The sequence below is a fragment of the Streptomyces sp. NPDC037126 genome (genome assembly GCF_055605965.1).
In genome coordinates this window covers 56,256-113,015 of the sequence record NZ_JBVJTD010000010.1, presented here as the reverse complement: position 1 = coordinate 113,015, position 56,760 = coordinate 56,256, and the positions used below count along the sequence as shown (strand labels likewise).

General features: G+C 71.8%; 52 protein-coding genes (2 of these 52 running past the window's edge). 11 read left to right on the top strand and 41 right to left on the bottom strand.

From position 1 onward, the window contains the following. On the top strand, positions 1-83 hold the end of the coding sequence (locus ACZ7FF_RS22610; protein WP_470814060.1) for a PucR family transcriptional regulator. Its footprint begins 1,204 nt before the window's first position; the window shows 83 of its 1,287 coding nt (coding positions 1,205-1,287); its start codon lies off the left edge, out of view; the stop codon is at positions 81-83. Positions 84-133: 50 nt separating this feature from the next. Here the strand turns inward: ACZ7FF_RS22610 and ACZ7FF_RS22605 are convergent, their stop codons facing one another. Then, a complete protein-coding gene (locus ACZ7FF_RS22605; protein WP_470814059.1) occupies positions 134-727 on the bottom strand; it encodes a TetR/AcrR family transcriptional regulator in 594 nt (197 codons plus the stop codon). A gap of 98 nt (positions 728-825) precedes the next feature. On the opposite strand from ACZ7FF_RS22605, the gene ACZ7FF_RS22600 reads away from it, so the two are divergent. After that, positions 826-2,361, top strand: coding sequence for an MFS transporter (locus tag ACZ7FF_RS22600; protein ID WP_470814058.1), 1,536 nt, complete (start codon positions 826-828; stop codon positions 2,359-2,361). Positions 2,362-2,427: 66 nt separating this feature from the next. On the opposite strand, the gene serA is transcribed toward ACZ7FF_RS22600, so the two are convergent. From serA to ACZ7FF_RS22570, 6 genes are all read right to left on the bottom strand, one after another. Further along, complete coding sequence (gene serA, locus ACZ7FF_RS22595; protein WP_470814057.1) at positions 2,428-4,017, bottom strand: phosphoglycerate dehydrogenase; 1,590 nt, start codon at positions 4,015-4,017, stop codon at positions 2,428-2,430. 250 nt (positions 4,018-4,267) lie between these two features. Next, entirely contained in the window at positions 4,268-5,266 is a 999-nt protein-coding gene (ilvC, locus tag ACZ7FF_RS22590) for a ketol-acid reductoisomerase (RefSeq protein ID WP_470814056.1), read from the bottom strand. A 118-nt stretch (positions 5,267-5,384) separates the two neighbouring features. Further along, positions 5,385-5,909 carry an acetolactate synthase small subunit gene (gene ilvN, locus ACZ7FF_RS22585; protein WP_470814055.1) on the bottom strand — a complete coding sequence of 175 codons (525 nt, stop codon included), beginning with the start codon at positions 5,907-5,909 and terminating at the stop codon, positions 5,385-5,387. Positions 5,910-5,938: 29 nt separating this feature from the next. After that, the gene (locus tag ACZ7FF_RS22580; protein ID WP_470814054.1) at positions 5,939-7,786 is read right to left on the bottom strand and encodes an acetolactate synthase large subunit; all 1,848 of its coding nucleotides are present in this window, start codon (positions 7,784-7,786) and stop codon (positions 5,939-5,941) included. 243 nt (positions 7,787-8,029) lie between these two features. Next, positions 8,030-11,038: an EAL domain-containing protein gene (locus ACZ7FF_RS22575; RefSeq protein ID WP_470814053.1), complete on the bottom strand. Its 3,009-nt coding sequence runs from the start codon at positions 11,036-11,038 to the stop codon at positions 8,030-8,032. 396 nt (positions 11,039-11,434) lie between these two features. Continuing rightward, entirely contained in the window at positions 11,435-12,394 is a 960-nt protein-coding gene (locus ACZ7FF_RS22570) for a 2-hydroxyacid dehydrogenase (protein WP_470814052.1), read from the bottom strand. A 76-nt stretch (positions 12,395-12,470) separates the two neighbouring features. On the opposite strand from ACZ7FF_RS22570, the gene ACZ7FF_RS22565 reads away from it, so the two are divergent. Continuing rightward, positions 12,471-13,469 carry an aldo/keto reductase gene (locus ACZ7FF_RS22565; protein WP_470814051.1) on the top strand — a complete coding sequence of 333 codons (999 nt, stop codon included), beginning with the start codon at positions 12,471-12,473 and terminating at the stop codon, positions 13,467-13,469. 197 nt (positions 13,470-13,666) lie between these two features. Continuing rightward, positions 13,667-14,821, top strand: coding sequence for a PQQ-dependent sugar dehydrogenase (locus ACZ7FF_RS22560; protein WP_470814050.1), 1,155 nt, complete (start codon positions 13,667-13,669; stop codon positions 14,819-14,821). 30 nt (positions 14,822-14,851) lie between these two features. Here the strand turns inward: ACZ7FF_RS22560 and ACZ7FF_RS22555 are convergent, their stop codons facing one another. The 13 genes from ACZ7FF_RS22555 to ACZ7FF_RS22495 all read right to left on the bottom strand — a co-directional run bounded on the left by ACZ7FF_RS22555 (position 14,852) and on the right by ACZ7FF_RS22495 (position 27,410). Beyond that, positions 14,852-15,070: a DUF6191 domain-containing protein gene (locus ACZ7FF_RS22555; RefSeq protein WP_470814049.1), complete on the bottom strand. Its 219-nt coding sequence runs from the start codon at positions 15,068-15,070 to the stop codon at positions 14,852-14,854. A 37-nt stretch (positions 15,071-15,107) separates the two neighbouring features. Beyond that, complete coding sequence (locus tag ACZ7FF_RS22550) at positions 15,108-18,179, bottom strand: helix-turn-helix transcriptional regulator (protein ID WP_470814048.1); 3,072 nt, start codon at positions 18,177-18,179, stop codon at positions 15,108-15,110. A gap of 203 nt (positions 18,180-18,382) precedes the next feature. Next, complete coding sequence (locus tag ACZ7FF_RS22545) at positions 18,383-18,574, bottom strand: hypothetical protein (RefSeq protein ID WP_470814047.1); 192 nt, start codon at positions 18,572-18,574, stop codon at positions 18,383-18,385. Positions 18,575-18,768: 194 nt separating this feature from the next. Beyond that, positions 18,769-19,410: a hypothetical protein gene (locus tag ACZ7FF_RS22540; RefSeq protein WP_470814046.1), complete on the bottom strand. Its 642-nt coding sequence runs from the start codon at positions 19,408-19,410 to the stop codon at positions 18,769-18,771. 55 nt (positions 19,411-19,465) lie between these two features. Then, on the bottom strand, positions 19,466-20,020 hold the full coding sequence (locus tag ACZ7FF_RS22535) for a GNAT family N-acetyltransferase (protein WP_470814045.1): 555 nt from the start codon (positions 20,018-20,020) through the stop codon (positions 19,466-19,468). Then, entirely contained in the window at positions 19,998-22,229 is a 2,232-nt protein-coding gene (locus tag ACZ7FF_RS22530; RefSeq protein ID WP_470814044.1) for an MMPL family transporter, read from the bottom strand. Before ACZ7FF_RS22530 ends, ACZ7FF_RS22535 begins: the two co-directional genes overlap by 23 nt. Positions 22,230-22,437: 208 nt before the next feature. After that, a complete protein-coding gene (locus ACZ7FF_RS22525; protein WP_470814043.1) occupies positions 22,438-22,752 on the bottom strand; it encodes a hypothetical protein in 315 nt (104 codons plus the stop codon). A 91-nt stretch (positions 22,753-22,843) separates the two neighbouring features. Continuing rightward, complete coding sequence (gatB, locus tag ACZ7FF_RS22520) at positions 22,844-24,358, bottom strand: Asp-tRNA(Asn)/Glu-tRNA(Gln) amidotransferase subunit GatB (RefSeq protein ID WP_470814042.1); 1,515 nt, start codon at positions 24,356-24,358, stop codon at positions 22,844-22,846. A gap of 16 nt (positions 24,359-24,374) precedes the next feature. Then, the gene (locus ACZ7FF_RS22515; RefSeq protein ID WP_470814041.1) at positions 24,375-24,614 is read right to left on the bottom strand and encodes a hypothetical protein; all 240 of its coding nucleotides are present in this window, start codon (positions 24,612-24,614) and stop codon (positions 24,375-24,377) included. Then, positions 24,611-26,110, bottom strand: coding sequence for an Asp-tRNA(Asn)/Glu-tRNA(Gln) amidotransferase subunit GatA (gene gatA / locus ACZ7FF_RS22510; RefSeq protein ID WP_470814040.1), 1,500 nt, complete (start codon positions 26,108-26,110; stop codon positions 24,611-24,613). The genes ACZ7FF_RS22515 and gatA overlap by 4 nt, the downstream gene beginning before the upstream one ends. 5 nt (positions 26,111-26,115) lie before the next feature. Then, positions 26,116-26,412 (bottom strand): Asp-tRNA(Asn)/Glu-tRNA(Gln) amidotransferase subunit GatC, encoded by a 297-nt coding sequence (gene gatC / locus ACZ7FF_RS22505; protein ID WP_006130840.1) that lies wholly within the window; start codon positions 26,410-26,412, stop codon positions 26,116-26,118. A 105-nt stretch (positions 26,413-26,517) separates the two neighbouring features. Then, positions 26,518-27,012 carry a cupin domain-containing protein gene (locus ACZ7FF_RS22500; RefSeq protein ID WP_470814039.1) on the bottom strand — a complete coding sequence of 165 codons (495 nt, stop codon included), beginning with the start codon at positions 27,010-27,012 and terminating at the stop codon, positions 26,518-26,520. A 26-nt stretch (positions 27,013-27,038) separates the two neighbouring features. After that, positions 27,039-27,410 carry a DUF4267 domain-containing protein gene (locus ACZ7FF_RS22495; RefSeq protein ID WP_470814038.1) on the bottom strand — a complete coding sequence of 124 codons (372 nt, stop codon included), beginning with the start codon at positions 27,408-27,410 and terminating at the stop codon, positions 27,039-27,041. Positions 27,411-27,507: 97 nt separating this feature from the next. Here ACZ7FF_RS22495 and ACZ7FF_RS22490 point away from each other — a divergent pair, with 97 nt between their 5' ends. Further along, entirely contained in the window at positions 27,508-28,086 is a 579-nt protein-coding gene (locus ACZ7FF_RS22490; RefSeq protein WP_470814037.1) for a TetR/AcrR family transcriptional regulator, read from the top strand. Between the two features lie 52 nt (positions 28,087-28,138). Here the strand turns inward: ACZ7FF_RS22490 and ACZ7FF_RS22485 are convergent, their stop codons facing one another. The 5 genes from ACZ7FF_RS22485 to ACZ7FF_RS22465 form a co-directional block, all read right to left on the bottom strand. Next, on the bottom strand, positions 28,139-30,385 hold the full coding sequence (locus ACZ7FF_RS22485; protein ID WP_470814036.1) for a putative bifunctional diguanylate cyclase/phosphodiesterase: 2,247 nt from the start codon (positions 30,383-30,385) through the stop codon (positions 28,139-28,141). 260 nt (positions 30,386-30,645) lie between these two features. Beyond that, the gene (ligA, locus tag ACZ7FF_RS22480) at positions 30,646-32,841 is read right to left on the bottom strand and encodes an NAD-dependent DNA ligase LigA (protein ID WP_470814035.1); all 2,196 of its coding nucleotides are present in this window, start codon (positions 32,839-32,841) and stop codon (positions 30,646-30,648) included. Positions 32,842-32,856: 15 nt separating this feature from the next. Beyond that, entirely contained in the window at positions 32,857-33,864 is a 1,008-nt protein-coding gene (locus tag ACZ7FF_RS22475) for a methionine synthase (protein WP_470814034.1), read from the bottom strand. Positions 33,865-33,966: 102 nt separating this feature from the next. Beyond that, the gene (locus ACZ7FF_RS22470; RefSeq protein WP_470814033.1) at positions 33,967-34,665 is read right to left on the bottom strand and encodes an SDR family oxidoreductase; all 699 of its coding nucleotides are present in this window, start codon (positions 34,663-34,665) and stop codon (positions 33,967-33,969) included. A 7-nt stretch (positions 34,666-34,672) separates the two neighbouring features. After that, positions 34,673-35,212 (bottom strand): LOG family protein, encoded by a 540-nt coding sequence (locus ACZ7FF_RS22465; RefSeq protein ID WP_470814032.1) that lies wholly within the window; start codon positions 35,210-35,212, stop codon positions 34,673-34,675. 66 nt (positions 35,213-35,278) lie between these two features. On the opposite strand from ACZ7FF_RS22465, the gene ACZ7FF_RS22460 reads away from it, so the two are divergent. Continuing rightward, on the top strand, positions 35,279-35,602 hold the full coding sequence (locus ACZ7FF_RS22460) for a DUF427 domain-containing protein (RefSeq protein WP_470814031.1): 324 nt from the start codon (positions 35,279-35,281) through the stop codon (positions 35,600-35,602). Between the two features lie 63 nt (positions 35,603-35,665). After that, positions 35,666-36,457, top strand: a complete 792-nt coding sequence (locus ACZ7FF_RS22455; RefSeq protein ID WP_470814030.1) for an alpha/beta fold hydrolase — start codon at positions 35,666-35,668, stop codon at positions 36,455-36,457. 186 nt (positions 36,458-36,643) lie between these two features. On the opposite strand, the gene mnmA is transcribed toward ACZ7FF_RS22455, so the two are convergent. Then, positions 36,644-37,765 (bottom strand): tRNA 2-thiouridine(34) synthase MnmA, encoded by a 1,122-nt coding sequence (mnmA, locus tag ACZ7FF_RS22450; protein ID WP_470814029.1) that lies wholly within the window; start codon positions 37,763-37,765, stop codon positions 36,644-36,646. Between the two features lie 96 nt (positions 37,766-37,861). On the opposite strand from mnmA, the gene ACZ7FF_RS22445 reads away from it, so the two are divergent. Beyond that, on the top strand, positions 37,862-38,497 hold the full coding sequence (locus ACZ7FF_RS22445) for an N-acetylmuramoyl-L-alanine amidase (protein WP_470814028.1): 636 nt from the start codon (positions 37,862-37,864) through the stop codon (positions 38,495-38,497). A 306-nt stretch (positions 38,498-38,803) separates the two neighbouring features. Here the strand turns inward: ACZ7FF_RS22445 and ACZ7FF_RS22440 are convergent, their stop codons facing one another. The 3 genes from ACZ7FF_RS22440 to ACZ7FF_RS22430 all read right to left on the bottom strand — a co-directional run bounded on the left by ACZ7FF_RS22440 (position 38,804) and on the right by ACZ7FF_RS22430 (position 40,672). Then, positions 38,804-39,973, bottom strand: a complete 1,170-nt coding sequence (locus ACZ7FF_RS22440; RefSeq protein ID WP_470814027.1) for a cysteine desulfurase family protein — start codon at positions 39,971-39,973, stop codon at positions 38,804-38,806. Positions 39,974-40,193: 220 nt separating this feature from the next. Continuing rightward, positions 40,194-40,472 carry a DUF4190 domain-containing protein gene (locus ACZ7FF_RS22435; protein WP_470814026.1) on the bottom strand — a complete coding sequence of 93 codons (279 nt, stop codon included), beginning with the start codon at positions 40,470-40,472 and terminating at the stop codon, positions 40,194-40,196. Positions 40,473-40,504: 32 nt separating this feature from the next. Further along, positions 40,505-40,672, bottom strand: coding sequence for a hypothetical protein (locus ACZ7FF_RS22430; protein WP_470814025.1), 168 nt, complete (start codon positions 40,670-40,672; stop codon positions 40,505-40,507). A 145-nt stretch (positions 40,673-40,817) separates the two neighbouring features. On the opposite strand from ACZ7FF_RS22430, the gene ACZ7FF_RS22425 reads away from it, so the two are divergent. After that, positions 40,818-41,444, top strand: coding sequence for a TetR family transcriptional regulator (locus ACZ7FF_RS22425; RefSeq protein WP_470814024.1), 627 nt, complete (start codon positions 40,818-40,820; stop codon positions 41,442-41,444). 130 nt (positions 41,445-41,574) lie between these two features. Here the strand turns inward: ACZ7FF_RS22425 and ACZ7FF_RS22420 are convergent, their stop codons facing one another. Further along, positions 41,575-42,555, bottom strand: coding sequence for a helix-turn-helix transcriptional regulator (locus ACZ7FF_RS22420; protein WP_470814023.1), 981 nt, complete (start codon positions 42,553-42,555; stop codon positions 41,575-41,577). A gap of 101 nt (positions 42,556-42,656) precedes the next feature. Here ACZ7FF_RS22420 and ACZ7FF_RS22415 point away from each other — a divergent pair, with 101 nt between their 5' ends. After that, entirely contained in the window at positions 42,657-43,256 is a 600-nt protein-coding gene (locus ACZ7FF_RS22415; protein WP_470814022.1) for a TIGR03086 family metal-binding protein, read from the top strand. Here the strand turns inward: ACZ7FF_RS22415 and ACZ7FF_RS22410 are convergent. Further along, positions 43,243-44,103: a thioesterase family protein gene (locus tag ACZ7FF_RS22410; RefSeq protein ID WP_470814021.1), complete on the bottom strand. Its 861-nt coding sequence runs from the start codon at positions 44,101-44,103 to the stop codon at positions 43,243-43,245. The genes ACZ7FF_RS22415 and ACZ7FF_RS22410 overlap by 14 nt on opposite strands. Before the next feature lie 164 nt (positions 44,104-44,267). Between ACZ7FF_RS22410 and ACZ7FF_RS22405 the strand changes: the two genes are divergently transcribed. After that, entirely contained in the window at positions 44,268-45,548 is a 1,281-nt protein-coding gene (locus ACZ7FF_RS22405) for an alpha/beta hydrolase (RefSeq protein ID WP_470814020.1), read from the top strand. Here the strand turns inward: ACZ7FF_RS22405 and ACZ7FF_RS22400 are convergent. From ACZ7FF_RS22400 to ACZ7FF_RS22355, 10 genes are all read right to left on the bottom strand, one after another. Continuing rightward, positions 45,457-46,116: a trimeric intracellular cation channel family protein gene (locus ACZ7FF_RS22400; RefSeq protein WP_470814019.1), complete on the bottom strand. Its 660-nt coding sequence runs from the start codon at positions 46,114-46,116 to the stop codon at positions 45,457-45,459. The two genes, ACZ7FF_RS22405 and ACZ7FF_RS22400, sit on opposite strands and share 92 nt — an antisense overlap. 47 nt (positions 46,117-46,163) lie before the next feature. After that, positions 46,164-47,555 (bottom strand): M1 family metallopeptidase, encoded by a 1,392-nt coding sequence (locus ACZ7FF_RS22395; protein WP_470814018.1) that lies wholly within the window; start codon positions 47,553-47,555, stop codon positions 46,164-46,166. Between the two features lie 100 nt (positions 47,556-47,655). After that, positions 47,656-49,044, bottom strand: a complete 1,389-nt coding sequence (locus ACZ7FF_RS22390) for an ABC transporter ATP-binding protein (RefSeq protein ID WP_470814017.1) — start codon at positions 49,042-49,044, stop codon at positions 47,656-47,658. After that, a complete protein-coding gene (locus ACZ7FF_RS22385) occupies positions 49,041-50,126 on the bottom strand; it encodes an ABC transporter ATP-binding protein (RefSeq protein ID WP_470814016.1) in 1,086 nt (361 codons plus the stop codon). The genes ACZ7FF_RS22390 and ACZ7FF_RS22385 overlap by 4 nt, the downstream gene beginning before the upstream one ends. Continuing rightward, positions 50,123-51,133, bottom strand: a complete 1,011-nt coding sequence (locus tag ACZ7FF_RS22380) for an ABC transporter permease (RefSeq protein ID WP_470814015.1) — start codon at positions 51,131-51,133, stop codon at positions 50,123-50,125. Before ACZ7FF_RS22380 ends, ACZ7FF_RS22385 begins: the two co-directional genes overlap by 4 nt. 88 nt (positions 51,134-51,221) lie before the next feature. After that, positions 51,222-52,964, bottom strand: coding sequence for an ABC transporter substrate-binding protein (locus ACZ7FF_RS22375; RefSeq protein WP_470814014.1), 1,743 nt, complete (start codon positions 52,962-52,964; stop codon positions 51,222-51,224). A 28-nt stretch (positions 52,965-52,992) separates the two neighbouring features. Continuing rightward, a complete protein-coding gene (locus tag ACZ7FF_RS22370) occupies positions 52,993-53,991 on the bottom strand; it encodes an ABC transporter permease (protein WP_470814013.1) in 999 nt (332 codons plus the stop codon). Positions 53,992-54,454: 463 nt separating this feature from the next. Beyond that, on the bottom strand, positions 54,455-55,216 hold the full coding sequence (locus ACZ7FF_RS22365) for an enhanced serine sensitivity protein SseB C-terminal domain-containing protein (RefSeq protein WP_470814216.1): 762 nt from the start codon (positions 55,214-55,216) through the stop codon (positions 54,455-54,457). 206 nt (positions 55,217-55,422) lie between these two features. Continuing rightward, a complete protein-coding gene (locus tag ACZ7FF_RS22360) occupies positions 55,423-56,214 on the bottom strand; it encodes an enhanced serine sensitivity protein SseB (RefSeq protein WP_470814012.1) in 792 nt (263 codons plus the stop codon). 42 nt (positions 56,215-56,256) lie between these two features. After that, positions 56,257-56,760, bottom strand: partial view of an AAA family ATPase gene (locus ACZ7FF_RS22355; protein WP_470814215.1) — the 3' portion only. The gene runs 207 nt beyond the window's last position; the window shows 504 of its 711 coding nt (coding positions 208-711); its start codon lies beyond the right edge, outside the window; the stop codon is at positions 56,257-56,259.

Below are 56,760 nucleotides of genomic sequence, written 5' to 3'. Positions count from 1 at the left end.
TGGAGCGGCTGACCGGTCTGGACCTCGACGACGGCGAGGACCGCCTGCTGCTCCACATGACGCTGAAGCGGGCCCGGCTCTAGGTGCGTTGTCAGACGGCCCGCGCCGCGCGGCATGATCCAAACGGCAGGCCCTAGTTCCACCCCGCCTCGCCGGCGGCCTCCATGATCCGCCGCAGGCCGTCGGTCAGCTGCCGCGCGGTGGTCGCCGAGTCCGGGTCGAAGAGCCACTGGACCATGAGGCCGTTGAGCAGCGTCTGGTAGACGCGGCCCTCCGATTCGACCACCTCCTGGCCGATCTCGGCCTCCGGAACACCGCTGAACATGGCCGCGAGCCCCGCACGGCCCTCCTTCTGCGCCTCGGCCAGGAGCTTGCGCACCTCCTCCAGCCGCTCGTCCTGGAACATCAGCTCGAAGCTGAGCAGCCAGATCGCCCGCGACTCGGGCACCGTGCGGATGATGTTCGTCCACACCTCCTGGAAGCGGGCCAGCGACCCCGGGGACTCGGTCACCGTCCCGCCGAGTCCCGGGTCGAACCGCTCCCCCACCTCCTCGATCAGCGAGACGTAGGCCTGCACCAGCAGCTCGGCCTTGGAGCCGTAGTGGTAGCCGATCGACGCCAGGTTGGTGCCCGACTCCTTGACGACGTCCCGCGCGGTCGTGCGCAGGAAGCCCTTCTCCAGCAGGCAGCGCTTGGCGCCTTCCAGCAAGTCCTCACGGTGTCCCATGCACCTCACCCTACCGCGCGATCCATACAACCGTCCTAGACGGATGACCTATACAAGCGTTCTAGACAAGCGTTTAAGACGTGCGTACATTTCCTGGCATGACGAACCCGACGAGCACCACCCCGATCTCGTCCCCGCCCTCCCCCGCCCGCGCCGGACGCCGCGAGTGGACCGCTCTCGGCGTGCTGATGCTGCCGCTGCTGCTGGTGTCCATGGACGTCTCGGTCCTGTACTTCGCGACCCCCGCGATCAGCGCCGACCTGCACCCCAGCGGCACCCAGCAGCTGTGGATCTTCGACGTCTACGGCTTCGTCCTGGCCGGCCTGCTGATGACGATGGGCTCGCTCGGTGACCGCATCGGCCGCCGCAGGCTCCTGCTGGCCGGCGCCGCGGCCTTCGGCGCCGCCTCGCTCCTCGCCGCCTACGCGGACAGCGCCGGAACACTGATCGCGGCCCGCGCGCTCCTCGGCGTCGGCGGCGCGACGCTGATGCCCTCGACCATGGCCCTGCTGCGCACGATGTTCACCGACCCGGCCGAGCGGGCGAAGGCGATCGGGATGTGGTCCGGGGTGATGACCGGAGGCATCGCCCTCGGCTCGGTGATGAGCGGCATCCTGGTCGAGCACTTCTGGTGGGGCTCGGTCTTCCTGGTCAACCTGCCCGCGATGGCACTGCTGCTGCTCCTCGGCCCGGTTCTGCTGCCCGAGTCGAGGAACCCGGAACCGGGCCGGTTCGACCGGCCGAGCGTCCCGCTGTCGATGGCGGCCGTCTTCCCCGTGGTCTACGGCCTGAAGGAGATCGCCTCCGAGGGCTGGCACCCGCTGTACGTCGTCTCGATCACCGTCGGCCTGCTCTTCGCGGCCCTGTTCGTCCGCCGCCAGCGCACCCAGGCCTCCCCGCTGATCCCGCCGGCCCTGCTGAGGGGCCACGGCTTCACCCCGGCGCTGGTCCTGAACCTCGTCTCGTCACTCGGCATGATGGGCTCGGCCATCTTCACCACGCAGTACCTGCAGTCGGTCCTCGGCAAGAGCCCGCTGGAGGCCGCGCTGTGGAGCCTCGTGCCCTCGGTGTTCATCGGCGTCGCCGGTCCGCTCACCGCGTGGCTCGTCCAGCGGGGTGCCGACCGGGGGTACGTCGTCGCGGGCGGCTTCGCGACGATGGCGGCCGGTTACGCGCTCCTCGCCTGTACCGGGACCGACTCGCTGTGGCTGGCGCTGACCGGGGCCGGGGTCCTGGCCTGCGGGGTGGTCGCGATCATGTCCCAGCTGACCGACCTGGCGATGAGCGGAGCGCCGGTGGAGCGGGCGGGCACGGCCTCCTCTCTGCTGGAGACCAGCGCCGAGTTCGGCGGGGCGCTCGGCATGGCGGTCCTCGGTTCGATCGGCGCGGCCGTCTACCGCCACCGGATGCCGGCCACGGCTCCCGCCGGGGCCCGCGAGACGCTGGGCGGCGCCCTCGCCACGGCCGCTCGTCTGCCCGGCCGGACCGGCGCCTCCCTGCTCGCCACGGCCCGGGAGGCGTTCACCGGCGGGATGCACGGCGCGGCGATCGCCGGTGCGGTGCTGCTCGCGCTGGCCGCGGTGGGCGCGGCGACGACCCTGCGGGGGATCAGGGTCCGGGAGACCGGTGAGTAGCGGGACGGCGGAACGCCGGACGGGCCGAGGCGGTCGCCTCGGCCCGTCCGGCGTTCTTCAGGACACTCAGACCAGGTTCACCGAGCGGGCGGACGTCGCCCCGATCTCCTCGGCGACCTCGGCCAGCACACCGGGGGCCACCGTGTCGTCGACGGTCAGGACGGCCAGCGCCTCCCCGCCCACCGCCGCGCGGGCGACCTGCATGCCGGCGATGTTGATGCCGGCCTCGCCGAGGATGCGGCCGACGGTGCCGACGACACCCGGGCGGTCCTCGTAGCGCAGGACGACCATGTGATCGGCGAGCGCGAGGTCGACGTCGTACTCGCCGACCGCCACGATCTTCTGCAGGTGCTTGGGGCCGGCCAGCGTGCCGGAGACCGACACCTCCTCGCCGGTGCCCAGCGTGCCGCGCACCGTCACCACGTTGCGGTGGTCGGACGACTCGGAGCTGGTGGTCAGGCGGACCTCGACACCGCGCTCCTGCGCGAACAGCGGGGCGTTGACGTACGACACCGTCTCGTCGACGACGTCCTCGAAGACGCCCTTGAGCGCGGACAGCTCCAGCACCTTGACGTCGTGCTGGGTGATCTCGCCGTAGACCTCGACGTCGAGGCGGACCGCGACCTCGCCGGCCAGCGCGGTGAAGATGCGGCCGAGGCGCTCGGCGAGCGGCAGACCGGGCTTGACGTCCTCGGCGATGACACCGCCCTGGACGTTGACCGCGTCCGGCACCAGCTCACCGGCGAGCGCGAGGCGCACCGACCGGGCGACGGCGATACCGGCCTTCTCCTGGGCCTCGTCGGTGGAGGCGCCGAGGTGCGGGGTGCAGACGACCTGGTCCAGCTCGAACAGCGGCGAGTCGGTGCACGGCTCCTTGGCGTACACGTCGAGGCCGGCGCCGGCGACCCGGCCCTCCTTCAGTGCCGCGTACAGCGCCGCCTCGTCGACGATGCCGCCGCGCGCGGCGTTGACGATGCGCACGCTCGGCTTGACCTTGCGCAGCGCCTCGTCGCCGATGAGGCCGAGGGTCTCGGGGGTCTTCGGCAGGTGGACGGTGATGAAGTCGGAGACCTCCAGCAGCTCGTCCAGGGAGAGCACCTTGACGCCCATCTGCGCGGCCCGGGCGGGCTGCACGTAGGGGTCGTAGGCGACGACCTTCATGCCGAAGGCGGACATGCGCTGCGCGACCAGGGCGCCGATGCGGCCGAGGCCCACGACGCCGAGCGTCTTCTCGGCCAGCTCGACGCCCGTGTACTTGCTGCGCTTCCACTCGCCGTTCTTCAGCGCGGCGTTGGCCTGCGGGATGTTGCGGGCGGAGGCGAGGATCAGACCGCAGGCCAGTTCGGCGGCGGTCACGATGTTGGAGGTCGGGGCGTTGACGACCATCACGCCGGCCTTGGTGGCGGCGGAGACGTCCACGTTGTCGAGGCCGACGCCGGCGCGCGCGACGACCTTGAGCTTCTTCGCCGCGGCCACGGCCTCGGCGTCGACCTTGGTGGCGGAACGGATCAGGATGGCGTCGACGTCGGCGACGGCGGGGAGCAGTTCGGCTCGGTCGGCTCCGTTGCAGTGCCGGATCTCGAAGTCCGGGCCGAGTGCGTCGACGGTCGCGGGCGAAAGCTCTTCGGCGATGAGTACGACGGGTTTCGAGCTCACGTGAGTCCTCACAAGTCCAATGCGGACGGCCGTCCCGACGGCCGCTGGCGGTGGAGGGGTGCTAGCCGCGTGGAAGACGCACGACGCTGTGGGCCTGACGCGTATGTTGTGCAGCAGTCTAGTGGCGCTGCGGCCGTCGGTTTGTGCCGCTGCGGAAGTATCACCCGGACGAGGAACTACATTGTGTAGCCCTGCCGGCGGTTGTGGAACGGGGGCCGGAGCAGCATGCCCCGGCCCCCTGACGTGAGGCTTACGCCTCCTCGTTCACCCAGCTCATCAGCTTGCGCAGCTGCTTGCCGGTGGTCTCCAGCAGGTGCTCGGAGTCCTGCTGCTTGTACTCGTTGTACTTCTTCAGACCGCCGTGGTACTCGTCCATCCAGTTCTGGGCGAAGGAGCCGTCCTGGATCTCGGCGAGGACCTTCTTCATCTCGGCCTTGGTGGCGTCGGTGATGATGCGCGGGCCGGTGACGTAGTCGCCCCACTCGGCGGTCTCGGAGATGGACCAGCGCATCTTCTCCAGGCCGCCCTCGTACATGAGGTCCACGATCAGCTTCAGCTCGTGCAGGCACTCGAAGTAGGCGATCTCCGGCTGGTAGCCGGCCTCGGTCAGGGTCTCGAAGCCCGCCTTGACCAGGGCGGCGGTGCCACCGCAGAGGACGGCCTGCTCGCCGAACAGGTCGGTCTCGGTCTCCTCGGTGAAGGTGGTCTTGATGACGCCGGCGCGGGTGCCGCCGATGCCCTTGGCGTACGACAGGGCCAGCGCGAAGGCGTCGCCGGAGGCGTCCTGCTCGACGGCGGCGATGCACGGGACGCCGCGGCCCTCCTCGTACTGACGGCGGACCAGGTGGCCCGGGCCCTTCGGGGCGACCATGCAGACGTCCACGCCGGCCGGGGGCTTGATGAAGCCGAAGCGGATGTTGAAGCCGTGGCCGAAGAACAGTGCGTCGCCGTCCTTCAGGTTCGGGGCGATCGACTCCTCGTAGACCTGGCCCTGGATCGGGTCCGGGACCAGGATCATGATGACGTCGGCCTCGGCGGCCGCCTCGGCCGGGGTGACCACGCGCAGGCCCTGCTCCTCGGCCTTGGCCTTGGACTTGGAGCCCTCGTGCAGACCGACACGCACGTCGACGCCGGAATCACGCAGCGACAGCGCGTGGGCGTGGCCCTGGCTGCCGTAGCCGATGACCGCGACCTTGCGGCCCTGGATGATGGACAGGTCGGCGTCAGCGTCGTAGAACAGCTCGGCCACTTTGGGTTCTCTCCTTGTGTGCAGGTGGTGCGTCCCACCGTATGACGGTGGGCGGGAAGGAAGTTTCGGGGTCTCGGCATACGGGCGGACGACGATCGCCGGCCGCCCGTTCTCAGCCTTACGCAGATCGGTCGAGAGCGCGCAGCGAGCGGTCCGTGATCGAACGGGCGCCACGGCCGATCGCGATCGTGCCCGACTGGACCAGTTCCTTGATGCCGAACGGCTCCAGCATCTTGAGCATGGCGGACAGCTTCTCGCTGGACCCGGTGGCCTCGATGGTCACGGCCTCCGGGGAGACGTCCACGGTCTTGGCGCGGAACAGCTGGACGATCTCCACGATCTGGGAGCGGGTCTCGTTGTCGGCGCGGACCTTCACCAGGACGAGTTCGCGCTGCACGGCCTGACCGGGCTCCAGCTCGACGATCTTCAGCACGTTGACGAGCTTGTTGAGCTGCTTGGTGACCTGTTCCAGCGGCAGTTCCTCGACGCCCACCACGATGGTGATGCGGGAGATGTCGGGGTGCTCGGTGACGCCCACCGCGAGCGAGTCGATGTTGAAGCCGCGGCGGGAGAAGAGGGCTGCGATCCGGGCGAGGATGCCCGGCGTGTTCTCCACCAGGACGGAGAGCGTGTGCTTGGACATGGTGTTCTGCTCTTCCTTGCCTGTCGGGGTCAGTCGTCTTCGTTGTCGCCGAAGTCGGGGCGGACGTCCCGGGCGGCCATGATCTCGTCGTTGGAGGTGCCGGCGGCGACCATCGGCCACACCATCGCGTCCTCGTGGACGACGAAGTCCACGACGACAGGACGGTCGTTGATGGAGTTCGCCTCCTGGATGACCTTGTCCAGGTCCTCCGGGCGCTCGCAGCGCAGGCCCACGCAGCCCATCGCCTCGGACAGCTTGACGAAGTCCGGCACGCGCGTGCCCCGGGCCTCGGGGTTGACGTCGTCGGGACCGCTGTGCAGCACGGTGTTGGAGTAACGCTGGTTGTAGAAGAGGGTCTGCCACTGGCGGACCATCCCGAGGGCGCCGTTGTTGATGATGGCGACCTTGATCGGGATGTTGTTCAGGGCGCAGGTGGTCAGCTCCTGATTGGTCATCTGGAAGCAGCCGTCGCCGTCGATCGCCCAGACCGTGTGGTCCGGCTGTCCGGCCTTGGCGCCCATCGCGGCCGGGACCGCGTAGCCCATCGTTCCGGCGCCGCCGGAGTTGAGCCAGGTCGCGGGCCTCTCGTACTGGACGAAGTGCGCGGCCCACATCTGGTGCTGGCCGACGCCCGCCGCGAAGATCGTGCCCTCGGGCGCGAGCTGCCCGACACGCTCGATGACCTGCTGCGGGGACAGGGAGCCGTCCTCGGGCTGGTCGTAGCCGAGCGGGTAGGTGTCGCGCCAGCGGTTCAGGTCGCTCCACCAGGCGGTGTAGTCGCCGCGGTGGCCCTCGCTGTGCTCCTTCTGCACGGCCTGGACCAGGTCGGCGATGACCTCGCGGGCGTCACCGACGATCGGCACGTCGGCCTCGCGGTTCTTGCCGATCTCGGCCGGGTCGATGTCGGCGTGGACGATCTTGGCGTACGGGGCGAAGCTGTCCAGCTTGCCGGTGACACGGTCGTCGAAGCGGGCTCCGAGGGCGACGATCAGGTCGGCCTTCTGCAGCGCGGTGACGGCGGTGACCGCACCGTGCATGCCCGGCATTCCCACGTGCAGCGGGTGGCTGTCGGGGAACGCGCCGAGCGCCATCAGGGTGGTGGTGACGGGCGCTCCGGTGAGTTCGGCGAGGACCTTCAGCTCGGCGGTGGCCTGCGCCTTGAGGACGCCGCCGCCGACGTAGAGGACGGGGCGGCGGGCGGAGGTGATCAGCTTGGCGGCCTCGCGGATCTGCTTGGCGTGCGGCTTGGTCACCGGGCGGTAGCCGGGCAGGTCCATGGTGGGCGGCCAGGAGAAGGTGGTCCTCGCCTGGAGGGCGTCCTTGGAGATGTCCACCAGAACCGGGCCCGGGCGGCCGGTGGAGGCGATGTGGAACGCCTGCGCGATGACCCGGGGGATGTCCTCGGCCTTGGTGACGAGGAAGTTGTGCTTGGTGATCGGCATGGTGATGCCGACGATGTCCGCCTCCTGGAAGGCGTCCGTGCCGATCGAGGAGGAGGCGACCTGGCCGGTGATCGCGACCAGCGGCACCGAGTCCATGTGCGCGTCGGCGATCGGGGTGACCAGGTTGGTCGCGCCGGGGCCGCTCGTCGCCATGCACACCCCGACCTTGGCGGTGGCCTGCGCGTATCCGGTGGCCGCGTGACCGGCGCCCTGCTCGTGGCGGACCAGGACGTGCCGCACCCGGGTGGAGTCCATCAGCGGGTCGTACGCCGGCAGGATCGCGCCGCCGGGAATGCCGAATACCGTGTCCGCGCCGACCTCCTCGAGGGAGCGAATGAGGGACTGCGCACCCGTGACGTGCTCGACGGGGGTGGAGTGTCCTCCGGATCGGGGCCGCGGCTGCGGATGGTGGGCCCCGGTGGCCTGCTCGGTCATCGGCATTCTCTTCTCGATGCTGAGGGTTTTTGCGAGGTTCGGGCGGAGTTCGGACGCTGCACGAAAGGCACTCGTGCAACAAAAAACCCCTCGTGCCGCAAGGCAAGCGAGGGGAGCGCGCCGGTGAGGTCGCTGGGGATTCCGGATCGTTCTCCGGTGGGTCCCAGCTCAGCCGACGCGCTTTCCAAGTACGAGAATTCGGGTGCGCATGGGACTGACCCTCCCCCCGGCACGCACCACGTGTCAAGTGGGTGGGACGGGCGTCTCAGAATGTGAACGAAGGGCACTGCCGCCTCCGATGACAGCGGACACACCCCCTGTGTACACCCCCGCGCCCTTGCCCGCGAACGCCGGTTCGGCCGGGGCGTGCGGCACCGGATAGTGGCCGGATCCGAGCGCCCGGCGCAGCCGGTACTCGTCCAGCGACCCGGCGAACGCCATGCCCTGTCCGTGGGTGCAGCCCATCGCGCGCAGCGCGACCACCTGCTCGGGCAGGTCCACTCCCTCGGCGACGGACTGGAGCCCGAGATCGCCGGCGATCCGCAGCAGACCGCTGGTGATCTTGTGCAGCCGCGCCGACTCCACCACGCCCTCGACCAGGCCCCGGTCGAGCTTGAGGACGTCCACGGGCAGCCGCCGCAGGGCCGTGATCGCCGCGTGACCGCTGCCGAGGCCGTCCAGCGCGATCCGCACCCCGAGCCGGCTGAGCGCGGCCAGCCGCCGCTCCAGCTCGTCCAGGGGCAGCCGTGGATCGGTGTCGGACAGCTCCACGACCAGCGCCCCGGGCGGCAGCCCGTGCCGGGTCAGCAGCGCCTCCACCGAGCCGAGCGGTACCGAGCGGTCCAGCATCCGCCGGGCGCTCATCCGCACCGCCACCGGTACGACCAGTCCGGTCGCCGCGCGGTCGGCGGCCTGCTCCACGGCCTCCTGCAGGATCCAGCGGTCCAGTTCGGCGGTCTTGTCGCTGTCCTCGGCCATCCGCAGGAACTCGGCCGGGGTGAACAGCACCCCCTGGGAGGAGCGCCAGCGCGCCTGCGCGGAGACGGCCGTGATCCGGCCGTTCTCCAGGCACACCACCGGCTGGTGCAGCAGCGCGAACTCTCCGTCGTGCAGCGCGGCGCGCAGCCGGGTGGCCAGCTCCGCCTTGCGCACGACGTCCTGCTGCATCTGCGGCTTGTACAACTCGACCCGCCCCTTGCCCGCCGATTTCGCACGGTACATCGCGAGGTCGGCGTTGCGCAGCAACTCCCCCGCACCGAGGCCGGGTTCGGCGAAGGCGACGCCGATGGAGGCGTTGACGCGGACATCGTTGCCGTCGATGGAGTAGGGCTGGGAGAGGGTGGTCCTGAGGCGGTCCGCGAGTTCCAGGATGTTCCGCTCCCGGGCGGCACGGTCCCGGGTGCCGTCCCCGACGATCAGGGCCGCGAACTCGTCGCCGCCCAGCCGGGACGCCGTGTCTCCCTGCCGGACCGCGTCCTGGAGTCTGCGGGCGGCCTGGACGAGCAGTTCGTCCCCGGCCTGGTGCCCGATCGTGTCGTTGACGGCCTTGAAGCCGTCCAGGTCGATGAAGAGCACGGCCGTGCCGCGCAGGGCGGCCCCCCGGTCGGTGGCCCGGCGGCCGGATAGGGCCTGCTGGACGCGCTTGGTGAACAGCGCGCGGTTGGGCAGGTCGGTCAGCGGGTCGTGCTCGGCGTTGTGCTGCAGCTGTGCCTGCAGCCGCACCCGTTCGGTCACGTCCCGGCTGTTGAAGATCAGGCCGCCGTGGTGGCGGTTGACGGTGGACTCGACGTTGAGCCAGCCGCCCTCCCCGGAGCGGAACCGGCACTCGATGCGTGTGGTGGCCTCCTCCAGCGGGCTGGCGGCGAGGAAGCGGCGCACCTCGTGCACCACGCAGCCCAGGTCCTCCGGGTGGATGAGCGCGGCCAGCTCGGTGCCCACCAGTTCCTCGGCGGGGCGGCCGTAGACCCCGGCGGCGGCCGGGGAGACGTACCGCAGGATGCCGTTGGGCGCGGCGATCATGATGACGTCGCTGGAGCCCTGCACCAGGGAGCGGAAGTGGTTCTCCTTCTGCGCCAGCTCCTGGGTGAGGGTGATGTTGTCCAGCAGCATGATGCCCTGGCGGATGACGAGCGCGAGCACGACGGCACCCGCGGTGATCAGCACGACGTGGTCGGGTCTGCGGCCGTTGAGGACGTTGTACAGGATGCCCAGGGTGCACACGGCCGCGGCGAGGTAGGGAGTGAGCGCGGCGAGGGAGCCGGTGATCGGCCGTCCGGCGGGGTACCGGCCGTGGTCGGCGCCCGCGGGGGGCGCGGGCACGGGGTGGTGGCCCGCGCCGCGCTGTCCGGGCAGGTGCTCGTGGACCACACGGGTGTGTCCGTCCGGCGTCCGGGGCTCCTGCCGCCCGTGCCGGGGTGTGGCCCAGGGGGCGTAGGCGAGCAGCAGCGAGCCGGCGAACCAGCCCGCGTCCAGCAGCTGCCCGGAGCGGTAGCTGCTGTGCAGCAGCGGCGAGGTGAACAGCGCGTCGCACATGACGGTCAGGGCGAGCGCGCCGATCGCGGTGTTCACCGCCGTGCGGTTGCCCGGGGCGCGGCGGAAGTGCAGCGCGAGCACCATGCTGACGAGCGCGATGTCGAGCAGGGGGTACGCCAGCGACAGCGCGGTGTGGGCCACGCTGGGCCCGTCGAACCGGGCCGCCTGGGCGAGCGCGAGGCTCCAGGACAGGGTGAGCAGCGAGCCGCCGATCAGCCAGGCGTCGAGCCCGAGACAGATCCAGCCCGCCTTGGTCACCGGCCGTTTGGCGAGCACCAGCAGGCCCACGATGGCGGGCGGGGCGAAGCACAGGAAGAACAGGTCGGCGTAGCTGGGGCTGGGGACGGTCTGTCCCAGCACGACCTCGTACCACCCCCAGACCGCGTTGCCGAGGGCCGCCATCGCCGAGGAGAGGGCGAACAGCAGCCAGGCCGAGCGGAAGCGCACGCGCGGGCTGCGGGCGTACAGGAAGCAGGAGACGGCGGCGGTGCCGGCCGCGGCGCTCAGCCCGAAGTCGCCCATGACCAGCGCGACTTCCTCGGCGCCCCAGTCGCACGCGGCGCCCAGGGCGTAGGCCGCGCAGACCAGCGCGAGAACGAGTTGCTCCGAGGTGCGCGTGCGCTCCCCGGTGGCCGGCCCCCGCGGCGGCGGCGCCTCCTGCGGGTGCGGTGCGCGCACCGCTCCGTCGAACGTGGTCGTCACAGCGGGGGACGCGCTCACCGGGGCCTCCCGCTCCGCGCCGCTCCCGCATCCCGACCCCGGTGTGCTGGGTGCGCATGCCTCCTGCGGCCGCTGTGCCGGCGCTGGTGATGGCAGTGGTGGCTCATGTGGTGGCCGCGTCTGCGCGCGGCCGTCCGCCAGGGCCGCCGTCGGCGGCTCCGCCGCGTCGGATCGTTCGTCCATAGGCCGTGCATCGCCCGTCGCCCCCCTCACAGATCTGAATGTCCATCCCCGGCGCCGAACGTTCGGCGGCGCAGCCCCTGTCGGGACGATACACCAGTATCGTCACTCAGGGACATAGCTTCTCTACGCTCCGTGACGACCAGCGGGGATGCGTACACGGGCCGCGTCCGGGAGGTTGCGGAGGGTGCCGAAGGCGGCGTGCCGCCCGCCGGCCTACACGTCCGCGCCCGTCGTGAGGATCACGTTCCGCAGCGGCTCCCGGTTCACGAACCGGGTCAATTGGTCGACGAGCAGCCGCTTGGCGCGCGGCAGGAAGGCCGAGGACGGGCCGCCCACGTGCGGGCTGATCAGCACGCCGGGCGCCTGCCACAGGGGGTGCCCCGGCGGCAGCGGCTCGGGGTCCGTGACGTCCAGGGCGGCGGTGATCCGCCCCGTGTCCAGCTCCGCGAGCAGGGCCTTCGTGTCGACGACGGGCCCGCGCGCGACGTTCACGAGCAGCGCCCCGTCCTTCATCCGGGCCAGGAACTCGCCGTCGACGAGTCCTCGCGTGACGTCCGTGAGCGGGATCGACAAGATCACGACGTCCGCGTCCGGAAGCAGTGAGAGCACATCGGTGATCGGATGCACGAGACCGCGCGCCGTGGTGCGCCTGGAGCGCGCGACGCGCGCCACCCGCGCAACCTCGAAGGGCACGAGCCGGTCCTCGATGGCGGCCCCGATGGCGCCGTAGCCGACGATGAGGACGTTCTTGTCGGCGAGCGCCGGGTGGAACGCGCTCTCCCAGCGCTCCTCCTGCTGGGCCCGGACGAAGCCGGGGACGCCGCGCAGCGCGGCGAGGGTCAGGGTGAGCGCGAGTTCGGCGGTGCTCGCCTCGTGCACCCCGCGCGCGTTGCACAGCTGCACGCCCGGCACGATCGACGACAGCCGCGCGGTGACGTCGTCGACCCCGGCGGTGAGCGTCTGGATGACGCGCACGTTGGTCAGCTGCTCCAGCGGGCGCACCCTGACCCGCCACGGCTTCATGTAGGGCACCACGTACACCGCGCACCGCGCGGGATCGCCCGGAAAGCCCTGCTCGCCGTCGTCTCCGCCGTCCCAGAAGAGGTACCGCGGCCCCTCGGGAAGGCCCTCGATCTCCTCCGGCCGAATGGGAAGCCACACATCAGCGCTCATGGTCAGGAGGCTATGTCAGGAACGCGCTGGTGCAGAGGTTAGGTTGGGGTCCGGGCAGAGGGAGGGTCACGAGCAGGTGGAGCGCAGGACGATCGGCGCGGGGGCACTCGCGGTGGGGGCCGTCGGACTCGGATGCATGCCGATGAGCTGGGCGTACAGCGGATCGCGGCAGCGCGGGGACGAGTCGGTGAGATGCGTGCACCGGGCACTGGACCTGGGCTCGACCCTGCTGGACACCGCGGACATGTACGGGCCGTTCACCAACGAACTGCTGCTGGGCCGGGTGCTCAGGGAGCGGCGCCGGGACGCCTTCGTGTCGACGAAGGCGGGGCTGCTGGTGGGCGAGCAGCACATCGTGGCCAACGGCCGTCCGGGTTATGTGAAGCGGGCCTGCGACGCCTCGCTGCGCCGGCTGCAGACGGACGTGATCGACCTCTACCAGCTGCACCGCGCCGACCCGGAGGTGCCCGTCGAGGAGACCTGGGGCGCCATGGCCGAGCTGGTGCGGGCCGGGAAGGTGCGGGCGCTGGGCCTGTGCGCGGTGGGGGCGCGCGGCGGGCGCCGCCCGGGTGCGGGTCTGTACGACACCACGCTGCGCCAGTTGCAGCGGGTGCAGCAGGTGTTCCCGGTGGCCGCGGTGCAGGCGGAGCTGTCGGTGTGGTCGCCGGAGGCGCTGCGGACGCTGCTGCCGTGGTGCGAGGCGCGGGGCGTGGGCTTCCTCGCGGCGATGCCGCTGGGCAACGGCTTCCTGACCGGCACGCTGACCCCGGGCCAGGGCTTCGAGCCGGACGACGTGCGCGCCCGGCACCCCCGGTTCACCGCCGAGATGATGGCGGCCAACCAGCCGATCGTCGCCGGCCTGCGCCGAATAGCCCGGCGGTACGGCGCCGAGGTCACCCCGGCGCAGGTGGCCCTGGCCTGGGTGCTGGCCCAGGGCCGCCATGTGATCGCCGTGCCGGGCACCAAGCAGGAGCGCTGGGCCGCGCAGAACGCGGCAGCGGCCGGGCTGCGGCTGTCCGGCGAGGACCTGGCGGAGGTGTCCCGCCTGCCGGCGGCCCAGGGGTCGTGGGACTGAGGTGTCCCGCCCCGCCGGCGGCCCGGGGCCCGAGGGACCGGAGGGGCCGCGGGACCGGAAGGGCCGAGGGACCGGAAGGGCCGAGGGACCGGAGGGGCCGTTCGCTGGTCCGTCTGCCGTGAATCGGGCACGTCGGCGGGGCAACCGGTGTATGAGAGGGAGAGAGATCCGGTGCCGGCCCACCGCCCGAAGGGACCATGATCGTGCGACGTCGAGCTGTGACGGCCGTGCTGGCGGCCGCCCTCCTGCTGACGGCCGGCTGCTCGTCCGGCGGGGGCAGTTCCCCGGGCGGCGGCAGCGGTACGACCGCCCCGTCCACCGCCCCGTCCGGCCGCGCCACCGAGTCGGCCGCGCCGGCCACGGGCTCGGTGCGGGTGCTGCGCACGGTGGCCCAGGGCCTGAAGACGCCGTGGGGGCTGGCCTCGCTGCCCGGCGGCGACCTGCTGGTCTCCTCCCGCGACGACGGGACGATCACCCGGATCGACCCGAGGACGGGCCGCAAGACCGTACTGGGCACGGTCTCCGGGGTCTCCCCGGCCGGCGAGGGCGGCCTGCTGGGCATCGCCCTCTCCCCGGGCTACGCCTCGGACCACATGGTCTACGCCTACTTCACCTCGGCCTCCGACAACCGCATCGTGCGCATGCTGTACGACGAGCGGAAGCCGGCCGGTGAGCAACTGGGCGCCCCGGACACCGTGTTCAAGGGCATCCCCAAGGGGCCCATCCACAACGGCGGCCGGATCGCCTTCGGACCGGACGGGATGCTCTACGCGGGCACCGGCGAGAGCGGCCGGCGGGGGCTCTCGCAGGACAGGAAGTCCCTCGGCGGCAAGATCCTGCGCATGACCCCGGAGGGCGAGCCGGCGCCGGGCAACCCGTTCCCCGACTCGCCGGTGTACTCGTACGGCCACCGCAATGTGCAGGGGCTGGCCTGGGACGACCGGCAGCGGCTGTTCGCCTCGGAGTTCGGCCAGGACACCTGGGACGAGCTGAACGCCATCGTGCCCGGCGGCGACTACGGCTGGCCGGTCGCCGAGGGGAGGTCGTCCGACCCCCGTTTCCGCAACCCGCTGGCCCAGTGGCACACCGATCAGGCCTCCCCCAGCGGCATCGCCCATGTGCACGGCGTGATCTGGATGGCGGCCCTGAAGGGGCGGCGCCTGTGGCGCGTCCCGCTGCGCGGCACCGCGGCCGCGGCGGCCCCGCAGGCCTTCCTCACCGGGACCTACGGCCGCCTGCGCACGGTGGCTCCGGCGGGCGGCGACAAGGTGTGGCTGGTCACGAGCAACACGGACGGCCGCGGCACGCCGAAGAAGGGCGACGACCGGATCCTGGAGCTGGAGGTGAAGTAGCCCCGGGTGCCGGAGCCGGTGCAGCCGCGCTCACTCCTCGTCCGGCTCCTCCCCCGGTTCCTCGTCCGGCTCCGCGGCGGCGGCCGGCGGGGCGGGCAGCCGTATGAGCGCCTTGCCGGACGTGAGGTCGATGGGGCCGCGCGCGGGGTCGGCGTCCCCGACGTCCTCTCGGGTCAGCTCCAGACGGTTCTGCTCCTCCCGGGTGTGTCTCCGCCCGGGCGCGAACAGTCCGTCGAAGGCGTCGAACACGGGCTCTCCTCTGTGTCGGTCCCCGTCGGCGCAGGTCTCAGCCCGTGGTCGTGGCGGTGAGCGTCTCGACGGGGAACAGCCCGAGCCGGTGGGCCACCGCCGCCGCCTCGCCGCGGCCCGAGACGCCGAGCTTGCCCAGGATGTTGGAGACGTGGACGCTCGCGGTCTTCGGGGAGATGAACAGCTCCTCGGCTATCTGGCGATTGGTGCGGCCCGCCGAGACCAGACGCAGTACGTCCCGCTCCCGGCTGGTGAGGCCGAGCTCCGCGGCCGGGTCGGCGGGCGCGGGGGCCCCTCGGGAGCCGCCGGTCAGGGTGAGGCGGGCGCGCTGGGCGAGCCGGGCCACGGCGTCGGCGAGCGGGCGGGCGTCGAGGTGGGCGGCGACCGCCGCGGCCAGCCGCAGCAGTTCCAGCGCCCGGTCGCGCTCGTCGCCTCCGCCGTCGGACAGCAGCGCCCCGGCGAGACGGTGGCGGACCCGGGCGAGGTCGTAGGGACGGTCGAGGCACTCGAAGGCGGCCACCACCGGTGCCCAGGTGGCGACGGTGTCCCGGCCGTGCGCCCGCAGCAGTTCGGCGCGGGTCCAGTGCTCGTAGGCCCCCCAGAGCGGCGCTCCGGTGACGAGGGTCCGCGCTTCCCGCGTGAGCCGGTCGAGCACCTCGCCGCGGCCGGGCTCGGCGGCGGGCAGCAGGCGGGCGTCGGCCTCGGCGGTGGCGGCGGCCAGCAGCAGCGGCCAGCCGTAGCGGTGGGTGCCGGGCGGGAAGCCGGCGTCCAGGGCCCCCAGCAGTTCGGTGCGGACGTCGGCGAGACGGCCCTCCCCGGCGGCTACCCCGATGCCTATGCGGGCCAGGGGCAGGGACTGCTGGGGCATGGGGTCGTGGGTGCCGTAGTGCGTGCGGGCGGCGGCGAGCTGCCGGCCGGCCTCGGTGAGTTCGCCGCGGGCCAGGGCGAGGCGGGCGAGGCGCAGGGCGCCCGCGCCCCGGGGCTTGGCGCTGTGGCCGACCCGGCTGGCCTGTGCGGCGGCCTCGGCGGCCTCCTGCCACTGGCCGAGCGAGTACAGCGCGTCGGACAGGTTGCTCCACGCCCAGGCCTCGGAGTCCAGCAGGCCGTACCGGTGGGAGAACGCGATGCCCTCGCGCAGCACGGGGACGGCCTCCCGGTCGCGGCCGACGGACAGCATCTCGGACGGCAGGTTCACATAGGCGCGGCTCGCTACCTGGCGCACGCCCTCGGCGAGGGTGTCGTCGAGGACCTGCCGCATCTCGGCCAGTCCGGTCCCGGGGTCGCCGGCGTCCACCATGAGGCCGCCCAGGGTGAGCCGGGCGTGCAGCTCGATGTGGCGGGCGCCGACCATGCGCGCGTACTCCACGGCCCGCTCGGCGGCGGCGAACGCCTCGGGTCCGGGCCGGTGCAGCATGGACCAGTTGGCGGCCAGGGCCAGAACCTCCGCGTGCACCTCGGACGGCGGCAGGCCGCGCACCAGGTCCTGGGCGGTGGCCAGTTCATGCCAGCCGTCGCCGCGGGCCTGGGCCTGGACCAGCCGGGAGCGCTGCACCCAGAACCAGGCGGCACGCAGGGGATCCGGGTCGTCCTCCAGCAGCCGCAGGGCGCGCTTGGTGATCTTCAGCGCGCGTTCGCGTTCGCCGCCGAAGCGGCCGGCGACGGCGGCCTCGGCCATCAGGTCGAGGTAGCGCAGCGGGGTGGTGGCCGGGTCGCAGCCGCACGGGGGGTAGACCTCGGTGTAGTCCACCGGGCGCAGGGCGGAGCGGACCTCCTGCGGGGTGCCGTCCCACAGCTCCATCGCCCGCTCCAGGAGCCCGAGTTGCTCGGTGTAGGCGTGCCGGCGGCGGGCCACGACCGAGGCGTCTAGGACGGCGGGCAGCGCCTTGGCCGGGTCGTGCGCGTGGTACCAGTAGCTGCCCAGGCGCATCACGCGCGCGTCGGCCGGCACGAGCGTGGGGTCGGCCTCCAGGGCCTCGGCGTAGCGGCGGTTGAGGCGGGAGCGTTCGCCGGGCAGCAGGTCGTCGGCGACGGCCTCGCGGACCAGGGAGTGCCGGAAGCGGTAGCCGTCGCCGGCCGGGGTGACGGTGAGGATGTTGGCGCCGACGGCGGCCCGCAGCGCCTCGATGAGGTCGTCCTCCGGGAGCCGGGCGACGGCCGCGATCAGTCCGTACTCCACGGTGGAGCCGCCCTCGGCGACGATCCGGGCGACCCGCTGGGCGGACTCGGGCAGGGTCTCGACGCGGACCAGGAGCAGGTCGCGCAGGGAGTCGGTGAGGCCGGTGCAGCAGCCCTCGCAGGCGGCGACGGCGAGTTCCTCGACGAAGAAGGCGTTGCCGTCGGAGCGTTCGAAGATGTCGTCGACCTGGGCGGGGTCGGGTTCCGCGGCGAGGATGCCGGCGATCTGACGGCCGACCTCCTCGCGGGTGAAGCGGTCGAGTTCGATGCGGCGGACGGTGCGCAGCCGGTCGAGTTCGGCGAGCAGCGGGCGCAGCGGGTGGCGGCGGTGGATGTCGTCGGAGCGGTAGGAGGCGAGGACGAGGAGCCGGCCGGCGCGCAGGGTGCGGAAGAGGTAGGCGAGCAGGTGCCGGGTGGAGGCGTCGGCCCAGTGCAGGTCCTCCAGGACGAGGACGACGGTGTGCTCGGCGGCGACCCGCTCCAGCAGTCGGGCGGTGAGTTCGAACAGGCGGGCCATGCCCTGTTCGTCGTGGCGGCCGCCGGTGGTCTCCCCCAGCTCGGGCAGCAGCCGGGCCAGTTCCTCCTCCTGGCCGGTCGCCGCGGCGGCGAACTCCTCGGGCAGGGCGGCGCGCAGGGCGCGCAGAGCGGTGGAGAACGGGGCGAAGGGCAGCCCGTCGGCGCCGATCTCGACACAGCCGCCGACGGCGACGACCGCGCCCCGGCGCGCGGCGGCCGCGGCGAACTCCTCGACGAGGCGCGTCTTGCCGACGCCCGCCTCGCCGCCGAGCAGCAGCGCCTGCGGCTCTCCCCCGGGGCCGGGCGCGTGGGAGGCGCCACCGGCGGCACGCGCGAGCGCGTCGTTCAGGGTGGCCAACTCGTCGGTGCGGCCGACGAACACGGGACTGACGGACCTGTTCTCCACGGGTGCGAGCATCGCACGAGGTGCGGATGGCAGGGCAGCGTTTTTCCACAGGTCCGGTGCGATCGTCGTACCGGGGACTGGGCGGGTCGTAGTGACGGACGGGCAGGTCGTACCGACGGACGGAAGGGTCGTACGACTCCGAGGGGGAGTCGTACGACCCTGGTCGGGAAGGCGGCCGACCCCCGTGCGGCCGCCCGTCCCCCCGTCCGCGGCGGTCATGCGGTGCGCGGCTGCCGGTGCCGGCGGGGGCTGCCGGTATGCGGCTCGGCGGCCGTGCCGGCGTGGCCGGCCTGCTGCTCGCGGCGGGCGGCGCGGCGGGCCCGTATCACCTCGCGGGCCAGGCGCTGCCGGTCGGCCTCGAGGATCAGCTGGGCGGCGCGCATCCGGTGGTACTCGATCTCGATCACGGTGTGTCCTTCGAAGAGGCGGTGTGTGGCGTCGCTTTCTGCGATGACTCCACCTTCGTCCCCCAGGGGGGTGCGCCACATCGGGAGAGTTCCGCATCTTCGGGCAGCCCGCCGGCCGCGCGCACGGATAAGGGGCCCCAGGGAGTCCGTAAGGTGGTGACGGATTCCCTAAGGCCCCTGTGAGCTGCGGGTTCTCAGCCGGTCGAGGGCAGGGCGAGCAGCGCGTCGGAGTACTTCAGGACGGCCAGGAGCAGGCCGATGACGCCGAGCGAGACACCCGCCCAGGCGACCGACCTGATCCACGGCGCCTGCGGGCGGCCGGGGGTGCCGAACGCGGGTCGGGCGAGCACGACCACGCCGGTGAGCAGAGCGGCCAGCGCGAACAGGCCCGCCCACAGCGCGGTGGTGTGCCACGAGTCGCCGTAGACGGCCTTGATCTGCGTGGCGACCCCCGCCGTGGAGGAGGTGCGCAGCTGTCCGACCAGTTGCTGGCGGGCGCCGGCGACGGTGCCGATCCAGCCCCCGCTGAGCGAGACCAGGCCGAGTACGGCGGAGACGACCGCCCCCGCGCCCAGGCCGACATCGGAGGGAACCTTGTCTCCCTCGCCGGCGGCCCCGGCCTCGTCCTGCGCCGCGTCCTCCGCATCGCCGGCCCCGGCCCCGGCCGGGGCCTCGTCGCCGCTCTCCGTCCCGGCGGCCTCGTCCGCCGCCGTGGCCCCGGCTGCGGCCTCGGCCCGGGGTGCCTGCTCGTCGGCGGTGCCGACGCCCGCCGTGTTCTCGTCGTCCGTGCGCGCCCCGGTACCGGCCGTGGCGCCTTCCTCTGTCTTCGTTGCCATGCCCGGCACCGTACGGACGCTGTCTGAGAGGTCTCTTAATGATCGTCAGCGGTCGCTACGCGTGTGCCGCCCGCCACTCGGGAGCCAGCACCGACCAGATCTCGGTGCTCGTGCGCACGCCCCGGTGCGGGTAGTTCTCGCGGAGCGCGCCCTCGCGGGTCATGCCGAGCCGCCGGGCCACCTCGATGCTGGGCCCGTTGGCCGAGGACACGTACCACTCCACCCGGTGCATGCCGCGTTCCTCGAAGGCCCAGTCCAGCAGCACCCGCATGCCCCGGGTGACCAGCCCGCGGCCGGCCGCCGCCGGCTCCAGCCAGCAGCCGGCCTCGCAGACCCCGCTGGGCGTGTCCCAGACGCGGAACAGCAGGCCGCCGACGAGCCTGCCGTCCAGCCAGATGCCGTGCAGGCCGCCGCCGTCCACGGCGCGCTTGTCGGCGTAGGACTTCAGCCAGGCGTGCGCGCCCGCCAGGTCGGACACCACGTCCGGCAGCCCGATGTGCCGGCCGATGAACTCGCGCCCGCGGTCGACGTTGGCGAGGACCTCCTCGGCGTGCCACACCTCCAGGGGCCGCAGCTCGGCGCCGTCGTCACCCAGGGATATCGCGTACATCGTGCTGCTCTTCCTTCCGCAGTTCGTCCACCGGAACGCGGTCGAGCCTCTCATGGGCGGCCCGGCACTCGGGCGGCTCGATGCTGATGCGCGGCAGCCTGCGCTCCAGCCACGGGGGCAGCCACCAGTTGGCGGCGCCGAGCAGGTGCATCAGGGCGGGCACGAGCAGGGTGCGCAGGACGAACGCGTCGAGGGCGACGGCGGCGGCCAGCGCGATGCCGAACATGGCGATCACGCGGTCACCGCTGAGCACGAAGGCGAGGAAGACCGAGATCATGATGACCGCGGCGGAGTTGATGACCCGGCTGGTCTCGGCGAGGCCCACCCGGACCGCGCGCCGGTTGTCACCGGTCTCCAGCCACTCCTCGTACATCCGGCTGACCAGGAAGACCTGGTAGTCCATGGAGAGTCCGAAGAGCACCGAGACCATGATCACGGGCAGGAACGGCTCGATGGGGCCCGCGCGGCCGAGGCCGAGCAGCTCGCTGCCCCAGCCCCACTGGAAGACGGCGACGACGACGCCGAAGGCGCCGGCGACGGCGGCGATGTTCATGACGGCGGCCTTCAGCGGGATGCCGAGCGACCGGAAGGCGACCAGGAGCAGCAGACAGCCGAGCGCGATGACCGTGCCGACGAACAGCGGCAGCTTGCCGACGATCACGCCGGCGAAGTCGTCGTAGGCCGCCGTCACCCCGCCGACGTGGATGTCGAGGGAAGTGCCGCTCTCCGCGCGCGGCAGCACCTCCTGCCTGAGCCGGTCCACCAGGTTGCTCGTGGCCTGGGACTGGGGCGCCGATTTGGGGACGACGGTGAGGTAGGCGACGCCGCCGCCGGTGTCGTAGGTGGCCGGGGTCACGGAGGCGACGCCCGGGGTGGCGCGCAGGGTGGTGTCGAGATTGTCCAGGGCGAGCCTGTCGCCGCCGCCTTCCACCCGCGTCACCAGGGTCAGCGGCCCGTTCACGCCGTGGCCGAAGCCGTCGGCGATCAGGTCGTACGCCTTGCGGGTGGTGGAGGTGCTCGGGTCGTTGCCCTGGTCGGAGGTGCCGAGGTGGAGGGAGAGCGTCGGCAGCGCGAGCAGGGCGATGACGCCGAGGGCGAGCGAGCCGAGGAGCTTGGGACGCCGTTCGACCAGCGCGGACCAGCGGGCGGCCAGCCCGGTGGGCAGCTCGGGCCGGGGGCCGTGCTCGGCGAGCCGGCGCCGCTCGCGGCGGCTGAGGGCGCGTGGGCCGATCCAGGACAGCAGGGCGGGCAGCAGGGTGACGGAGGCCGCGACGGTGAGCACGACCGTCAGGCACGCGGCGACGGCAACCCCGTTCAGGAAGCTCAGCCGCAGTATCAGCATGCCCAGCAGGGCGATGCACACGGTCGCACCCGCGAAGACGACCGCGCGTCCCGTGGTGGACACGGCGTTCACGGTGGCCTCGGTGACACTCAGGCCGCGTTTCAGACCGCGCCGGTGCCGGGTCACTATGAACAACGCGTAGTCGATGCCGACGCCGAGGCCGATGAGCATGCCGAGCATGGGCGCGAAGTCGGCGACGGTCATGGCGTGGCCGAGCAGCCCGATGCCCGCGTAGGCGGTGCCCACGCCGACCAGGGCCGTGCCGATCGGCAGCAGTGAGGCGGCGAGCGAGCCGAAGGCGAGGAACAGCACGACGGCCGCGACGAGCACGCCGACGATCTCGGCGATGTGTCCCTGCGGGGACTCGGTGAGTCCTATCGCGCCGCCGCCCAGCTCCACCTGGAGTCCGTCGGCCTCGGCCGCCTTCGCGGTGTGCACCACGGCCTCGGCCTCGGGCTTGCCGATGTCCTCGGCCTGCTGCGTGAAGGTGACGGCGGCGTACGCCGTGTGGCCGTCGGCGCTGATCTGGGCGGCGCCCTCGCTGCCGTACGGACCGGACACCGAGGCCACGCCGGGCAGTGAGGCGATCCGGTCCAGGGTGCGGGTCATGGTCTGTTCGACGTCGGCCGCGCGTACGGTGCCGCTGGTGGTGTGCCAGACGACGGTGTCGCTGTCCCCGCTCAGGCCGGGGAAGCCCTCCTTGAGCAGCTGGCTGGCGTTGCCGGCCTCGGTGCCGGGGACGTCGTAGTTGTTCGAGTAGGACGACCCGGCGACGGCGGCGGCCGCGGTGACGCCGCCGAAGGCGCAGAGCCACAGCAGAACGGCGATCAGGCGATGCCGGACACACCAACGCGCAAGGGCTGCCACGGACGTGCTCCCAGGGGTGATTTGTGGATCTTTGGCCGGGAACGATCGTCCATAGACTGAACAGCCCGCAAAGAACGCATGAGCAATCAACGCCACTGTCGCAGGCGAAAGTGATCGATTGCCGCATTCGTGGGCTTATTCACAGCACTGGGAGCGACATCACAGGACAATTCCGCGACCTCTGTCGTCCGGCGCCACTTCGGGCGCTTCAGTCGCACTGGTCCCCGAGTGCCATCACCATCACCCCGAGGACCAGCAGCCACAGCGCCCAGCGGGTACGGCCCCGGAAGCCGAGGACCGCGGCACCCGCGCAGACGACGGCGCCGAGCGCGAAGGCGGCGGGCACGGTGGCCGGCGCGGACCTGGCGAGCCGGAGCAGCGCCGCGCCCAGTCCGGCGAGGGTCAGCAGGGCCCCCGTGACGGTGGCGGTCCAGCGGGCCCGCCGGGCGTCCCCGGCGTACTCCTCCACGTCGTCGGCCCCGGATATCGGGGGCTCGCTGCCGGAATCGGTACGTCCACTCATGGCGGGCGAGCGTAGTGCCTCCGCCCGGCCCCGCGACGACGTGGGGGGATGTGCCGGACCCGGCACATCCCCCCACTCCGCTGTCGGCGGCTCAGCCCTCGCTGACGCCCAGCTGCTGAAGGATCAGCTCCTTGACGCGGGCCGCGTCGGCCTGACCCCTGGTTGCCTTCATGACCGCGCCGACCAGGGCGCCGGCCGCGGCCACCTTGCCGCCCCGGATCTTGTCGGCGATGCCCGGGTTGCCGGCGATGGCCTCCTCGACGGCGGTCGTCAGCGCGCCCTCGTCGGAGACGACCTTCAGGCCGCGCTTGTCGACGACCTCGTCCGGGGTGCCCTCGCCCGCGAGAACGCCCTCGATGACCTGGCGGGCCAGCTTGTCGTTCAGGGAACCCTCGGCGACCAGCGCGGTCACCCGGGCCACCTGCTCCGGCGTGATCGCCAGTTCGTCCAGCGCGGTGCCGGACTCGTTGGCGCTGCGCGCCAGCTCGCCCATCCACCACTTGCGGGCGGAGGCCGCGTCGGCACCGGCGTCGATCGTGGCGACGATCAGGTCCAGCGCACCGGCGTTGAGGATCGCCTGCATGTCGGTGGCGGAGATGCCCCACTCGGCGAGCAGCCGGGTGCGGCGGACCAGCGGCATCTCCGGCAGCGCGGCGCGGATCTCCTCGACCCACTCACGCGACGGGGCCACCGGGACGAGGTCGGGCTCCGGGAAGTACCGGTAGTCCTCCGCCTCCTCCTTCACACGGCCGGACGTCGTGGAACCGGTGTCCTCGTGGAAGTGCCGGGTCTCCTGGACGATCGTGCCGCCGGACGACAGCACGGCCGCGTGCCGCATGACCTCGAAGCGGGCCGCGCGCTCCACGGAGCGCAGCGAGTTGACGTTCTTCGTCTCCGAGCGCGTGCCGAACTTGTCGGCGCCCTTGGGCATCAGCGAGAGGTTCACGTCGCAGCGCATCTGGCCCATCTCCATGCGGGCCTCGGACACGCCGAGGGCACGGATGACCTCGCGCAGCTCACGGACGTACGCGCGCGCCACCTCGGGGGCGCGCTCGCCGGCGCCCACGATCGGCTTGGTGACGATCTCGATGAGCGGGATGCCCGCGCGGTTGTAGTCGAGCAGGGAGTGGGACGCGCCGTGGATACGGCCCGTGGCGCCGCCGACGTGCGTCGACTTGCCGGTGTCCTCCTCCATGTGGGCGCGCTCGATCTCCACGCGGAAGCTCTCGCCGTCCTCCAGCTGCACGTCGAGGTAGCCGTTGAAGGCGATCGGCTCGTCGTACTGGGAGGTCTGGAAGTTCTTCGGCATGTCCGGATAGAAGTAGTTCTTCCGGGCGAAGCGGCACCACTCGGCGATCTCGCAGTTCAGCGCGAGACCGATCTTGATCGCGGACTCGACGCCGGTCGCGTTGACGACCGGGAGCGCGCCGGGCATGCCGAGGCAGACCGGGCAGGTCTGCGTGTTCGGCTCCGCGCCGAGCGCGGTCGAGCAGCCGCAGAACATCTTGGTGTTGGTGCCGAGTTCGACATGGACCTCGAGGCCCATGACGGGGTCGTACGACGCCAGCGCGTCCTCGTACGGCACCAGGTCGGTCGTGGTGGTCACGGTGAAAACTTCCCTCTCAGCCCAGCAGGACGTCGTCGTCGCCCAGCCGCTTCAGCTCGCGGTACAGGATCGCGAGGCCGGTCACGATCGCGACGGCGGAGACCGTGGCGTCGATCAGCCGCAGCGTGTCGTGCTCGGCGCGGGCCTTCTTGATCTGCTTGGAGACACCGATCGCGCCGAACGCGGTGGTGGCCATGGACAGGTACGTACCGGACTTGGACCTCTTGAAGTCCTTGGCCTTGGACAGCTTGCTCACAGCGACGGTGCCTCCTCAAGCAGCGGGTGTCCCCACTTTTCCACGAAGGCGGCCTCGACGGCGGCGCCCACCTTGTACAGGCGCTCGTCCTTCATCGCGGGGGCGATGATCTGCAGGCCGACCGGAAGGTTGTCCTCCGGGGCGAGGCCGCAGGGCAGGGACATGGCCGCGTTGCCCGCCAGGTTGGTCGGGATGGTGCACAGGTCCGCCAGGTACATCGCCATCGGGTCGTCGGCGCGCTCGCCGATCGCGAAGGCCGTGGTCGGGGTCGTCGGGGAGACGATCACGTCGACCTGCTCGAAGGCCTTCTCGAAGTCACGCGTGATGAGCGTGCGGACCTTCTGCGCGGAGCCGTAGTAGGCGTCGTAGTAGCCGGAGCTCAGCGCGTACGTGCCGAGCATGATGCGCCGCTTGACCTCGGGGCCGAAGCCGGCCTCGCGGGTCAGGGAGGTGACCTCCTCGGCCGAGTGGCCGCCGTCGTCGCCGGTCCGCAGGCCGTAGCGCAGGCCGTCGAAGCGGGCGAGGTTGGACGAGCACTCGGACGGCGCGATCAGGTAGTACGCCGACAGGGCCAGGTCGAAGGACGGGCAGTCCAGCTCGACGATCTCGGCGCCCAGCTCCTTCAGGAGCTCGACGGACTCGTCGAAGCGCTGGATGACACCGGCCTGGTAGCCCTCGCCGCGGAACTGCCTGACCACGCCGACGCGCATGCCGGCGACGCTGCCGTTGCGGGCGGCCTCGACGACCGGCGGGACCGGGGCGTCGATCGACGTGGAGTCCATCGGGTCGTGCCCGGCGATGACCTCGTGCAGCAGGGCCGCGTCGAGGACCGTGCGGGCACAGGGGCCGCCCTGGTCGAGGGAGGAGGAGAAGGCGACCATGCCGAAGCGGGACACCGCGCCGTACGTCGGCTTCACGCCGACCGTGCCGGTGACGGAGGCCGGCTGGCGGATGGAGCCGCCGGTGTCGGTGCCGATGGCGAGCGGGGCCTCGTAGGCGGCGAGCGCGGCGGAGGAACCGCCGCCGGAGCCGCCAGGGATCTTCGTGAGGTCCCACGGGTTGCCGGTCGGACCGTAGGCGCTGTTCTCGGTGGAGGACCCCATGGCGAACTCGTCCATGTTGGTCTTGCCGAGGATGACGACGTCGGCGGCCTTCAGCCGCTTGGTGAGCGTCGCGTCGTACGGCGGGATCCAGCCCTCGAGGATCTTCGAGCCGACCGTCGTGGGCACGCCCTCGGTGGTGAAGATGTCCTTGAGTGCGAGCGGGACGCCGGCCAGCGGGCCGAGCTTCTCGCCGCGGGCGCGCTTCTCGTCCACGGCGCGGGCCTGGGCGAGGGCGCCGTCGCGGTCGACGTGCAGGAAGGCGTGCACCTTCTCGTCGACGGCCTCGATCCGGGCGAGGTGCGCCTCGGTGACCTCGACGGCCGTCAGCTCGCCGGAGGCGATTCTCTCGGCGATCTGCGCGGCCGTGAGCTTGATGATGTTGCTGTCCGTCATGGTGGTCACTCCTCCCCCAGGATCTGCGGCACCTTGAAACGCTGCTGCTCCTGGGCGGGGGCGCCGGAGAGCGCCTGCTCGGGGGTGAGCGAGGGACGGACCTCGTCCGCGCGCATGACGTTCGTCAGCGGGAGCGGGTGCGAGGTCGGCGGTACGTCTTGGTCGGCGACCTCGCTGACGCGGGCGACCGCGCCGATGATGTCGTCCAGCTGTCCCGCGAAGTGGTCGAGTTCTTCGGGCTTCAGCTCCAGACGCGCCAGCCGGGCGAGGTGGGCGACCTCCTCGCGCGTGATGCCAGGCATGCAGCGATCCTCTGGGGTGAGTGTGTGTGGTTTGGAGCCAATCCTATGGGGCGGGGCACCGTGGCCGTGAAACGGTTTGCCGGGGCCCCCGCCCCGCGTCCTCGCTCAGCCGTGCCGGCCGTCCCATGCGGCGCTGTTCAGGAAGTGGTTGTCGTACCGCTCCTGGACCTCCAGCAGGCTCTCCAGGGAGGCCTCACCGAGGCGGATGCGCTGGAGGTGGCGGAAGTACCCGAAGCGCTCGACGCCCGGTGTGATGACGATCAGGAGGTCGGCCGTGGCGCCCGGGGCGGCGGCGAAGGCGTGCGGCCGGTCCGGCGGGACGACGATCAGGTCGCCGCGTTCGGCGGTGACCACGTCGTCGCCGGAGAGCACCTCGGCGGCGCCGTCGAGCAGGTAGAACATCTCCGCGGAGTTGTGGTGCACATGCGGGTGGGCCCCGTCGGCGCCCTCCGCGAGGGTCACGCGCACGGTGCTCAGTGCGCCGCCGGTGGCGCTGCTGTCGGCCAGCAGGCGGACGGCGACGGGATCCCCGCCGACCACCTCCGACCCGGCCTCGCGCACCAGAACCGTCTCGTCGAACTTCGGTACGAACAGCGACATGGTGTGTCTCCCCCTGGCAGATGTGGTCAGACCGCGAAGAGCAGTCCGGCACTGACGAGTACAACGACCGCGGTGGCGAAGTGGATCCCGAAGGCCACGGCCTTCGGCCCGCCGCCGCGCAGCACGATCAGCGTGTCGAAGAGCGGCACGAGCGCCATGCAGAGCATGAACCAGGCCTCGGCCCGGGCTCCGGCGAAGGCGAGCAGGGCGAGGCCCACTGTGCCGGAGGCGGCATCCCGCAGGCCCTTGACGGCGAGGTACGGGCCGGCGTCCCCGGCGGGGTCCGCCGGGGCGCCGTAGCCGGTGGCGGCGGCTCCGGGCTGGAACACGAACCGGCCCCCGATCAGCAGGACGAACAGGTCGAGCAGGACGGCGAGCGAGTAGGCGGTGACGGTCATGCGGAAGCTCCCTGATCCCGTGATCTAGCAACGCTAGGAACAAGAGCGAAGCTATCAGAGCGTGGACAGCTTGGCTAGCGCTGCTAGAATCCTGTTCATGTCGATCCAGACGCGCCGCGAGCGCGAACGAGCGGAACGGGAGCGGCTGATCGTGACGGCCGCGCGGGAGCTGGCCGAGTCGGAAGGCTGGGACGCGGTGACCACGCGCAGGCTGGCCGCCGAGATCGAGTACAGCCAGCCGGTCCTCTACAGCCACTTCAAGGGCAAGGACGCGATCATGGCGGCGGTCGCGGTGCAGGGTTTCGCCGACATCGCGGCGGAGCTGCGGGCCGCGCGGACGGCGGCGCCCGGCCCGCGGGAGGCGCTGGCGGCGGTCGCGGAGACGTACACGTCCTTCGCGCGGCGCCGGCCCGCCCTCTACGACGCCATGTTCACCCATCTGGTGGATCTGCCGTTCGCCACGGCAGAGGCCCCGGCCGCCCTGCGCGAGGCGTTCGGCGAGCTGCGGCTGGTCGTCGAGCCGCTGGCCGGCGACGGCGACGACCCGGGCCTGCTGACCGAGACCGTCTGGGCGGCCCTGCACGGGCTGGCCACCCTCATGAGGAGCAGCCGGCTGCCGGAGGAGGGCCACGAGAAGCGCCTGGCCATCCTGCTGAAGCGCTTCACCGGCACCTGACCGGCGCGGGACGCCTCCGGGAGCCCCGGGGTCCGCGAGCGGCGGGCGGGAGCTACTCGGCGGCCGGCAGAGCCGCGCGCGGCCGCTGCCAGCCGCGCGACCCCCGCGCGAGGAGCCAGGCCGTGGTCTCCTCGGGCGGCATGGCCGCGGCGACGAGCCATCCCTGTACGGCGTCGCAGCCGAGGTCCCGCAGCCGCTCCCACGTCTCGTCGTCCTCCACGCCCTCGGCGACGACGAGCAGCCCCAGCGAGTGCGCGAGGTCGACGGTGCAGCGCACGATCTCCGCGTCCTCGGTGTCCACGGCCAGCCGGGCCACGAACGAACGGTCGATCTTCAGCTCGCTCACCGGCAGCCGGCGCAGATGGACCAGCGAGGAGTACCCCGTGCCGAAGTCGTCGAGGGACATCTTCACGCCGTGCCCGGTCAGCCCCGCGAGGGTGTCGGCGGCCCGCTGCGGGTCCTCCAGCAGGACGTGCTCGGTGATCTCCAGCTGGAGCGCCCCGGCGGGGACCCCGTGCCGGGCCAGGCGCGCGGCGACGGAACCGGCGAAGCCGGGCGTGTGCACGTCGCGCGGCGAGACGTTCACCGCGACCGGAACCCTGAGCCCCTGGGCCCGCCACCAGGCCACCTGGGCGAGCGCGGTCTCCAGCACGTACTCCGTCAGATGGGGCATCAGCCCCGAAGACTCCGCTATCGCTATGAACTCGTCCGGCGGGACCTTGCCACGCTCGGGGTGCACCCAGCGGACCAGCGCCTCCAGACCGGCGACCTGTCCGTCGAAGCGGACCTTCGGCTGGTAGTGCACCTGCACCTCGTGCGCGTCCAGCGCCCGGCGCAGGTCGCCGAGGAGACCGAGGCGGTCCGGCGTGTTGGAGTCCCGCTTGGACTCGTAGACCTCCACGCCCGTGCGGTCCCGCTTCGCCTGGTACATCGCCACATCCGCCCGGCGCAGCAGCCCTTCGGCGTCCAGGGCGTGGTCGGGGAAGACGGCGACGCCGGCGCTGGCCTCCAGCACCAGGGTGAGTCCGTCGAGGTCGAGCGGGGAGCTGAGGGCGGAGACGAGGCCACGGGCGACGCGGGTGGCCGACGTGGTGGAGTCCGCGACGGGCAGTAACACGGCGAACTCGTCGCCGCCGAGCCGGGCCGCCTCCGCGCCGCGCGGCAGCGCGAGCCGGAGCCGGTCGGCGATCTGGAGCAGCAGCCGGTCACCGGCGAGATGGCCGAGCGTGTCGTTCACCGACCGGAAGCGGTCGAGGTCGATCAGCATCAGGGCGGCCCGGGCGTCGATGCGCTCGGCGTCGTCGAGGGCGGTCCAGATCCGGTCCAGCAGCCACTGCCGGTTGGGCAGTCCGGTCAGCGGGTCGCGCAGCTGCTCCTCGGCGCGGGCGCGGGCCATCCACAGGGTGGAGTCGAGGGCGACGAGCGGGATGGCGAACAGCGGGAGCAGCACCGGCTGGGCGTCGGCCACCACGCACAGCAGGGGCGCTATGCCGAGCAGCGCGACGGCGACCAGGCCCTGTCTGACCAGGGCGGTGCGGGCCACGGTGGGCAGTCCGCCGCCGCGCGGGGCGTGCAGGTACCACAACAGGCCCCGGCTGACGGCGAGATAGGCGACCGCCACGAGGACGACCTCGGGTGCGGTGGTGACGCTCCAGGTGTGCGGACGCCAGGGGGCCTCGACACTGGGCACCCGGCCGAACGCGCCGAGCAGCAGGGCGCCGGCGGCGATGCCGAGGATGTCCACCGCGCCGTGCAGTACGCCCTGGCGCCAGCGGTGCCGCCTGGCGATGCCGACCAGGACGACGACGGTGAGGCTGACCATGCCCGCGGGCACCCAGCCGTACAGCAGGAGCACGGCGAGGGTGAGGGCGGCGCCGGAGCCGGTGCCGCCCCACCAGCGGGCGCGGCCCAGCATCACGAGGTGCCCGACGATGACACCGGTGAGCAGGGCCAGCGCCCAGCCGACCGTGCCGCACGGGAAGAGGGGGTGGTGGCCGGTGAAGGCGCGGTAGAAACCGGCTCCGATGACGAGCCCGGCGGCGGCCACGACGACCGCGGGCAGCGCGGGCCAGGACAGGTGCCGTTCGGCCTCGGCGTCGGCGCCGGTCAGGCCGGGGGCGGGATCGAGGGCCAGGGGTAGGGGGGTGCGCGCTTCGGCGGCGGTGCCGGGCCCGGCCGTGCGCGCGTGCTCGCGCGCACGCGCGGCGCCCGGTCCCCGCCACCGGTTTCCCCGCCACGCGGCGGCACGGCGGCACAGGCGCAGCCGTGAGTCCGGGGCGGCGCTCTCGGTCGGTTCCATTCCCGTCCCTCTCACTGCCGGCGGTGCCCACGCCACGCGGCCCGATGCCCGACACCCATCAGCAGCTCCGCGTCGAAGAACCCTTCCCCGCGCCCCCGAAGGGCACGGGGATGCCCCGACCGCAGCTGGGCACGGCAGGCGCACACGTCAACAGTAGGCCGCAGAAGGCTTTCACGGGCACCGGTCGTCGACGGTTGCCCGAATGCGCCCGAGCCACCCGTATGCATCTGATATGCGCCGATCGAGGGGCCTTCAACCGCCTACTCCCCGGTCGGAAGCGCGACTTCGGCCGCCGCTTCGGGGCCCTGCTCCAGAAGGACTCCGAAACCGTCCTCGTCCAGGACGGGAACCTTCAGTTGCATGGCCTTGTCGTACTTCGATCCGGGGTTGTCGCCCACCACGACGAACGACGTCTTCTTCGAGACCGAACCGGTCACCTTCGCACCCCGGCTCTGCAAAGCCTCCTTGGCGCCGTCCCGGGTGAAGTTCTCCAGGGTGCCGGTGACGACGACGGTGAGCCCCTCCAGCGGGCGCGGCCCCTCGTCCTCGCCGGACGCCTGGTCCTCCAGCGGGACTCCGGCGGCCTTCCACTTGCGCACGATCTCGCGGTGCCAGTCCTCGGCGAACCACTCCTTGAGCGCGGCCGCGATGATCGGGCCGACCCCGTCGGTGGCCGCCAGCTCCTGCTCGGTGGCCTGTTCGATGCGGTCGACGGAGCGGAACTCGCGGGCGAGGGCCTGGGCCGCCACCGGTCCCACGTGCCGGATCGACAGACCGTTGAGGAACCGCGCCAGCGGACGCCGCTTGGCCGCCTCGATGTTCTCCAGCAGGGCGAGGGTGTTCTTCTTCGGCTCGCCCTTCTGGTTGGCGAAGACCGTGACGACCTTCTCCTCGCCGGTCTTGGGGTCGCGCTTGGGCAGCCCGCTGTCGGGGTCGAGGACGTAGGCCTTGATGGGCAGCAGCTTCTCCACCGTCAGGTCGAACAGGTCGCCCTCGTCCACCAGCGGCGGGTCGGCGGGCTCCAGCGGACGGGTGAGCGCGGCGGCGGCCACACCGCCGAAGTGCTCGATGTCCAGGCAGTCCCGGCCCGCCAGGTAGGAGACGCGCTCGCGCAACTGGGCCGGGCAGGTGCGCGCGTTCGGGCAGCGGAGGTCGATGTCGCCCTCCTTCATGGGACGCAGCGGGGTGCCGCACTCGGGGCACTCGCCCGGCATCACGAACTCCCGCTCGCCGCCGTCCCGCAGGTCGACCACCGGGCCCAGGATCTCCGGGATGACGTCACCGGCCTTGCGGATGACGACCGTGTCGCCGATGAGCACGCCCTTGGCCTTGACGACCTCCTGGTTGTGCAGGGTGGCGAACTCCACCTCGCTGCCCGCGACCGTGACCGGTTCGACCTGGGCGTACGGCGTGACGCGGCCGGTGCGGCCGACGCCCACCTTGATGTCGATGAGCTTGGTGTTGACCTCTTCCGGCGCGTACTTGTAGGCGATGGCCCAGCGGGGCGCCCGCGCGGTGGAGCCGAGCCGGCCCTGGAGGCGGATCTCGTCCAGCTTGACGACCACGCCGTCGATCTCGTGCTCCACGGAGTGGCGGTTCTCGCCGTAGTAGGCGATGAACTCCTTCACGCCGTCGAGGCCGTCGACCACGCGGTTGTGCGGGGAGGTGGGCAGGCCCCAGCTCTTCAGCAGGTCGTAGGCCTGGGAGAGGCGGGCCATGCCCGAGAAGCCCTCCAGGGCGCCGATGCCGTGGACCACCATGTGCAGCGGGCGGCTGGCGGTGACCCGCGGGTCCTTCTGGCGCAGCGAACCGGCGGCCGCGTTGCGGGGGTTGGCGAACGGCTTGTCACCGGCCGCGACCAGGCGCTCGTTGAGTTCGAGGAACTTCTCCATCGGGAAGTAGACCTCGCCGCGGATCTCCACGACCGCGGGCACCTCGTCGCCCCCGAGGCGTTCCGGGATATCCGCGATCGTGCGGACGTTCGGGGTGATGTCCTCGCCGGTGCGGCCGTCGCCGCGGGTGGCCGCGCGCGTGAGGCGGCCGTTCTCGTACGTCAGGTTGACCGCGAGGCCGTCGACCTTCAGCTCGCACAGGAAGTGGTACTCCTGGTCGCCCAGTTCGCGCGCGATGCGGTCGACCCAGGCGGCCAGTTCCTCGTCGTTGAAGGTGTTGTCGAGCGAGAGCATGCGCTGGCGGTGCTCGACGGCCGTGAACTCCGTCGCGTAGGACCCCGCGACCTTCTGGGTCGGCGAGTCCGGGGTGCGCAGCTCCGGGTACTGCTCCTCCAGGGCCTCCAGGGACTTCAGGAGCTGGTCGAACTCCGCGTCGCTGACGACGGGAGCGTCCTTCACGTAGTACCGGAAGCGGTGCTCCTCGACCTGCTCCGCCAGCTGCGCGTGCCTGTCGCGGGCCTCGGCGGGCACCGCCGTCGTCTCCGCTTGCTTGTCGCCGGCCACCGTGTGGTCCTCCCGTTACTCTGGGTTGTCCGCGAGGGATCTCGCCGCCCGGACGCAGTGGGCGAGCGCCTGGCGTGCCCAGGCGGGGGATGCGCCCGCCAGACCGCACGCCGGGGTCACCGTGACCGCCTCCGCGAGCAGCCCCGGTCGCAGCCCCAGCCTGCGCCACAGCGTCCTGACACCCATGACGCTACCGGCAGGGTCCGACAATGGGCCGTCCGTGCCCGGCACGACACCGGCGAACAGCCGGGTGCCGCCCTCCACGGCCTCGCCGATCGCGTCGTCGTCACGCTCGGTGAGGAGTGCGAAGTCGAAGGAGACGCCGGCCGCGCCGGTACGGCGCAGCAGGGCGAACGGCACGTCGGGGGCGCAGGAGTGGACGACCACGGGCCCGTCCTGGTGCACGCCGACGACGTCCCGGAGCGCCGCCTCCACGACCTGCCGGTCCACGGCCCGGTGCGTGCGGTAGCCGCTGGCGGTGCGGACCTGTCCGCGCAGCACGGCGGTGAGCGAGGGCTCGTCGAGCTGGAGCACGATCCGGGCGCCCGGGATCCTGCGCCCCACCTCGGCCAGGTGGAGCCGCAGCCCCTCGGTCAGCGACGCGGCGAGGTCGCGGCAGGCGCCGGCGTCGGAGAGGGCGGCCTCGCCGTTCCTCAGCTCCAGCCCGGCGGCGAGCGTCCAGGGCCCGACCGCCTGCACCTTGAGGTCGCCCTCGTACCCCTGGGTGAACTCCTCCAGCGCGTCCAGGTCCTCCCCCAGCCAGGACCGCGCCCGCTGGGTGTCGCGGCCCGGCCGGTCCCCGATCCGCCATCCGCTGGGCTCCACGCGCGCGTACAGCTCGACGAGCATTCCGGCGGTCCGGCCGATCATGTCGGCGCCGGGGCCGCGGGCGGGCAGCTCGGGCAGGAACGGGAAGTCCTCGAAGCTGCCGGTGACCGTCCTGGCCGCCTCGCGCGCGTCGCCGCCGGGCATGGACCCGATCCCGGTGGCCGGGGGGAACCTCAACTGGGTGCTCTCACTCACTCCGGCAGGGTATGCCGTGCCGGGACCACGGGACGCCGGGGCCGTGGAGGCCGCCGGCCCCGGTCCGGGGCCGGACCGGGGCGTCGCCCGCGGCTCCTGAGGTCATCGACCGGGGCGTACCGTCAGGTCGTTGACCTCGGCGTCCCTCGGCAGGTCCAGGGCCATCACGATCGTCGTGGCGACCGACTCGGGGTCGATCCACTTCGAGGGGTCGTACTCCTTGCCCTCCTGCTGGTGGACCTTGGCCTGCATGGGGCTCGCGGTGCGGCCGGGGTAGACCGTGGTGACGCGGACTCCGGCCGCGTGCTCCTCCTGGCGCAGGGAGTCGGCGAGGGCCTTCAGGCCGTGCTTGGAGGCGGCGTACGCGGACCAGCCGGCGCTCGCGCTGAGGCCGGCACCGGAGTTGACGAAGATCACCTGGCCGCGGGCCGCGCGGAGCTGGGGCAGGAAGTGCCGGGTCAGCTCCGCGGGGGCGACCAGGTTGACGTTGAGCTGGTGGCGCCAGGACTTCGGGGTGAGGTCGCCGACGTCCCCGAGGTCGACGACTCCGGCGATGTGCAGCAGAGAGTCCACCCGTTCCGGGAGGGTCTGGTGCGAGAACGCCCAGGAGAGCCTGTCCGGGTCCGCGAGGTCGCCGACCAGGGTGCGGGCGCCGGGGAACTCGGCGGCCAGTTCCTTCGCCCGGCCGGCGTCGCGCGCGTGCAGCACGAGATCGTCCCCGCGCGCGTGCAGACGGCGGGCGACGGCCGCGCCGATGCCGGAACCGGCCCCGGTGATCACATGAGTAGCCATGCCCGCCATGCTCGCATCAGTGGACGCCGAGCTGCTCCTCCAGGTAGGCCAGCGCCCCGACCGGCTCCTCGGCGAAGAACACCAGCTCGGCGAGCGGACGCGGCAGGAAGCCCTCCTCCTCCATGCGGCGGAACTGCTCGCGCAGGCCGTCGTAGAACCCGGCCGTGTTCAGCAGCACCACCGGCTTCTCGGTGCGGCCGTGCTTCTTCAGCTCCAGGATCTCGGTGGCCTCGTCCAGGGTGCCGGTGCCGCCGACCATGACCACCACGGCGTCGGCCTTCTCCAGCAGCAGCCTCTTGCGCTCGGCGAGGTCCGCGGCGACGACCATCTCGTCGGCGCCGGGCCGCGCCTTGTTCGCCAGGAACTCCACGGACACGCCCAGCAGCCGGCCGCCCGCCTCCTGCACGCCGTCGGCGACGACCTTCATCAGACCGGCGTCGGAGCCGCCCCAGACCAGGGTGTGGCCGCCCTTGCCGATCAGTTCCGCGAACTCTCGCGCGGGGCGGGTGTACCGGTCGTCGAGGTCGGCGGCGGACAGGAAGACGCAGATGTTCATGACCCCCACCGTAAGGCCCCCACCGCGGCCGGGAAGAAGCACGGGTCCCGGGGCGCTGTTCCCGGTATGGCCGAAGGACACACCATCACGATCGAGAAGAGCGAGCAGCACGTGCGCGTGGTGCACGGTGACCAGGTGCTCGCGGAGACCGACCGCCCCCTCCTGCTGCGCGAGACGGGCTGCCCGGTGCGCTACTACATCCCGGCCGAGGACGTACGCCTCGACCTGCTGACTCCCTCCGACACGCACACCGTCTGCCCCTTCAAGGGCACGGCGTCGTACTGGTCGCTGCCTCACGCGCCGGACCTCGTATGGGCGTATCCGGACCCGAAGCCCGCGGTGGCCGAGATCAGGGACCACCTGTGCTTCTACGAGGCGGAAGTGGCATGAGCGGCCGGGGTCCCGCCGTGTCGTGACCGATGAGTCCGGTGCCGTGCGGCAGTCTGCACGGCCATGGACAAGAAGACGACTTCCCGCGACGGCACGTCCCTCGCGTACGAAGTGATCGGCCAGGGGCCCACGGTGATCCTGGTGAGCGGCGCGATGTCCACCGGCGGCACCGTGGCGCCCCTGGCCCAGCGGCTCGCGGACCGCTGCACGGCCGTCGTCTACGACCGCCGGGGCCGCGGCGGCAGCGGTGACACGGCGCCGTACGCGGTGGCCCGTGAGGTCGAGGACCTGGCCGCGCTGATCGACGCGGTGGGCGGCTCCCCAGGGGACGCGGCCCTGTTCGGTGTCTCCTCGGGCGGCGCGCTGGTGCTCCAGGCGGCGGCGAGCGGTCTGCCGGTCGCCCGCGTGGCCGTGTACGAGGTGCCCTACGCGGACCACCTGGAGGGCGGCGCCGAGCGCGAGGCCGCCTACAAGGAGGCCCTGGGCAAGGCGCTCGCGGACGGCCGGCGCGGGGACGCGGTGGAACTGTTCCTGCGCCTCGCGGGCCTCGGCGAGGAGATGATCAAGGGCGCCCGCCAGTCCCCGATGTGGGCCGGCATGGAGGCCGTCGCGCCGAGCCTCGCGCACGACGACGCGGTCATGGGCGACGGCCTGCTGCCCCAAGGCCGGCTGAGCGCGGTCTCCGTGCCGGTGCTCGCGGTCGCGGGCGGGGCGAGCCCGGAGTGGATGCGCCGGGCGTCCCGGGACATCGCGGACGCGGTGCCGGGGGCGGAGTACCGGGTCCTCGAGGGGCAGACGCACATGGTGGAACCGGACGTGCTCGCCCCCTTGCTGGCCGGGTTCTTCACGGGCTGAGCGGCCGGCCGGTGCTCCGACCGGAAGGGCCCACCGGCTCGCGACGCCGGCACGGCACCTCGCCGCGCCGTCGCACCATGGAGTACAGCCGGTACGCGCGCGATGCTCCCCCACCGCCTGAAGGGCGTGGGAGGTCCCCCAGCACCGGACGCCGGGCGCTCTGCGGCAGTCCTTTCGGCCGCGGGGCTAGACGGCGGCCGTCGCGCGCGTGGTCGTCGCGATCGTCGCCGAGCCCACCACGCGCGTGCCGTCGTACAGCACGATCGCCTGGCCCGGGGCGACCCCGCGGACCGGCTCGGCGAAGGTGACGCTCAGTCCGCCGTCGACCGGTGCCGCGGTGACCTCGGTCTCGCCGCCGTGGGCGCGCAGTTGGGCGGTGTAGGTACCGGCGGCGGTGGGGGCGGTGCCGCACCAGCGGGGCTTGATCGCGGTGAGGGCGGTGACGTCCAGGGCGGCGGCCGGGCCCACGGTGACGGTGTTGGTGACCGGAGAGATGTCGAGGACGTAGCGCGGCTTGCCGTCGGGGGCCGGGGTGCCGATGCGCAGGCCCTTGCGCTGGCCGATGGTGAAGCCGTACGCGCCCTCGTGAGTGCCGAGGCGGGCGCCGGACTCGTCCACGATGTCGCCCTCGGCCTTGCCGAGCCGCTGGGCGAGGAAGCCCTGGGTGTCGCCGTCGGCGATGAAGCAGATGTCGTGCGAGTCGGGCTTCTTGGCCACCGCGAGGCCCCGGCGCTCGGCCTCGGCGCGGATCTCCTCCTTGGTGGTGACCGTGTCGCCGAGCGGGAACATGGCGTGCGCGAGCTGCCGGTCGTCCAGGACGCCGAGCACGTACGACTGGTCCTTGGCCATGTCGGAGGCGCGGTGCAGCTCGCGGGAGCCGTCCTCGCGCACGATCACCTTGGCGTAGTGGCCGGTGCAGACGGCGTCGAAGCCGAGGGCCAGCGCCTTGTCGAGCAGCGCGGCGAACTTGATCTTCTCGTTGCAGCGCAGGCACGGGTTGGGGGTGCGGCCGGCCTCGTACTCGGCGACGAAGTCCTCGACGACGTCCTCGCGGAAGCGGTCGGCGAGGTCCCACACGTAGAAGGGGATGCCGATGACGTCGGCGGCGCGGCGGGCGTCGCGCGAGTCCTCGATGGTGCAACAGCCCCGGGCGCCGGTGCGGAACGACTGCGGGTTCGCGGAGAGCGCGAGGTGGACGCCGGTGACGTCGTGGCCGGCTTCCGCGGCGCGCGCGGCGGCGACGGCGGAGTCGACCCCGCCGGACATGGCGGCGAGGACGCGGAGGGGGCGCTGCGGGGTCTCAGTCATAACCCTTCCAGGGTACGGGGCCGCGGGAACCGGGACGGCCGGACGTCCGTTGACGATCCGGAGGGGCGGACCGGGGGCGGACGGGCGGGGGCGTTCATGGGCGACGGGGACGGGGACCGGCGGCTGGGCCGCCGGGCGCTGCTGGCCGGCGGGGCCGCGGCCGCCGTGGGCACGGCCGTGCTGGCCCGGGAGGAGTTGTCCCGGCTGTGGTGGCGGCTGCCGGGGGTGGAGAAGCCGCGGACCGCGGGCGCGGTGGACTTCCGGGGCGCACGCTGGGTGGCGGCCTCACCGGCCAACTACCGCCGGGCGAACCGGCCCGACGACTATCCGGTCGACCGGATAGTCGTCCATGTCACCCAGGGCGGGTACGCCTCGGCGGTGAAGGTGTTCCAGGACCCGGCGCACGGCGCGGCGGCGCACTACATCGTGCACCGGGACGGGCGGATCACCCAACTGGTACGGGAGCTGGACGTGGCCTTCCACGCGGGGAACCGGGAGTACAACGAGCACAGCGTCGGCATCGAGCACGAGGGGTTCGTGACGGAGCGGTCGTCCTTCACGGACGCGATGTACACGGCCTCGGCGCGGCTGACGGCGGCGGTGTGCGGGCGGTACGGCATACCCGTGGACCGTGCGCACATCATCGGTCACGTCGAGGTGCCGGGCACGGACCACACCGATCCGGGGCCGTACTGGGACTGGGAGCGATACCTGAAAAAAATCAAGACCTAGCCCCTTTTTGTCCGGTAGCGACCGTTTTATTCTGATGTCAGGCCTACGAGACGAGTGAGGGAGTTCAAGCGGAGTAGCCGACTTCAGCGAGAGGCACGAGAGGTACACGGTCTCCGCTGGTGCCGACATCTACGCTCGGGCTGAGAGGCCGGAAGGTCACGGAGACCACGGAAGGTAGTGGTGACCGGAAGGCGACCCCCAATCACCTGATCCGGGCAATGCCGGCGAAGGGAACCCGCCTCGTAGGTCGTTTTCCTGTCCCGGCCGGGCCCGTGCACCGGCCGGGTCCGTGTACCGGCCTGCGTGTCAGCTGAGCCCCGCGGCCCGTGCGCGTTCCACCGCCGGGCCGATCGCCTTGGCGACCGCCTCGACGTCCGCCGCCGTGGAGGTGTGGCCGAGGGAGAAGCGCAGGGTGCCGCGGGCCAGGTCCGGGTCGGCGCCGGTGGCGAGCAGGACATGGCTGGGCTGGGCCACGCCCGCGGTGCAGGCGGAACCCGTGGAGCACTCGATCCCCTGGGCGTCCAGCAGGAGCAGCAGGGAGTCGCCCTCGCAGCCGGGGAAGATGAAGTGCGCGTTGGCCGGCAGCCGGCCCCCGCCCGCCGGGTCCCCGCCGAGGATCGCGTCCGGCACGGCGTTGCGCACGGCGTCGCTCAACTGGTCGCGCAGCGCCCCGATCTCGCGTGCGAACCACTCGCGCCGCTCGTTGGCGAGCCGGCCGGCGACGGCGAAGGAGGCCACGGCCGGGACGTCCAGGGTGCCGGAGCGCACGTGCCGCTCCTGGCCGCCGCCGTGCAGGACCGGCACGGGTGTGTACTCGCGGCCGAGCAGCAGGGCACCGATGCCGTAGGGGCCGCCGATCTTGTGGCCCGAGACGGTCATCGCGGCGAGGCCGGAGACGCTGAAGTCGACCGGCACCTGACCGAAGGCCTGCACCGCGTCGGCGTGCAGCGGGATGCCGAACTCCGCCGTGACGTCGGCGAGTTCACGGACCGGCATGACCGTGCCGATCTCGTTGTTGGCCCACATCACGGTGGCCAGGGCGACGTCCCCGGGATTGCGGGCGATCGCCTCGCGCAGCGCGTCGGGGTGGACGCGGCCGTAGGAGTCGACGGGGAGGTACTCCACCGTGGCGCCCTCGTGCTCGCCGAGCCAGTGCACGGCGTCGAGGACGGCGTGGTGCTCGACGGGGCTGGCCAGGACGCGGGTGCGGGCCGGGTCGGCACCGCGCCGGGACCAGAACAGGCCCTTCACCGCGAGGTTGTCGGCCTCGGTACCGCCCGAGGTGAAGACGACCTCGCTGGGGCGGGCACCCAGTGCCTCCGCGAGGGTCTCGCGGGATTCCTCGACCGTGCGGCGTGCCTGCCGGCCGGACGCGTGAAGGGAGGAGGCGTTGCCCGTGATGCTCAACTGGGCGGTGAACGCCTCTGCCGCCTCCGGGAGCATCGGGGTTGTCGCGGCGTGGTCGAGGTAAGCCATGGTGTCCCCGATTCTACGGGGCCCTTGCGGCCGGCTTCAGCCGCGCACGGTCCGGTCGGGCCGGGGGCGCGGGTCGCGGCCGCGCCGTACGCAGGCCGCACGCGCGCCGCGCCTCGGCCGCACCCGCGCCGGACGGCGGCGCACCCGGCGGGTGCGGCGCCCGGACGCCCCGTCGTCCTCGGGGACTCCGGCCGCGGGCGGGGTCGCGGGGCCCTGCGGGTCACAGGCTCCAGGACACCGTGTGGGACATCTGCATGGCGGCCACCAGGACGGCGATGTCGGCGACGCCGAGCGCGAGTCCCAGGTAGGCGCGGCCCCGGCGGGCCGTGCCGCGCCACAGGGAGACGGCGGCCAGCGCGATGGCGATGGGGCCGAGGAAGAGGTTGAGGACGAGCAGGCCGAGGAGGCCGAGGATGAAGGACGCGACGGCCATGCCGTCGGCGTCACGGGTGCGGGGACGGGTGTCGGGGCGGCTCGTGGCCGGTGCGGTGAGTTGCATGGTGCTCAGCTCCTGGAAGTCCTGGCGGACGGTCAGTTGGCCGATGTGCGGCGACGGCGCGCGTGGCGCTCGCGGACCGCGAAGACGCCGAGCCAGACGGCGATGACGACGCCGAGGCCGGCGGTGACGGTCAGCGGTGCGTGGGCAACGGTGCCCAGCACGACGCCGAGCAGCATGAGTGCGGCGACGAGGAACAGCATGGGATCGGATCCCCCCTCCGGGATGCCTCGTGTCGAGCCTTCGTGAAGTCTCGGTGAACAGTTGTAGTAACAGTTGTTCACTGACTTAGAGTCTAGCGCCTCCGACGGCTTTCCAATTCCAGAGAACAGTTGTTAACTGGATGACATGAGTCACACCCTCGGCATCCGGCAGGTCCAGAAGCAGAAGACCCGGCAGGCGTTCCTCGACGCGGCGCTCGCGCTGCTGGAGGAGCAGAGCCTGAGCAGCCTGGGCCTGCGCGAGGTCACCCGCGCCGTGGGGGTCGCGCCGACCGCCTTCTACCGGCACTTCCGCTCGACCGCCGACCTCGGTGTCGCCCTGGTCGACGAGGCCCTGGGCAGCCTGCACGCGATGGTCCGGACGACGGTGTCCACGGCGGGCGACAGCGAGGAGCGCATCGCGCGCGCCATCGAGCTGATCGCCCACCACGTGGACACGTATCCCGCGCACGTCCGCTTCATCGCCCGCGAGCGGCACGGCGGGGTGCAGCCGGTGCGCGAGGCCATCCGGGACCAACTGGCCCGGTTCGCCCAGGAGGTGAAGGCCGAGCTGGCCAAGGACCCGGAGGCCGCCGGCTGGAGCGACGAGGACCTGCTGATGCTCGCGCACCTCTACGTGGACCAGATGCTCATCACGGCCTCCCTCTTCCTGGAGGCGCTGGAGGCTCCCGAGGAGGAGCGGGAGCGGGTGACCCAGCTCGCCGACCGGCAGCTGCGGCTCATCAGCATCGGCCGCAGCCACTGGCTGGACTGAGCGACCGAGCGACACCGCGCGGCCCCGTCACCCCCGCCCCGCCGCCCGCCGCCAAGACCCCCGCGGCCGCCACCGCCCGGCACGCCCCGGCCGCCCGGGCGACGGTCGAGCCCGCCCTGCCGGTCCGCCGTCAGTCCGGGCGCCCGGCACCGTCCCCGTCGTACAGAGCCGTGACGGAGCGGGCCGCCGCGAGGAGTTCCGCGCGTGCCGGGGGCGGGTCCAGCACCTCCACCCGGTCGGCGAGGCACAGGAGCTGGCGGACCGCGTGCAGCGCCGGGAACAGGACCCGGGCGGTGACGCGGTCGCTCACGCCGTCGTCGTCGACCAGGCCCGTCAGCTCCCCGGCGACCACCCGCCGGAACATGTCCAGCCCCTCCCTCCGCAGCCGCACGGTGACCTCGACACCGCCCTCCCACTCCTCCACCCGGCGGCGCAACACCTCCCAGGCGTGCGCGAGTTCGACCCCGGGCCGGCGCCGTACGGGTTCGTCCAGCAGCCGGGACGAGCGCACCCGGTCGGCCCGGAACAGCTGCGGCCGGCCGCGCCGGTCGGCGACGAGGTACCAGACGCCGGCCTTGGCGACGAGACCGTACGGGTCCACGGTGTACGTCCGCGGCTCCCGCTCCCCGCCGTGCCGGTAGCGCAGCCGCAGCCGGCGGTCGCTGAACACGGCGTCCTGCAGCACCTCCAGGTCCACGGACTGCTGGGGGCCGCTCTTCCAGCGGGTGGCGTCGACCAGGATGCGGCGGCTGGTCACCTCGGCGGCGGGCCGGTGCGGCGCGGGCAGCGCGGCCATCACCTTGCGCAGCGCCGAGCCGAGGGCCGCGTCGAGACCGAGCGCGGCGTGGGCGCCCTGGGCGGCCAGGATGAACAGGGCGCGGGACTCGTCGGCGGTGAGCCCCGTGACGTCGGTGCGGAAACCGGCGAGGAGCTCGATGCCGCCGTGCCGGCCGCGCTCGGCGTAGACCGGGACACCGGAGGCCGACAGCGCCTCGACGTCCCGGTAGATGGTGCGGACCGACACCTCGAGGCGGTCGGCGAGTTCGTGGGCGGGGACGCGGCCCCGGGTCTGCAGGAGCAGCAGGATCGACAGCAGCCGGCCGGACTTCACGCGCCAAGGATCGCCCCGCCGCGAAGTCCCGCGCAAATGTTGACGGAGCCTGTCAGGTTATCCGGCCATCCTCTGCGTACCGACCCACGGAGAGGCCCGTCATGACCAGCACCGATTTCACCGACCCGCGCCCCGTCTACGCCCGCGCCACCGAGCAGGCGGCCGCCCTCATCGGGACCGTGCGCCCCGAGCGGCTCGACGGCCCGACGCCCTGTACCGAGTTCGACGTGCGCACGCTGCTGAGCCACATGGTCGGCGGCACCCTGCGGATCGCGGTCGTCGGTGAGGGCGGCGACGGGCTCGCCGTGCACCCGTTCGCCGAGGGCGTCGGGGACGACGGCTGGGCGGCGGCCTACGACGAGGCGCGCGTGCGCGCCCTCAAGGCCTGGGAGAGCGACGAGCGGATGACGGCGCCGGTGCGGGTCCCCTGGGGCGAGGTACCGGGGCACGGCGCCCTCGCGGGCTATGTGATGGAGATCGTCACGCACACCTGGGACCTCGCCGAGGCCCTCGGTCACCCGCTCGAACTCGACCCGGAGCCGGCCCGGTTCGCGCTCGCCACGGCGCACCGCGTGCTGCCCGGGTCCGTGCCGCGCGACGAGGAGACCCCCTTCGACGCGCCCCGCGAGGCCCCCGAGGGGGCCGGTGCCCACGGCGAGCTGGCGGCCTGGCTCGGCCGCGCCCCGCTCAGCCGAGCCTGACCCGGGCCAGCTGCCGGGACTGGGCGACCAGGCGGTCCTCGCTGTCCCAGACCTCGGCGTCCTCCTCCAGGAAGCCGCCGGCCAGGTTGCGGGTGGTGACCGACACCCGCAGCGGGCCAGGGGCCGGACGGTGGCGGACGTGGACGGTGAGTTCCACGGTGGGGACCCAGCCCTTGAGGCCGATCTCGAAGGCGGTGGGCGGCAGCGCGTCCACCGCGAGCAGCAGGGAGAGCGGGTCGGCGTCACGGCCGTCGGCGAGCCCGAACCAGGCGCGCATCTCGCCCTTGCCCGACGGCGCGCCGAGCGCCCAGCCGAGGGTGGACGGGTCCAGCTTGAGCATCAGCCGGTCGGCGATGGCGTTGCTGCCGTCGATCGGCGCGGGTCCGTCCTCGGGGCCGAAGCACTGGTCCAGCGGCGGGATCGCGGGCGGTGCGGCGGTCGTGCGGACGTCGTCGGGGAGGGCGGAGAGGTCGCCGTAGGAGGCGAGGACGCGGATGCGTTCGACCTGGTTGCCCTCGTCGTCGTACTGCAGGAGCGAGGCCTGGCCGGTGGAGAGGGTGCGGCCGGTGCGGACCGTCTCGGTGCGCACGAGGGCCGGTCCGGGCCGGGAGGCCGTCAGATAGTGCGCGGAGACGGTGAACGGGTCCGGGTGCGGGAGGGTGTCCGCGAGGGCCCGGCCGAGCACGGCCAGCAGATAGCCGCCGTTGACGGCGCTGATGATGGTCCAGCCGGCCGAGAGGTCGATGTCGTAGACACCGGGCTCGCGCCGGGTGAGCGCGGTGTCGCGGTCGAACTCGCTGTCCCCGATCACGGCCCGTGCGGCAGGGGCGGAAGCTGCTTCTGGCATGGGTGAACGGTACAACGGAAAACTACTAAGCGGTAGCTTTTTAATGTTGCCGGGAGATGAAAGAATGCCTCTGGATCCGTCCCCCGGGTGAGGTTCCGGCAATTTCTAGGTAAGTGTCCTGACACGTCCGTAACCCCGGACCCCTGTTTCCCCTCTATGGGGGCATGAGCCTCACCGGGACTCCGTTCCTCTACACGACCATTGTGCTGTCCGTGGTCGCCCTCATACTGCCGCTCTTCCTGTGGTCGCGGATGCGCTGGCCCCGGCCCCTGCGCATCACGGCCCGGGTGCTGATGCTGCTGTTCGCCCAGGGCACGGCGGTCACGCTGGTCTTCGTGCTGGTGAACAACCAGAACAACCTGTACGACAACTGGGCCGACCTGTTCGGGACCGGGAACCACGTCCAGCAGGCCGCCGACCTCGGCAAGGACGGTACCGGCGGCATAGCGGTGAAACGGTTGCCCAAGGTCAAGCAGACCTTCACGGCGGCCTCGGGTCCCGGTATGCGCCAGGCCGGCGGGGTGCGCGTCACCCAGCTCAAGGGCCGGGTCTCCGGCGTGAACGCCGAGGTCTACGTCTGGCTGCCGCCGCAGTACAACGATCCGGCCTACCGCAACAAGAAGTTCCCGGTGGTGGAGCTGCTGCCCGGCTACCCGGGCTCGGCGAAGGCCTGGTTCGGGTCGCTGAAGGCGCACGAGCAGCTGCTGCCGCTGATGCGCAGCGGCCAGGTGGCGCCCTTCATCCTGGTCGCCCCGCGCACCAACCTGCTGGCCGGCGTCGACACCGGCTGCGCCAACATCCCGGGGCAGGTCAACGCCGACACCTGGCTCAGCATCGACGTGCCGAAGATGGTCATGGACAACTTCCGTGCCCAGCCGGCGCCGCAGGGCTGGGCCGTCGCCGGGTACTCGGCGGGCGCCCACTGCGCGGTCAAGCTCGCCGTGGCGCACCCCGACCGGTACCGGGCCGCGGTGAGCATGTCGGGCTACAACGACCCGATCGGCGAGCGCAACTCCCTGGCCGCCCAGGACCCGCAGCTGCGCGCCGCGAACAACCCGTACCTGATCCTGAAGAAGCAGCCGGTGCCGCCGCGGATCGCGCTCTACTTCTCCGGCGAGTCCGGTGACGGCTACCAGGCGGGCATGGCGCTGGAGTCCATCGCCAAGGCGCCGACCACCGTGCACGTGGTGTTCCTGCCGCGCAGCGCGGGCGGTCACACCATGGCGCTGTGGCGGCCGCAGGTGCCGACGGTGTTCCGCTGGCTGACCCTGCAGATGGGCCAGAACCACGCGAGGGGCCGGGACGGCTCTCTTACCGGAAACACCGGTCCTCTTACCGGGACCGCGAGCGGGACTACTCCTCGGTCACCGTCGACCGGCGGTTCCACGCGCGCGGAGCTCGCCAGTGGAACCGCATCGCGAGCAGGCGCAGCACGAAAGCGGTGACGACCGCGAGCCCACTGGTGAGGGGGGTCAGGGCGTCATAGCGAATGCACAGCACCACCATGGTCGCGCCGACGATCGCTGGGACCGCGTACAGATCGCGGTCCCAGCGAAGCAGTGAGGGCACCTCGTTGGCGAGCACGTCCCGCAGTACGCCGCCGCCCACGGCGGTGGCGAGGCCCAGCGTCGCCGACGCGGTCAGGTTGAGGCCGTAGCTGTACGCCTTCGTCGTACCGCTGACGCAGAACAGGCCGAGGCCGGCCGCGTCGAAGACCAGCACCGCCGACTGGATCCGCTCCACGTGCGGGTGCAGGAAGAAGACCACGAGCGCGGCGATCAGCGGGGTCAGGAAGTACCCCAGGTCCGTGAAGGCCGCCGGGGGCACGGCCCCGATGACCACGTCGCGGAACAGTCCCCCGCCCAGCGCGGTGACCTCGGCGAGCACGGCGATGCCGAAGATGTCGAAGTTCTTGCGGACGGCCAGCAGCGCGCCGGAGATCGCGAACACGAAGATGCCGATCACGTCGAGCGTGTGCTGGACGGAGGGACTGAAGAGTTGCTGGAGCTGCACCCTGCCATTCTCACCCAGCGCGGGGTGTGAACCTTACAAAGCCAGGCTCACAGGGCCGGTTTCCCTGCGGTGAACAGCCAGGTGTGGAAGAGGTCACCCAGGTCCTGCCCACTGACGCGCTCGGCGAGGCGGATGAAGTCGGCGGTGTCCGCGTTGCCGTACCGGTGGAGCTTCGTCCAGGCGGGCAGCAGCCGGAAGAACGCCTTGTCCCCGATCCGCTCCCGGAGCATCTGGAGCGTCATCGCGCCGCGGTCGTAGACGGCGGAGGCGAACATCGTGTCCCGCTGCGGGTCGGCCACCTTCACCCCCCAGAACGAGGAGGCGGCGGGACGGGCGTTGTAGTCGGCGAGGAAGGAGTCGTGGGCGGACCTGGTGCCCTGGTGCTCGGCCCACAGCCACTGGGCGTAGGTGGCGAAGCCCTCGTTGAGCCAGATGTCCTTCCACTGGGCCACGCTCACCGAGTCGCCGAACCACTGGTGGGAGAGCTCGTGTACGATGGTCGTCTCACTGCGCACGGCCGAGTAGGCGGGCTTGCTCTGCACCTCCAGGGAGAACCCGGCCTCCGGCATGTCGTCCACGATCGCGCCGGTCTCCTCGAACGGGTACGGCCCGAAGACCTTCGACCAGTAGTCGGTGGCGGCGGCGGTGACGGCGTACACGTCGACGCTGTTGCTGTTCTTCAGCACCGGGTCGACGGCGACGTAGATCGGGATGCCGCCGGGGGTGCGCCCGGTGCGGACGTCGAACTTCCCGATGGTGGCGGTCGCCAGGTAGGTCGCCATCGGCTTCGACTCGCGCCAGTGGGTGTACGTCGAGGAGCCCTTGTCGTGCGCCGAGACCAGCAGGCCGTTGGACACCGCGGTCAGGCCCTTGGGCGCCTTGATCCGGATGTCGTAGGTGGCCTTGTCGGAGGGATGGTCGCTGGACGGGAACCAGGTCGAGGCGGCGTTGGGCTCGCAGGCGACGAAGACGCCGTCGGCGGTCTTCATCCAGCCGTACTTGGAGCCGAACACGATGGGCCCGCTGAGGGGCTGGGGTATGCCGCCGTAGGTGACGGAGACCCGGAAGGTCCTCCCCCGCGCGAGGCTCCGGCGCGGGGTGATGGTGACCTCGTCGCCGTCGCGCGTGAAGTGGGCGCGTCTGCCGTTCACCTCGACCCGGGTGATCTGCAGCTGCTGGAGGTCGAGGTCGAAGGAGGACAGGTTCTGGGTGGCGCGGGCGGTGAGGGTCGTACGGCCGTCGAGCCGGCCGGAGTCCGGGGCGTAGGCGACGTCGAGGTCGTAGTGCAGGGCGTCGAAGCCGCCGTTGCCGAGCCGCGGGAAGTAGGGGTCACCGACGCCGGGCGCGCCCGGGGTGGGGGCGGGGGCGGCTGCGATGAGCAGTAAGGAGGCCGCCGCGGTGGCGACGGCCCCTGAACGTGCCGAACGGGAGAGTGCCATGAGTCGTCCCTTTCGAGCGTGTACCGATCATGGGTCGGACACGGACGACTCTGCACTCTCCCGTATAAGCATGTACATGACTTTACCCAGTCGTCATGTGCTACTTGTCGGTTGACTCCTGGGACTTGGGCGCCGGCTCGGCGGCCCCGGGCGAGTCCTCGTCGGCGCCGGCCTCCTCGGCGGCGGCCGCGGGGGCCTCCTCGGCAGCCTCTTGCGACGTCTCCTCGGCGGGCTCCTCAGAGGCCTCCTCGGCAACGTCGCTTCCCGGGTTCTCCTCGGCGGGCTCCTCCGAGGACGCCGCGGCGGTCTCCTCGGCCAGCTCCGCCGCCACGGCCGCCGACGTCGCCGCCGACTCCGCGAGCACCTCGTCGGAGACCAGCTCGGCCGCCTCCTTGGCCGCGGACAGCAGAACGGTGTCCTGCGGAGCCTGGTCCTCGAAGTTCTCCGGGTGGTGGCAGGCGACCCGCTGGCCGGGCTTCAGCTCCAGGAGCGGAGGCTCGATGGTCCGGCAGATCTCCGTCGCCTTCCAGCACCGGGTGTGGAAGCGGCAGCCGCTCGGCGGGGCGATCGGCGAGGGCACGTCACCCTTGAGCAGGATGCGCTCGCTCTTGACGTTCTTGCGCGTCGGGTCCGGGATCGGCACCGCCGACATCAGCGCCTTGGTGTACGGGTGCATCGGCGCCTTGTACAGCAGGTCCCGGTCGGCGAGTTCGACGATCTTGCCCAGGTACATCACCGCGATCCGGTCCGACACGTGCCGGACGACGGAGAGGTCGTGCGCGATGATCACGTAGGTGAGGCCGAGCTCCTCCTGCAGGTCGTCCATGAGGTTCACGACCTGGGCCTGGACCGACACGTCCAGGGCGGAGACGGGCTCGTCGGCCACGACCATCTTCGGCTTCAGCGCGAGCGCCCGGGCGATGCCGATGCGCTGGCGCTGACCACCGGAGAACTCGTGCGGATAGCGGTTGTAGTGCTCGGGGTTGAGGCCGACCACCGACAGCAGCCGCTGGACTTCCTTCCTGATGCCGCCCTCGGGCTCGACGCCCTGCAGCTTGAAGGGGGCGCCGACGATCGTGCCGATGGTGTGGCGCGGGTTCAGCGAGGAGTACGGGTCCTGGAAGATCATCTGCACGTCGCGGCGCATGGGGCGCATGCCCCCGACGCCGAGGTGCGTGATGTCCTTGCCCTCGAACTCCACGGATCCCGCGGTCGGTTCGAGCAGCCGGGTGATCAGCCGGCCCATCGTCGACTTGCCGCAGCCGGACTCGCCCACGACGCCCAGGGTCTCGCCCTTGCGCACCTCGAAGTCGATGCCGTCGACGGCGCGCACCGCCCCGACCTGCCGTTGCAGCAGGCCCTTGCGGATCGGGAAGTGCTTCTGGAGTCCGGTCACCTTCAGCAGGATCTCGCCGTCGGAGACGGCGGTGCCCTCGTCGGTGGCGGCACCGTCACTCTGCGCGGGGATGCTCACTTTTTCGTCGCTCACAGCTTCGGCGCAATCTCTTCGGTCCAGATACGCTCCCGCTGCTCCGCCGTCATGTGGCAGGCCGCCCAGTGCTCGCTGCCGACCTCGGTCAGCTCGGGGCGGACCGTGCGGGTGACGTTGTCCTTGGGGATGTCCGCGTACGGGCAGCGCGGGTTGAAGGCGCAGCCCGAGGGGACGTTGATGAGGGAGGGCGGGGAGCCCTTGATCGGGGTGAGCCGCTCGGTCTGCTCGCGGTCGAGCCTCGGCATGGAGCCGAGCAGACCCCAGGTGTAGGGATGGCGCGGCGCCGAGAAGACCTGCTCGGCCGGCCCGCGTTCCACGCAGCGGCCGCCGTACATGACCAGCAGGTCGTCGGCCATCTCCGCGACGACCCCGAGGTCGTGCGTGATCATGATGACCGCGGAGCCGAACTCCTTCTGCAGGTCCCGGATCAGGTCCAGGATCTGCGCCTGGACGGTGACGTCCAGGGCGGTGGTCGGCTCGTCGGCGATGAGCAGCTCGGGGTTGTTCACCAGCGCCATCGCGATCATCGCGCGCTGGCGCATACCGCCGGAGAACTCGTGCGGGTAGCCGTCGACGCGCTTGTTCGGCTCCGGGATGCCCACGCGGTCCAGCATGTCGATCGCCCGCTGCTTGGCGACCTTCTTGCTGACGTTGTGGTGCACCCGGTAGGCCTCGACGATCTGCGCCCCGACCGTGTAGTAGGGGTGCATGGCCGACAGCGGGTCCTGGAAGATCATCGCCATCTTGCGGCCGCGCATCCGCCGGACCTCGTCCGCCCCGGCGCCGATCAGTTCCTGGCCGTCCAGCCAGACCTCACCGGAGACCCGGGCGTTGCTCGCCGAGCGGTGCAGGCCCATCACGCCGAGCGAGGTGACGGACTTGCCGGAACCGGACTCGCCGACGATGCCCAGCGTCCTGCCCCGGCGCACGTCGAAGCTGACGCCGTCCACCGACTTGACGAGACCGTCGTCGGTGTTGAAGTGGATACGCAGATCGCGCACGGAGAGGAACGCGTCGTCGGCGTCGGAGGGGGCGGTGGTGGCCGGTTCGCCGACCGCCGCCTTTTCGAGCTTGCTCACGAGTACCTCACGCGGGGGTCGATGGCTGCGTACACCAGGTCGACGAGGAGATTGCAGAAGACGATGAAGAACGCGGCGACCAGGGTCACGCCCATCACGATGGGCAGGTCGTTGTCCTTGATGGCCTGGATGGAGTAGGCGCCGACGCCCTGCAGGGAGAAGACGGTCTCGGTGAGCACCGCGGTACCGATGAGGGTGCCGAAGTCCATGCCGAAGATGGTCACGATCGGGGTGAGCGTGGACCGCAGCCCGTGCTTGGTGACGACCGTGGTCTCCTTCAGGCCCTTGGCGCGCGCCGTCCGGATGTAGTCCTCGTTCATCGTCTCCAGCATGCCCGCCCGGGTGAGCCGGGCGTACGTGGCGGAGAAGAGGAACGCGAGGCTGACCCAGGGCAGCAGCAGGTGCCAGGCCCAGTCGGCCGGGTTCTGCAGGAACGGCACGTAGTCGGTGCTGTCCCAGATGGGCCACTGGTAGACGAACAGCGCGTTGATGACCTGGCCGGTGAAGAAGATCGGGAGCGAGACGCCGGCGAGGGCGATGAACATCGAGATGCGGTCGATCGGCTTGCCCTTGCGCAGGGCCGAGATGACACCGGTGGTCACACCGAAGATCAGCCAGATCACCGCGGCACCGACAGCCAGCGAGAAGGAGACCGGGATGCGCTGCTCGAGCTGGGGCCATACCTCGACGTGACTCTTGAAGGAGTACCCGAAGCAGGGGGCGCTGCAGTGTGTCGCGTCGGGGCCGAACTTGTAGTCGGCGCCCACGAACAGGCCCTTGATGTAGTCCCAGTACTGGATGTAGATGGGCTGGTCGAGACCCAGGTTGTGCTTGATCGCGGCGATGGACGAGGGGTTGGCGTCCTTGCCGACGTACTGGGTGGCCAGCTGGGTGGCTGTCTGGCCGCCGAGGCGGGGGACCAGGAAGAAGATGGCGAAGGTGACTGCGCTGACCACCAGCAGCAGTACCAATGCGCCGAAGACGCGTCGGATGATGTACGCAGCCACAGCTGTGCGGCTCCGGGTGGCCGGGACGGTGTGTCCGCCCCGGCCACCCGGTGCCTTCACCTGCCTTTCAGGGGTATCCGGCCTGCTGTTACTTCGAGGAGCTCAGCAGCAGGTAGTCATACATGCCGAGGTACGCCTGCGTGACCGTGACGTTGGTCGCGGACGTGGGCCTGATCAGCAGGTTCTTGCGGTAGACCAGCGGGACGACCGAGGCGTTGTCGGCAACCATCTTGTCGATGTCGCCCCAGGCCTTGGTGCGGGCCGCGGAGTCGGTGTTGCCGATGGCCGCCTTCAGAGCGGCGTTGATCTTCGGGTCGTTCAGCTCCATCAGGTTGTTGCCGCCCGAGGGCTTGATGGCGCTGCCGTCGATGATCTGGTCCAGGAAGCCGTAGCCGGTCGGCCAGTCGGCGCCCCACGCCATCATCATCATGCCGAGCTTGTGCTGGTGGACGTAGCTCGGGACACCGGCGAAGTTGGCGAAGTACTTGCCGGAGGGGAACTGCTTGATGTCGGCGTTGATGCCGACGGCCTTCAGGGAGTTCTGGATGGCCGTGGCGCCCGCGATCTCGGAGGGGCGGTCGGAACGGGCCGTCAGCGTGGTGGAGAAGCCGTTCGGCTTGCCGCACTGCTTCAGCTCGTCCTTGGCCTTGGCCACGTCACCCTTGTGGCCCGCGGACGGGTACTCGTCGAACTTGGTGTAGCCGTTGACCGACGGCGGCAGCAGCGTGGTGGCCACGTCGCCCTTCGGCGAACCGCCCATGGCGTCGATCACCGACTGCTTGTCGACGGCCCACTGAACGGCCTTGCGGCAGTGGACGTTGTCGAACGGCGCGACGTGCACGTTCAGCGCCATGTAGCCCGTGGCACCGGCGTAGGAGTTGTCCGTCTGCTTGGCGTACTTGCCGGCCAGGACCTTCGGCTGGGTCTGCGGCTGCACACCGGCGCCGGAGATGTCGGCCGTGATCTTGTCAGCCATCAGGTCGTTGTCGATCGAGACCGGGTTGACCTTGAACTTGACGTTGATCTTGTCCGGCAGCGCCTTGCGGATCGGGTCCGTCTTCGGGTCCCAGTTCGGGTTGCGGACGAGGGAGGCGCTGGCGCCCTCCTCGTACGAGGCGAACTTGTAGGGGCCGGAGGACACGATGTGCTGGACGTACTTCGCACCGTCGTCCTTCGCCTGCGGCACGGGGGCCGTCTGGGAGAAGGTCGCCAGGTAGTCGAAGTCGGCGAACGGCTGGTTCAGGTGGAAGACGATCGTGCGGTCGTCCGGGGTGGCTATGGAGTCCAGGCCCTTCTTGTCCTTGTAGGGGCCCTTGTACTTGTCACCACCCTGCAGGTACGCCTTGAAGTACGTCGGGCCGTTGGACAGGGCCTCCGGCGCGAAGTTGGAGCGCTCGATCGCGTACTTGACGTCCTTGGACGTGATCGGCGTGCCGTCGTCGAACTTCAGGCCCGAACGCAGGTGGTACGTCCAGGTCTTGGCGTCCTTGCTGGGCGTGCCCAGGGACTCCGCGAGGTCGGGGACGACCGTGAGGCCGTCCTTGCCCGCGGCCGGCTTGAACGTGACGAGCGTCCGCGCGTAGAGGCGCGAGAAGTTCTGCACGAAGCCGTAGTAGGTGTTGCCCGGGTCAAGGGAGTCGGGCACGTCGGAGTCTTCCAGGTTGACCGTGCCCCCCTTCTTGCTCGACGCGTTGACGATGGAGTCCAGCGCCGCGTCCTTCGTTCCGTTGCCGCCACTACTGCTCTTGCCGCCCCCGCCGCCGCACGCGGCCGCGCCCAGGGACAGCACCGTGACCGACGCCACGGCGGCGATAACCCTTCTCGTCTTCACGTTGAGGAAAGCCCCCTCTATCGATGGATCACTTGCTGCGAGGGTCGAGCGCGTCACGCAGCCCGTCACCCAGCAGGTTGAAGGCCAGGACGGTGATGAAGATCGCCAGTCCGGGCACGAACATGTACTGCGGATCTGCGGTGTAGAGATCCACGGCGTTGCTGAGCATGCCGCCCCACGAGGCCTGCGGCGGGGCGATGCCGACTCCGAGGAAGCTCAGCGCGGCCTCGAAGAGGATGTTCGTCGGGATGATCAGCGTCGAGTAGACGAGGATCGGGGCGACGAGGTTCGGGAGCAGCTCGCGGAACAGGATGTACGGTCCACGGGCTCCCAGGCTGGTGGCGGCCTCGACGAACTCCCGCCTGCGCAGGGTCATCGTCTGGGCGCGCACGATACGGCCGATGTAGGGCCAGCTGAAGAAGCCGATCACGAAGATCAGCACCGAGATCCGCAGCGGCAGGCCGTTGAGCCCGAAGAAGCCGTCCTGCACCGAGGCCGAGATGGCGATGGCGAACAGCAGCAGCGGGAACGCCAGGAAGGTGTCCATCAGCTTGCTGATGATGCTGTCGACCCAGCCACCGTAGTAGCCGGCGATCACGCCCAGCACGGTGCCGATGACCACCGAGAGGAGCGTGGCGCCGCCGGCGACCAGGAGGGAGACCCAGGAGCCGTCGATGATGCGGGCGAGCATGTCGCGGCCGTACTGCGGCTCCACACCCAGCGGGTGGGCCCAACTCATGCCGCCCCAGGCGCCCTTGGGAGCGAGCAGCGCGGGGTCGATGAGGTCCTGGTGGAACTTGTCCGGGTCGAGGCCGAAGATCGACTCGATCGGCTTGGCGAGCACCGCCATGAGAACGAGCAGAACGACGACGACGCCACCCGCCACGGCCAGCTTGTCCCGCTTGAACCGGGTCCAGGCGATCTGGCTGAGTGAACGCCCTTCGATCTGGCTCTTCTTGGCCCCGGCGAGCACGGACTCGGGAGGCGCTCCCGCCTCCGCCCCGGTGGTCTCGATCGGTGCGGTCACAGTTGACCTGACCCCTCTCGCCGGTGGTGACCGGCCTTTGTCCGCCGCTGTGGGCGGCTTGGTTCACTTACCTGCGCCGGCCGCACGTCGGTGACGGCCCAGAGACCCGGCTGTTCCTGTGACTGGTTCGAGCACAGGATCGACGGCCTCGCGTCTTGAGAGGCGAGTCTTCAATGCGGTCTCGATCACGCGCCAGGGTCGATGGAGAAAGTATGCGCAAACGTGATGCCGCCTAGGGGATTCCGTTATCCGAACAGCATGATCTGCCTGTCGGACACGGACATTGGGGGCATCGGGCCCCGAACCGACGGGGGCATCCGGGGCAGTTGAGAACAGACCCGGAGAAACGTGACCTGCGTCACACCCCTCCGCAGCCGCGTCCGGAAGGCGGGTCGGGACGTGGGTCGGCGCAGCCCTGGCCGGGCGTGCGGCCGGGGCCGGGAGGGCCGCGAGGGCCGGTCTGTCAGTAGCCGCCGTGCACCGGTGGGTAGCCGTACCCCGCCGCGGGGGCCTGGGGCTGGGGACCGGGGGCGTGGGCCTCGCGGTCGTAGAAGGGGCGGGCGTTGGCCCGCATCCACATCACGATCGGGTCGTACTCGTCGGTCATCGCGACCGTCGACACCGGCAGGCCCTCCGGGACCGCGCCGACGGACTGCTGCATCATCGCGCGCACCGAGTCCACGGCGGCGGGCGAGGTGTCGTACACGTCCAGGCCCAGCGCGAGGTAGGGCGCCCCGAGGGCGGGCTGCACCCAGGCGCGGCGCAGGGAGCGCAGCGCGGGGGTGCGGTGGGCGTTCTGCGCGAGCAGGGCGTAGAACTGCGGGACCTCGATGCCGGGTTCCGTCAGGCGCAGCGGGCCGGCCGGCTGGCGGTCCAGGCCGGTCGCGATGCGGCGCAGGTCCAGCCAGGGGATGCCCACGCCGCCGCCCGGGGCGTGCGGGTTGAGCCAGAGGCCGTAGTGGTCGGGATAGAGGGTGCGGGCCACGTCCAGGCCGTCGACCACCTCGTAGGAGCGGTTCCAGCCGCTGGCCGACAGCTCCTGGGCGGAGGTCACGCACGGGGCGTAGTGGAAGCCCGCGACCTCCATGTTCCCGTACTGGGCGTCCGCGGAGCCGGCCTGGCCGTGCCACAGCAGCATCCAGATCTGGCCGGAGGACGGGGCGGCGAGGGCGCGCAGCAGTGCCTCGTAGGCGTCGTAGCGTCCGGGCGTGACCTGGCGCAGCATGTGCTCCACGCTGCCGCTTGGGCTCGCGCTCACCTTTCTTACCGCCCCTTCGATTCTTTCCCCACGTTTGGACACAGCTTAAGCGCCGACGGGCCCGGGGCCCCGTGCCCGTACGCGGGTGCGGGTGCGCCCCGGCCCGCCGCGCCCCGCGGCCGGGCCGCATTTCGGGGCACGGCCCCGCACTCCTCGCGCCGGCCCTCGGCCGGTCAGTGGCCGTGCTGGTAGAACGGCCGGACGTTCGCCCTCAGCCAGTCGCCCACCGGGTCCTCGGCCACGTCCAGCAGGACGAGGTTCACCGGCCAGGCGACCGGGACCCTGCCGAGGGCACGGCCGAGTGCCTCCAGGGGAAGGGCGCGCAGATCGCCCTCCCACTGGGAGAGTTCGACGCCGACGAACATCACCGGGTCGGCCGTCTCGACGGCGGCCAGGCAGCGGCGGGCGGTGAGGACCACGCCGATCCCGTCGAACTCGGCGGAGGCGGCGGAGAGGAAGTCGACCGGGTCGTCCTGCCAGTCGGGCTCGAAGAGGCGGACCCGGCCGCCGGTGGCGAGGCCGTCGAGCGGGGTGCGGCCCGCGCGGCACAGTTCCGCGACGGCCTGCGGCGGCAGGGGGATGCCGACCACGCCACCGGGGTTCACCGCGATGCCGGCCTGCGGGGGCAGGCCGCGGGCGAACTCCACGGCGGGCGCGATCGTGTACGACATGTGGGAGCCGGCCACCTGGCGGAACTGCTCCTCCGAGCTGAACACCGGGACGTACACCTGACCGTCGATGTCCAGCGTGGGCAGGTCGAGCGGGCCGCTGTCCGGGCCGCCGCCGGCCGGCAGCGGGACCCAGACGAAGCTCCGGCCGAGGACCTCGATGATCCGGCCGCCCGCCGTGGGGACGCCTAGGGAGGCCGACAGCACCTCCTCCAGCTCGTTGCCGGGCCAACCGCCGTGCGGGTGGGGGTGCGCCTGTGCCGGGAAGTCCGCGGGAAAGTCCGCCGGGAAGTCCATCTGCCTACCGCCTGCTGGGAACCACTGCTGGGAACCTGAAGGCTAGCGGGTGGCTGTGACGGCGTCCCCCGGCCGGGCGGGCCCGGCGAAGCCTATGCGGTGCAGGGTGTCCGCCGCGGCCCGGTCGATCAGCACCGCCGAGCCGCAGCCCGGGGGCAGCTCGCCCCGCTCCACCGCGCCGAGCAGACGGGCCGTCGTACGCCGATGGCGGCCGAACGCGTAGCGGGAGACGCCCCGGCCGCGCTCGCGCTGGCCCTCCCGGGCCGTCCCGGGCGGGACGTCGAGCAGCAGCAGGTGCAGGGTGGCGCCGCGGCGGCGGGCCGCACGGGCGAGCCAGGCGCGCACCCAGGCCTGGGTGCCGCAGTCGTGCACCACGACGCCCGCCCCGGTGCGCAGGGCGCGGCGCAGGGCGGCGTAGTGGGCCGCGCGGACCAGGGGGCGGTAGAGAACGTACGGCAGGCGGCGGGGCAGGCGGGCCGCGAATCGGTCGCGGGTGTCCTGGGAGTCCACGCGGGGGCCCGCGACCGCGCGGCGCATCAGCGTGGA

Coding starts and splice junctions, on each gene's coding strand:
- ACZ7FF_RS22535 (WP_470814045.1), bottom strand. CDS start 20,020: ATGTACGCGATATCCCTGGGTGACGACGGCGCCGAGCTGCGGCCCCTG.
- ACZ7FF_RS22415 (WP_470814022.1), top strand. CDS start 42,657: ATGACCAGCACCGATTTCACCGACCCGCGCCCCGTCTACGCCCGCGCC.
- ACZ7FF_RS22490 (WP_470814037.1), top strand. CDS start 27,508: ATGTCGATCCAGACGCGCCGCGAGCGCGAACGAGCGGAACGGGAGCGG.
- ACZ7FF_RS22435 (WP_470814026.1), bottom strand. CDS start 40,472: ATGCAACTCACCGCACCGGCCACGAGCCGCCCCGACACCCGTCCCCGC.
- gatA (WP_470814040.1), bottom strand. CDS start 26,110: ATGACGGACAGCAACATCATCAAGCTCACGGCCGCGCAGATCGCCGAG.
- ACZ7FF_RS22580 (WP_470814054.1), bottom strand. CDS start 7,786: ATGACCGAGCAGGCCACCGGGGCCCACCATCCGCAGCCGCGGCCCCGA.
- ACZ7FF_RS22445 (WP_470814028.1), top strand. CDS start 37,862: ATGGGCGACGGGGACGGGGACCGGCGGCTGGGCCGCCGGGCGCTGCTG.
- ACZ7FF_RS22540 (WP_470814046.1), bottom strand. CDS start 19,410: ATGGCAACGAAGACAGAGGAAGGCGCCACGGCCGGTACCGGGGCGCGC.
- ACZ7FF_RS22430 (WP_470814025.1), bottom strand. CDS start 40,672: ATGCTGTTCCTCGTCGCCGCACTCATGCTGCTCGGCGTCGTGCTGGGC.
- ACZ7FF_RS22365 (WP_470814216.1), bottom strand. CDS start 55,216: ATGCTGCGCCAGGTCACGCCCGGACGCTACGACGCCTACGAGGCACTG.
- ACZ7FF_RS22560 (WP_470814050.1), top strand. CDS start 13,667: ATGATCGTGCGACGTCGAGCTGTGACGGCCGTGCTGGCGGCCGCCCTC.
- ACZ7FF_RS22405 (WP_470814020.1), top strand. CDS start 44,268: ATGAGCCTCACCGGGACTCCGTTCCTCTACACGACCATTGTGCTGTCC.
- ACZ7FF_RS22425 (WP_470814024.1), top strand. CDS start 40,818: ATGAGTCACACCCTCGGCATCCGGCAGGTCCAGAAGCAGAAGACCCGG.
- ACZ7FF_RS22495 (WP_470814038.1), bottom strand. CDS start 27,410: ATGACCGTCACCGCCTACTCGCTCGCCGTCCTGCTCGACCTGTTCGTC.
- gatC (WP_006130840.1), bottom strand. CDS start 26,412: ATGCCTGGCATCACGCGCGAGGAGGTCGCCCACCTCGCCCGGCTGGCG.
- ACZ7FF_RS22500 (WP_470814039.1), bottom strand. CDS start 27,012: ATGTCGCTGTTCGTACCGAAGTTCGACGAGACGGTTCTGGTGCGCGAG.
- ACZ7FF_RS22440 (WP_470814027.1), bottom strand. CDS start 39,973: ATGGCTTACCTCGACCACGCCGCGACAACCCCGATGCTCCCGGAGGCG.
- ACZ7FF_RS22465 (WP_470814032.1), bottom strand. CDS start 35,212: ATGAACATCTGCGTCTTCCTGTCCGCCGCCGACCTCGACGACCGGTAC.
- ACZ7FF_RS22470 (WP_470814033.1), bottom strand. CDS start 34,665: ATGGCGGGCATGGCTACTCATGTGATCACCGGGGCCGGTTCCGGCATC.
- mnmA (WP_470814029.1), bottom strand. CDS start 37,765: ATGACTGAGACCCCGCAGCGCCCCCTCCGCGTCCTCGCCGCCATGTCC.
- ACZ7FF_RS22455 (WP_470814030.1), top strand. CDS start 35,666: ATGGACAAGAAGACGACTTCCCGCGACGGCACGTCCCTCGCGTACGAA.
- ACZ7FF_RS22460 (WP_470814031.1), top strand. CDS start 35,279: ATGGCCGAAGGACACACCATCACGATCGAGAAGAGCGAGCAGCACGTG.
- ACZ7FF_RS22600 (WP_470814058.1), top strand. CDS start 826: ATGACGAACCCGACGAGCACCACCCCGATCTCGTCCCCGCCCTCCCCC.
- ACZ7FF_RS22550 (WP_470814048.1), bottom strand. CDS start 18,179: ATGCTCGCACCCGTGGAGAACAGGTCCGTCAGTCCCGTGTTCGTCGGC.
- ACZ7FF_RS22410 (WP_470814021.1), bottom strand. CDS start 44,103: ATGCCAGAAGCAGCTTCCGCCCCTGCCGCACGGGCCGTGATCGGGGAC.
- ACZ7FF_RS22570 (WP_470814052.1), bottom strand. CDS start 12,394: ATGAGCGCTGATGTGTGGCTTCCCATTCGGCCGGAGGAGATCGAGGGC.
- ACZ7FF_RS22395 (WP_470814018.1), bottom strand. CDS start 47,555: ATGGCACTCTCCCGTTCGGCACGTTCAGGGGCCGTCGCCACCGCGGCG.
- ACZ7FF_RS22360 (WP_470814012.1), bottom strand. CDS start 56,214: ATGGACTTCCCGGCGGACTTTCCCGCGGACTTCCCGGCACAGGCGCAC.
- ACZ7FF_RS22605 (WP_470814059.1), bottom strand. CDS start 727: ATGGGACACCGTGAGGACTTGCTGGAAGGCGCCAAGCGCTGCCTGCTG.
- ilvN (WP_470814055.1), bottom strand. CDS start 5,909: ATGTCCAAGCACACGCTCTCCGTCCTGGTGGAGAACACGCCGGGCATC.
- ACZ7FF_RS22525 (WP_470814043.1), bottom strand. CDS start 22,752: ATGAGTGGACGTACCGATTCCGGCAGCGAGCCCCCGATATCCGGGGCC.
- ACZ7FF_RS22485 (WP_470814036.1), bottom strand. CDS start 30,385: ATGGAACCGACCGAGAGCGCCGCCCCGGACTCACGGCTGCGCCTGTGC.